This window comes from Chryseobacterium potabilaquae (assembly GCF_902728265.1).
Lineage (GTDB): Bacteria > Bacteroidota > Bacteroidia > Flavobacteriales > Weeksellaceae > Chryseobacterium > Chryseobacterium potabilaquae.
The window spans coordinates 230686-288356 of sequence record NZ_CACVBR010000002.1; the positions used below are offsets into that span (position 1 = coordinate 230686).

Here is a 57671-nt window from a genome sequence, read left to right on the forward strand (position 1 = left end):
ATCCCTTGTTGTCCCTGCAATATCAGTTACAATATTTCTTTCATCATCCAAAAGTGCATTAGTCATCGTAGACTTTCCTACATTCGGACGTCCCGCAATCGTAATTTTAGGCAATCCTTCAAAAGGATCTTTATATTCTGTAGTAGGAAAATCTTTTACAATATCATCTAAAAGATCCCCAGTTCCAGAACCTGTTGCAGAAGAAAGTGTGTAATATTTATCTATTCCTAGTTGATAAAATTCTGTTGCAGGAAGTTCTTCTTTTGCTGAATCTACTTTATTGATAACAATATAAATGGGTTTATTTGATCTTCTTAAAAGACGATATATTTCATAATCCGTATCGGTAAGCCCCTCCTCTACATTCATCATAAAAATGATAGAGGTTGCCTCATCAACCGCCAATTGTACCTGTTTTCTAATTTCCTCTTCAAAGATATCATCTGTTCCTACGTCATATCCACCCGTATCAATTACTGTAAAATCTACTCCATTCCAGTCTGATTTTCCGTAATGACGGTCTCTCGTAACCCCTGCTGTAGAATCTACAATAGCTTCTCTTTTTTCTAATAATCGATTAAAAAGTGTGGATTTTCCTACGTTGGGACGCCCAACGATTGCAACAATATTTGACATAAAAAATGTTTAATAATCCTTTCACCTAAGTTCAGGACATGTTATTAATGGGTATCTCCAACTTTTGGAGCCCAATTTTTTTGCAAAGATAGGATTTTATTATTAAGCGTTAAAAAATTAATAGGTAAGAAAATTTTTCCAGCAAAATAAAAGTATGATTTTCAATCAATAAAGCAAATACAGCACATTTAGCTAAGAAATTGATTTTTATATTTGAAATAAATTCTATAATTTCGCGGCATTAATAAAGACTCATGGTGTAGCGGTAACACTACTGATTTTGGTTCAGTCATCTGGGGTTCGAATCCCTGTGAGTCTACAGTTTAAATCAAGCAATCTTCTGAATATCAGTTGATTGCTTTTTATTTTGGTTGTATATTTCCAATCCCTATTCCAGAAAAGGTAACAATATATTTTACACAAAATTGTTCATATTATTATTTTAGAAAGAATCTACAGCAACTTTGTGTGATTGTCCCCCAATCCATTACCATCAGAAAAACTGCCTCCTTCAACTTTATGTATTACTTCTTCCATCTATTTCATTTTTATAATTTTTAAACAGTCAAAATTAAATATATTACATGTCCATATATTACTACAAATAGATATATTTATGTTTTACATTGACTTTTTTATGAGCTAGGTATTGAAAGCTTTATTCATAAGAAGCTTTTTATTTTTCAGGACAAAATTCCTCAAATACTTATTAATAGTCTGACATTTTTTCTAATTTTATTAGGGAAATGCATACAAATCATTTCAACAACATTACTACTACTTACTTAAATTATACTTCTTTTTACACCCATTACCCCCATAGAGAGCACTTTAAAGCTTGACGTAGGTTTGCAGTATTACTCTTTCTATTCGATATCCAGATATTCGCAGTCACAAATTTACACCCTATATCGAATATAATTTACACTTATAAATAATTACATATACGAAATGTTTATTTATAATGTCATTTTAATAATAAATAATAGACATACTACATCTACAAAAAATGAAGATAGGTTTGTTTTTTATAGATGATAAAGGTATTAAAGTGTAATCCGTTTTCAACAGAGAAATTAACAAGTTTAATGATTTAAAAAGAAAAATATGTATTGGCAAAAACTTTCAAAAACTACTATACAACAAAAGGTATTTGATGAACTTCAAAAAAACATAGACTTTATTACTGAACCTGTTCTCGGTCTACCAGGCAGTTCTGTTGATCAGGAACAATTTCACAATCCTTCATCTTTAAAAGAGGATGCTTTTCTTTCCGTTTTAATAAATAATCCAAATCACATTGGTTGCCATACCCATAAGAACGGTGAAAGGTATTTCCCGGGTACAAAACAAATTGAAATAGATCTCATTAAGATTTGTGCTGAAGAAATCTTTGGTGCGGAGGAATCAGATTATGATGGATATGTTACACCTGGAGGAACTGAGGGAAATATTCAAGCACAATGGATGTATCGCAATTACTTTATGCAGAATGAGAAAGCTAAGCCGGAAGAAATAGGGGTTATATTTTCAGAGGACACTCATTATTCGGTATACAAAGCATCTAATCTATTGAATATACATCCTATTACAGTGAAGGTAAATCATGATGATCGGAAAATTTTGTTAGAAGACCTTAAAAAAAAGTTAGAGGAAGCTCAAGGTAATGGAATACGCTATTTAATTGTTCACCTTTCGATGGGAACAACTATGTTTGGTAGTATAGATTCACCAGAGCCATTACTGGAAGTTATTAAACAATATTTTAAACATTACTTTGTCCATGTAGATGCCGCATTTGGAGGATTTGTGTATCCATTTTCTCAAGAAAAAATTGATCTAAGCTTTAAAAACACAGAGATCAGTTCCATTGCAATTGATGGACATAAAATATTGAGATCCCCTTTTGGTACAGGAGTTTTTTTATGTAGAAAATCATTGATAGAACATGTACAGACTCCGGAAGCATCCTATGTATATGGCTCAGATTTCACTCTTTGTGGAAGTCGTTCAGGGGCTAATGCCGTATATATGTGGATGACACTTATGACCTATGGTTCTCATGGATGGACTGAGTTAATAAGACAGCTAATAGCTCGTACAGATTATTTATGTAAAGAGTTGGATGAAATTGGGGTTAAATATTATCGACATTCTGATATGAATATTGTGGCAATTGATCATCATGCAATTCCCGAAGACCTTGCTAAAAAGTATTACCTCGTGGCGGATAACTATTCCAATCCACAATGGTGGAAGATTGTTGTTATCACTCATGTTACTGATGATATGATTAAAGACTTTTTACTTGAGCTAAAAACAAGCAAAAGCGTGAATTAAATTATGAATACGGGTATTTCAATACTCAATTTCTATAATTTATAATGAGACCTGAGGTCACATTTTATTATATAATAAACCACAAAAATTAAATAGAATCTTTCACATCTAATAATTATTAAATTGAAATGGAATTAGAATTTAAACTTTTTCAAAAGGAAAAAAAGAAGAATATAGAATCACTTGATCAGGAATTACTTAATTTTTGTATAAAATTTAACGAAGATCATCATTTATATTGTTCTGAGAAAGAAGAAGCCTATAGTTTCATGAAAGCGCTCACTAGTTCAGTTTATGGTTTACATAAATTTAAAACTGTAAACTATAATCGATATATTGAAAATAATCTTCTTAATTGGTATTTTTCCAGTACCCATTCTGACGAAGACAATCTTAATAATGGAATTAATTTATTATACTATTTGTTTTTAAATATTCAAGTAAAGAATAAAGGATTTAATGAAAGAAGAGACTTATTACTTCAAGAGGCATTGAATTTTATTCTCTCAGAAAATAAAAACTTATTTGAGCTAGAACAAATAAATGAGGTAGATTCAAAAGATTTGAAGTTTTATACACATAATAAAATAAATGCCGTAGTTGATTTTTCTTTTTTCCCCATCTCAGATTTTAAGGAAGAGTTTATTTTCATCAGAATTGTTCAGGTAGGAGAGGTTTGTTTTAAATTAATTAATTCAAAAATCAAAAAAATTATTAGCGATATTAATAATGATATTTATAATAAGCAGTATTTAAAAGAAATTATTTTCTTAACCGATGTCCTCCATATTAGTGCTAGGATTTTAAAGACTATGTCTCCTGACCATTTTCTAGAGTTTAGAGCGCTCACCCTAAATGCTAGTGCTATACAGTCTTACATATATCAGGAAATGGATATATTGATGTTGGGAATGAATCCTTTAAAAATTCCTTTTTATGAGAAAATTCCTGAATTAAAAAAGTTATGTGAAATATATGATACCACTACAGTGAATTTAAAGAGTTTAGTGAAGAATGATAAGATTCTAGATGAATCTTTCTGTTCAATGTTGGGTGAATTTAATAAAAAAATGCTAAAATGGAAAGCTATTCATATCGGATTAGCCATGTCATATATTCCTAAAAAAGCTGAAGGGACAGGGACTAAAGAAGGAATTGACTATTTAAGTAAAGTTTTAAAGGACTCTATTTTTGAGTAATCTTTTTTAAACAAAAACCAGATAAATCTAAACATACTTCTTTTATAATCATTACTACAAATTAGTATTTATGAAACGTGATTAATCCCATAAATAATATGAAAATAAAAGAATATACATTTACAATTGATTTTTAATATTCACAACAAAAGAGACTATCTAAAATAAATTAAAGATAGTCTCTTCTATTACTATGCTATATTATTAATAGTAGTAAATACAGAACTGTTGATTGCTGCTTGGTTCGTGGCACTGTTTGTAATTCTTAGAAACATTAACAGTTATAAATAATAATATACCTCAATTTTCATCGTCTAAATAACGTTTGCTAAAATTAAAAAATGATCTATTAAATTAATATTAAAAAGCATTCTTTTACAAAGTCAAGATTAGATTTACAATCATTTCTTACCTACAAAATCTACTTTATAATTATTATCTTTGCCTCTATTCAAAATAAGATTATGAGTATTCACATCAGTGCACAAAAAGGAGAAATTGCAAAGGTTTTATTACAACCAGGAGATCCTCTTCGTGCCCAATACATTGCAGAAAATTTTTTAGAAGGAGCTAAGCTAGTAAGCAAAACCCGAGGTATTTTTTATTATACAGGTCTTTATCGTGGTAAGGAAATTTCTGTAGGAGCTAGTGGTATGGGGTTTCCAAGTATTGGTATTTATTCTTTTGAGCTTTTCACAGAATATGAAGTCGAGACTATTATCAGAATTGGAACTTGTGGAGCATATACTACAGATTTAAAACTTTTTGATATTTTAAATGTTGAAAATGCAGCAAGTGAAAGTACCTATGCAAAATATGCGTGGGAAATTGATGGGGATATACTTGCTCATCAGGGGGCTATTTTCAATACCATTAATGAAACTTCTGAAAAGTTATCATTAAATGCCAAATCCATCAATGTTCATAGTAGTGATATTTTTTACAGAAAAGATCCAAATATTCCTGCTATTGCAACAAAATACAATTGCCCAGCTGTCGAAATGGAGGCTTTTGGATTATTTGCTAATGCAAAACATTTAGGAAAAAATGCGGCTACTATACTTACAGTAACTGATATCATCCCTACTCATGAAAAAATTTCTGCTGACGAAAGAGAAAAAGCGCTCAAACCTATGATAGAGCTAGCTCTCGAAGCAGCTTGGAAAAGTATATAAGCAAAACTGCTCATGACATAATATAAAAGAGACTGTCTCAAAAGGACAGTCTCTTTTAATTCCTATACACTCATTTCTTTCATTATAAAAAATTTAAGCTTAATAAATATCAATATTATGCAATCGATTGCTCAAATTTCATTATTAAACCTCCATTTTGGTTAAAAAAATTCATGCAAATATATCAATGTTAAGGAAAATACAAATACTTAACAGAAGTATAATTGATTTAAAATCAATACATTAAACAATAAAAATATTAAAATTTAATATTTTAATAAAATTTTACCACGTATTACATAAAATTATTACATTTAGAGCTTTACAATTATTAATAATCCATGAAATTTATAGGATATGATGTAGGAAGTTCATCCATAAAGGCTTCCATTGTCGATAGTCAAGGTAAATTAATTGTTCATGCCAAATATCCGGAACATGAAATGCCTATTCATTCTCCTAAAGTGGGCTGGGCAGAACAAAATCCTGAAGAGTGGTGGCAAAACTTACGTATTCTTACTCAAAAAGTAATTGCCGAAAGTAAAATTAATAAAAATGAAATTAAGGGAATTGGGATCTCCTATCAAATGCATGGTTTGGTTCTCATTGGGAAAGATAAAAAAGTTCTTCGCCCTTCTATCATCTGGTGTGATAGCCGCGCAGTTCAAATTGGTAATTGGGCGTTCAATGAAATCGGAGAAGAGGTATGTATGAAAGAGTTACTTAATTCTCCCGGAAATTTTACGGCTTCAAAATTAAAATGGATAAAAGAAAATGAACCGGAAATCTATGAAAAAATCTGGAAGTTTATGCTACCCGGCGATTTTATAGCATTTAAATTAAGTGAGGAACTCACTACGTCTATAACAGGTCTTTCGGAGGCGATTCTTTGGGATTTTGAGAAGAATCAAGTTTCAGAAACGATGCTTAGTCATTTAGGTATTGATCAATCTCTTGTCTCCAATGTGGTTGAAAATTTTAGCGAACAATGTTATGTTTCCAAGCAAGGCGCAGAAGAAAGTGGTCTTCCCGAGGGAATTCCTATCTATTATCGTGCAGGTGACCAACCCAATAATGCCTTCTCATTGAATGTTATGAATCCCGGAGAAATTGCGGCTACGGGAGGAACTTCGGGAGTTGTATATGGTGTAACTAATCATAGTAGTTCAAAAGAATCTGTAAGGGTGAATAATTTTGCACATATCAATCATACCAAAGAGCAAGTACGAATCGGAAAAATGCTATGCTTAAATGGCGCAGGAATTCAGTATAGCTGGCTACGTCATCAGGTAGATCAAAAAAGGCATAGCTATCAGGAACTCAATGATCTCGCTTCAAAGATCCCCATAGGTTCTGATGGAATTATTGTACTTCCTTTTGGAAATGGAGCAGAAAGAGTATTAAATAATAAAGATATTGGTTCTTCTGTTTTTAATCTTAATTTTAATCGCCATACAAGTGAACATCTTTTCCGTGCAGGGTTAGAAGGTATTGCCTATTCTTTTGTGTATGGTACTGAAATTTTGATGGCCGATGGGCTTCAAAAAGGAGTTATAAAAGCCGGAGGTGATAATTTATTCCGTTCTTCCCTATTTACGCAATCCATCGCCACTCTTTTGGATACAGAAATAAGAATTATAGATTCTACAGGATCTACAGGTGCTGCAAGAGCCGCAGCCATGGGAGCAGGTGCATTTGAATCTCAAAACGAAATTCTTACAGAAAAAGATATTTTAAAAAGCTATTATCCTGACACCCATGGTTATGATCAGTATAAAGAAAGCTATGAATATTGGAAATCTAAATTATTACAGATCATTAATAATTAAAATCATCCACAAGTATGCAATCGATTGCATTAAATTCTATACAAAAACATTAAGCATATGATATTAACCATTGGTAGTAAAGAGTATTTTAAAGGAATTGAAAAAATCCAATTTGAAGGAAAAGAATCTAATAATCCTTTAGCATTCAAATTTTATGATGAAAGCAAAATAGTTCGTGGAAAAACGATGAAAGAGTATTTCAAATTTGCAACTGCCTACTGGCACACATTCTGTGCTACAGGAAACGACCCTTTTGGAATCGGCACCCAACATTTTGATTGGTTGACTACTCAGGATGTGAAATTAAGAGCTACAGAAAAAATGGATGCCGCTTTCGAATTTTTCACTAAACTTGGCACTCCTTACTATTGTTTTCATGATTATGATTTAATTGACGAAGCAGATCACTTTGCAGAATCCACAAAAAGATTAGAATTCATCACAGATTATGCTAAAGAAAAACAAGCCGCTTCAGGAGTAAAATTACTTTGGGGAACTTCAAACTGTTTTTCGAATCCTCGATTCATGAATGGAGCAGCCACCAATCCATCTTTTGACGTATTAGCATATGCAGGTGGGCAAGTCAAAAACGCATTGGATGCTACTATAAAATTAGATGGAGAGAATTATGTTTTCTGGGGAGGCCGTGAAGGATATATGTCTTTGCTCAATACAAATATGAAACGTGAGCAGGAACATATGGCAAAATTCTTACATATGGCTAAAGATTATGCGCGAGCCCAAGGCTTCAAAGGAACATTTTTTATCGAGCCCAAACCCATGGAGCCCACCAAGCATCAGTATGATTTTGATGCTGCAACGTGTTTAAACTTTCTTCGTCAATATGATTTATTAAATGATTTTAAACTTAATCTTGAAGTTAATCATGCTACACTGGCACAGCATACTTTTGAACATGAGCTCCAAGTAGCAGCAGACAACCATGTTCTAGGGAGTATTGATGCCAATCGAGGAGATTATCAAAACGGATGGGATACAGATCAGTTTCCTGTCGACCTATATGAATTGACTCAAGCGATGTTAGTGATTATCCAAGCAGGAGGATTACAAGGAGGAGGGGTGAATTTTGATGCTAAAATCAGGAGAAATTCAACAGACTTGGAAGATATTTTCATTGCTCATATTAGTGGTATGGACAATTTCGCAAGAGCATTCCTTGCTGCAGATGCCATCTTAGAAAAATCAAAATATACAGAAATCAGAAGAAATAGATATTCTTCATTTGATTCCGGAAAAGGAAAAAATTTCGAAGAAGGAAAATTATCTCTTATCGATTTAGCTTATCATGCAGAAGGACTAGGAGAAGTGGGTAGAGAAAGTGGTAAACAAGAATTTCTTGAAAGCATCATCAACCAGTATTTGTAATATTTATATCTCTTTTTATAACAATCCAACTAAAACTATATGAAATTATGCAAATAGTAGATTCCGGACCAAAATATTCTTCTGAAACAAAAGCTGAAATCAATGTATTATATGTTACTATTCTTACTTTAGTAGCTACTTTAGGTGGACTTTTGTTTGGTTATGATACGGCCGTAATTTCCGGAGCTGAAAAATCAATACAAGAATACCTGATCATTCCATTAGGGTTAAGTTCTCTGGTGCATGGAGCAACCATTTCCAGTGCTTTAATAGGATGTATCTTAGGAGGGGCAATTTCAGGCTACTTTTCAACACGATTGGGAAGGAAAAAATCATTGATGCTTTCTGCATTTTTGTTTTTTATCAGTGCTTTAGGGGCTGCTTATCCCGAATTTTTATTTTTTACTCAAGGCGAACATTCAATGGGTGTTTTATTAGCATTCAATATATACAGAATTATTGGAGGAATAGGAGTTGGACTGGCTTCTGCTGTTTGCCCTATGTACATTGGTGAAATTGCTCCTGCGGAAATCCGTGGCAGGCTAGTTTCTTTAAACCAATTTGCTATTATCTTTGGTATGCTGGTTGTTTATTTCGTGAACTGGGGGATTGCAAACGGAAAATCGGTAGAATGGATTCATAATATAGGATGGCGTTATATGTTCTTATCACTCACTATTCCTGCCACCCTGTTTGGAGTTTTGTTATTCTTTGTTCCAGAAACTCCACGCTATCTTACTTTAATAAAAAAGGATGAAGAAGCTCTAAACATTTTAACCAAAATAAATGGTACAGAAAGAGCAAAAGAAATATTTGCCGAAATAAAAGCGACAGTAACCGAGCATACCAGTGAAATATTTGCTTTTGGAAAAACAGTACTCCTTATTGGAATTTTGCTTTCTGTTTTTCAGCAATTCGTTGGGATTAATGTGGCATTATATTATGCTCCAAGAATTTTTGAAAGTATGGGAGTCCATAAAGATGCTTCGATGCTTCAAACTGTAGTGATGGGATTAGTGAATGTGATTTTTACGATTGTGGCTATCTTCACTGTCGATAAATGGGGTAGAAAACCTTTATTGATTGTGGGCTCTATCGGTATGGCAATAGGAATGTTTGCCATTGCAATTTTCTCTTATTTGCATATTATTGGCATTACAACATTAATTTTCATCATCATTTATACTGCATCCTTTATGATGTCATGGGGGCCTATTTGTTGGGTATTAATCTCAGAAATTTTTCCGAATAAGATAAGAGGTACGGCCATTGCTATCGCGGTTGCGGCACAATGGGCTGCCAATTATTTAATTTCTTCAACCTATCCTTTCATGATGGAGTTGAGTGGTGCTTTTACTTACGGTTTTTATGGCGTAATGAGTGTTTTATCACTGTTTTTCGTATGGAAAATGGTTCCTGAAACAAAGGAAAAATCCTTGGAAGAAATTGAAAATATTTGGAAAAAATAAAGGGAACAAAAAACAATAAAAGCATGGAGGTTTAGGTGTTTTTATTGACCATCTGGCCTTTCCAATAGTAGGGAAAGTTTATATTTATAAAAAATGATCTAAGTAATGAAATAAGCTGTATCTTTTAACCCGATTTTAATTAAGTATAAAATCAAATTATTCCCTCTTTGATTGAGCATAATTTGATTAAATTTACATCACTAATGTATAGCATTGTATATACAAAAATATTCAAAAAATATATATGAATAAAAAAAGTGCCACGATATACGATATATCCAAAAAACTCAATGTAAGTGTGGCAACTGTTTCCAGAGCTTTAAATAACCACCCAAGAATAAGTCAAGCGACAAAAGATTTGGTTGTGAAAACAGCTAAAGAAATGAACTATAAGCAAAATAATCTTGCTAAAGCACTCAAAAGCGGAGAAACCAAAAATGTAGGAATTATTGTTCCCTACATTAATACCAACTTTTTCTCCTCAGTTATTAGAGGTATTGAAGAAGAGCTTTCCCCCCACGGTTATCATGTGATTATCTGTCAAAGTCATGAAGATATCAATATTGAAAAAAGACATTTAAATACATTACTTAATGCTCAAGTAGATGGAATATTTATGTCTGTTTCAAAAACGACAATAGACACTGAGCATATTCGAAATATTTTGGATACCAGCAATACACCTATTATATTTTTTGACCGTAAAAAAGACATTTCAGGAATAAGTACAGTCACAATCGACGATTACCGAGGTGGATATGTGGCCACAGAACATTTAATAAAAGAAGGCTATAAAAACATTTGTCATTTTGCCGGAGATCTTAATCTTGAAATTTATCAGAATCGCCTCAATGGATATAAACAAGCATTGATTGATAACAATCTAATGGTAAAGTCAGACAATATCATTTCTACAGGAAGTTCCATTGATGCCGGAATTGAAGCGATAAAAAAGCTTTGGGAAAAGAAGTCGGTTCCCGATGCTATTTTCTCATCTAGTGATTTTGCCGCTTTAGGAGCTTGTCAAGAGCTGAAAAAACGTAAAATAAAAATCCCCCAAGAAGTTGCTGTTATAGGCTTCTCCAACGAACCTTTTACCCAATTTATGGAACTTCCTATCAGCTCCGTAGATCAAACTCCTGTTACGATGGGAAAAATGGCAGGACAAGTATTCTTAGAAAATGTAAAAGAAAATGGTTCCGGTGTTTCTATTGAGAAAAAAGTCGTATTGGCACCCCAAATTTATATTAGAAAATCTTCAAAGCGGAAATAAAATCTGACTGTATATAGTAAAAAGAAAATGTTCCTTACTCATGTAAGAAACATTTTCAACCCTAATATTTATATAATTAAAACAATTATAAAGATACTCCTCGTCTCCAAGGAATAAAATCGTTCTGTTGTAAAACAGCTGCTTTTGTTTTTATATTTCCGCTTGCCACTTCAATAATAAATTCTAGCAACTCGTCTGCTTTTTCTTCGATTGTTTTCTCTCCTTTAATAACGTCTCCCGTATTAAAATCAATAATATCAGGCATTTTTTCATACAGAGCTGTATTCGAAGAAATTTTAACTACCGGAACAACAGGGTTTCCTGTCGGAGTTCCTAAACCCGTTGTAAATAAAACCATATTTGAACCTGACCCCACAAGAGCTGTGGTACATTCAACATCGTTTCCCGGTGTACACAACAAATTTAACCCTGGCTTTTTGATATACTCTGTAAAATCCAGTACATCATTTATGAGAGATGAGCCTCCTTTTTTAGCCGCCCCTGCAGATTTCATGGCATCCGTTATTAGCCCATCTTTAATATTCCCCGGTGACGGATTCATATCAAAGCCAGATCCTGCAGCAACGACTGATTTTTCAAAATCTTTCATTAATTGTAAGAATCGTTCCCCATCTTTCTCATTGACACAACGATTGACTAGCTCCTGCTCTACTCCACATAATTCCGGAAATTCAGAAAGAATAGTTGCACCTCCAATTCCGGCCATCAGATCCGATAACTGCCCTAATACGGGGTTAGCAGAAATTCCAGAAAATCCATCTGAACCACCACATTCCAACCCTAAAACGAGCTTTGAAATGGATGCTGGCTTTCTCTCTATTTCGTTGGCACGTTTGATTGCTTCATAAGAATCTTTGATAATTCCACTCAACATTTCATCCACTGTTCCAGACTTTTGCTGTTCATAAACAATAATCGGTTTTTTATGATCAGGGTTCATTTTTTCTAAAGCATCTTTAAAAATCTGAACCTGCAAATTCTGACAACCTAAACTCAATACCGTTGCTCCGGCTACATTCGGATTATTAACATATCCGGCCAATAATCTTCCCAACGATTCAGCATCCTGACGAATTCCCCCGCAACCTCCCTGGTGGGTAATAAATTTTACTTCAATATTTTTAAAAACACGAGACTCTTTTTCTTCCTCAGTAATCGTTTCGAATTCAGAACTATTATTAACCAAAGATCTTAGTAATAATTGATGTTTAGTCACTTTTTCAAATAAAAGCTCCTTCTCAAAAATATCTTTTAGAATCTCAACATTTCTGTTTTCACAAAATACCAGCGGAAAAAACAACCAAATATTTTCTGTACCCACTTGTCCATCCTCTCTATGATAGCCCATGAAAGTTCTATCTTTCCATTGAGCAACATCAGGTGCTATCCATGAAGCAGTTTCTGTCTTTCCTTTTACTTTTGTACTTTGATGCTTAACGTTTTCAGTTGTTATAACTTCTCCTTTTTGGATGGGTAAATTCGCTTTTCCCACCAAAACACCATACATAATGATAGGATCATCTATATTTAGATGTTCAATTACGAATTTATGTTTTGCTTTCGTATCTTTTATTATTTCATAAGTAAGATTATCTAAAATAACAGTTTCTCCCTCCTTCAAATCAACCAATGCCACTGCTACATTATCTTTGGGATTTACTTTTAGTACTTTCTTTTGCATGGTTTTTAAGAATAAAATTGTCTGAAATTATAATAGGCAGTTTCAACATTATGTTGATCGATTTCCCATAATGCCTTTGCTACTGCAGATTTCAATCCTTGTACCTTTGTAAGGTCCATCCCCCAAAAAGAGGTTTCACTCAAAGCCAGTTCAGCAACTATTTCATACTCTTCATTTTCCCAGATTTCTTTAAATTTAGTAATGATTGTATCTTCATCATTTAATGGTAAAAATTTATTACCAAAGCTTCCCTGATAGAATCGAATTAAACTTGCCAAAGAGAAAGTTAAATTTAGGGGCAATTTGTTGTTGATTTCAATATAACCTAATAAACTTGGAAGAATTCTTACTTTAAATTTTGACACAAAATATAATGCTATACTTGCTAAGTAATGCTTAATAAATGGATTTCTGAATCGATCGAACACCTCTTCTGAAAAATCTTTCAACTCCTTTTCATCCAACCCTAAAGTAGGATTCACTTCATTAAAAATAGTTTCATTTAAAAATCCACCAATAAACTCATTATCGATAGATTCTTTTACTGTTTCTTTCCCTGATAAAATAGCAGGAGCTAGCATAAGCGTATGGCCACCATTTAAAATCCTCACCTTTCTCAAACGGTAGGGTTCAATATCATCAACAACTAAAATCTGTTCATTGATTTCATCAAATGGAATTCTATCTTTTAAATTGCCACTCTCTTGGATGACCCAAAGTAAAAAGGCTTCTGCCACCACCATCATCTGATCTTCGTATTCCAATTGATCTTCATACGCTAGAACATCATCTTTCGGATATCCCGGAACAATTCTATCTACCAGGGTATTGTGAAAATAATTACTTTCTTCAACCCAGTTTATAAACTCTTCTTCTAAATTCCATAAAGCAGCATATTGCAAAATAATCTTCTTCAGAACTAAAGCATTATCTTCAATCAATTCGCAAGGTATAATTCTCAAACCTTTTTCAGGGACTCCTTTGAAATGTTTGAATCTTTCATATAACAAAACCGTAACCTTTGCAGGAAAATTTTTATGTGGACCCACATAGCTATTCTCCAATTCATCATAAGTAATCCCCGTTTCTGTTGTATTGGAAAAAATAAATTCAAGTTCTTCTTCTTTAGCAATAGCTAGAAATTCATCATAATGGGTATAAGGATTAATGGACTTTTGAATCGCCGAAATAACTTGTTTTTCATCGATAATTTCACCTTTTTTAATCCCTCTGGTAAAAAGAGTATATAAATTATCCTGTTCTTCCAATTTATGAACCGACCCCGCTGAAGTAGGCTGTATATTTACAATACCTGCCTTAAATGACGTTTCTGTATTGAGTCGGTCAATTACATAATCTGTAAACCCCCTCATAAAATTTCCTCCTCCAAACTGTACTATTTTAACGGGGAGTTTTTCCTGTGAACCGTTTAACTCGCGATTTAATTTTTGCTTTATCTGATTTTCCATCATTTATTTACTTATTATTTTATATTTTGGAACTAACGTTTTCATTACGCTCCACGCTATTAAGTAGGCCACAGCGCATACCGAAAAAATAATCATATATCCTTTATCTATACCATCTGAGATCACCGCTCCAGATTTTTCAAGTTGCTCAAGAAATCCCTCCGGTAAACGTTCATTAATATATTGAGGATATTTTTCTAATAAAGGAGTTCCATCAATGGTCGTCCAAGCTTTGTGTGAATAATCAAACAACATTCCGGAAGACTTATTAATCAAGAAAGAACCAATTCCTCCTGCCATTCCACCAATTCCTGTAATTGTTGCAATGGCTTTTTTAGGAAACATATCCCCTACGGTCGAGAATATATTGGCAGACCAAGCCTGATGAGCAGCACCTGCTACTCCAATAATCAGAACAGGAATCCAATAACTTATTTTACCTAAAGGCTGTGCTAACAATGCTAATAGTGGAAAAAATGCAAAAATCAACATCGCTTTCATCCTTCCTGAGTATGCATTCATTCCTTTTTTTTCTACAAAATATTTGGGGAGCCAACCTCCTATGATCGATAATAATGTTATCATGTAAAGAATAAATAGAGGAAATGCACTTTGTGTGGAATCCATTTTATATACTGAGCTCAGATAAGCCGGAGTCCAAAAAAGGAAAAACCACCATATCCCATCTGTCATAAATTTTCCAAAAGCAAATGCCCATGTCTGTTTATGGCTAAAACACTCTTTGAAAGAAAACTTTCTTTCTTGTAGGGATGAACCTTCCGTCGGAATATCTTCATGATCTTGTTGAATATAGTTAAGTTCATGTTCATTTACTTTATGGTGCTCGTGAGGTTTTTTATAATAAAATACCCAAAGTCCCATCCATACAAATCCTAAGGCTCCAATAATAATAAATGCCCATTCCCATCCCATTGATTTTGCAATAAACGGAATACTAACCGGGGCCGCTAGAGCGCCCACTGTTGCTCCTGCATTAAAAATACTTGTTGCTAAAGCTCTATCTTTTTTCGGAAAATATTCTGCTGTAGTTTTAATCGCTGCGGGAAAGTTTCCTGCTTCCCCAACCGCCAATACAAAACGAGCAAAAATAAACAGAGTAACACTTGTACTAATAATGGATCCTATATTATCTACTTTGCTAATAATATCTTTAGATTCTTCAAATCCAACCCACCAACTTCCTGTCAAAATTCCCGACGCTCCTATTCCACAGAAAGCATGAATCACAGCACCCACCGACCAAATTCCAATAGCCCAAAGAAACCCTTTTTTAGTATCCATCCAGTCCACGAATTTGCCTGCAAAAAGCATACTTCCTGCATAAAAAATAGAAAACAAAGCCGTAATATTACCATAATCGTTATTGTTCCAATGAAACTCCGGCGCAATGAAGTCCTTCCATGTGAGAGACAATACCTGTCGATCCATATAATTAATGGTTGTTGCAATGAAAAGAAGAACACAAATTGTCCATCTGAAGTGACTCGGTTTCGAGGATATTTCTTTTTTCATATCAATCTTTAAATAGTATTGATTTTTATCAATTTGAAATAATGAGAGTACAAACTCACCTTCTTATGCTGATATCAGCAAAGAAATTTTTATTTTCTCATCATTGTCTTAGTTAATTTTCGAATGTTTTTTAGCGCAAAGATTTATTTTTTGATGCTTATTTTGAATGAACAAAATGGTTAATTAATTCTTGGCTTTCATTATATTAGTTTCTTATATACTCTTGCTTCTATCCTTTACATCTAAAATGGATCATGTGACCGAATCTCTACGCTAAAAATTATCTTAATTTCTGAATGACTTGAATAGAATGCATCACAGTTTCTGTAATTTTTCTATAGTCATATTCTCCATTGTCATTTTTTACAAATAGTTGTGAACCTAAACCTACACAGTATGCTCCTGCAGCAATCCATTCTGAAATATTTTCCTCTGTGGGTAATACTCCCCCTGTAGGCATAATATGGGACCAAGGCATAGGACCTTTTACTGCTTTGATGAATTCCGGTCCTCCCACTTGAGTCGCAGGAAAGATTTTCACAATTTCAGCTCCTAATTCTTCCGCATAAGAAATTTCAGATACAGATCCACAACCGGGCATCCATGAAATTTTTCTTCTGTTACAAACTTTTGCTACCTCAGGATTGAGCATAGGAGCTACAATAAAATTGGTCCCTTTTTGAATGTATAAAGAAGCCGTGCCAGCATCAATAATAGAGCCAATTCCTAAAATCAATTCGGGCAATTCTTTTTCTGCATATTTTATCAATTCCGCAAATACTTCATGAGCAAAATCACCTCGATTAGTAAATTCAAAAACTCTAGCCCCCCCTTCGTAACAGGCTTTTAAAATTTTCTTTCCAATTTCTGTGTCAGAGTGGTAAAATACAGGAACAATACCTGTTTCTTTTATTTTCAATGCCACTTCTATGCGTGTAAATCTTGCCATAACTATCTTTTTATTCTTCCTCCTGAGTTTCCGTTCATCACTTCCAGAATATCTTCCACACTACAATAATTGATATCTCCAAGAATCGTATGTTTTATTGCGCATGCAGCATTCGCAAACTTTAATGCTTTCTCATCATCAAAATTCAATAATCCATAGATCAATCCTGCAGCAAAAGCATCTCCCGTTCCAATTCTGTCAACTACCGGATTTATCTCCAAAATTGTAGTCTCAAAATACTGACCTTTGATCACAGATCTTCCTTGCGTTTGTTGATCACTAGCAGTAACCCCAATTCTGATCTTATCGAAAACTTTATCAATAGAAGGAATTTGTTGTTTTAATTCTTTAGAAGCTGCTATAAAACCTTCTTTATCTGATGAAAACTGAGTTCCCAAGAGTTCATTGATTTCATTCACACCTCCAATAAAAATAGTAGAATAAGAAACCAATTCTTTTAAAATATCCTTCCCTTTTTTGCCGTATTTCCAAAGGTTTGAGCGGTAGGCAGGATCTGTAGTTACCTCAATCCCCATTTGCCGTGCTATTTCAAGTCCCTCTTTCAAATTGTTATATACACTTTCAGAAATTCCCGGACTAATACCTGTCCAATGAAAATATTTACAGCCTTCAAGTGCTTTTTTCCAATCAATCTGTCCGGAAGGGATATGGGCAAAAGAACCATTCAATCTATTGTATGCAATCCTGCTTGCCCTTACTGAAGAACCTACTTCAAGGAAATATAGTCCTAAAGGGTGGTCATTTTTGGTAATGAAAGTCGTGTCAATTCCAAAACTTTTGATGAAAGAAACTGCCGCTTCCCCGACAAAATCATTAGAAACGCTACTTATATGTCTTACGTCACAACCCATTGTTGCCAATGAAGAGGCTACATTCAATTCTGTCCCTCCGAAAAAGAATTCCATTTCGTGGCTTTGTTTCATCGTTCTGTTCCCCGGAGGTGAAAGTCTCATGATCACTTCACCAAATGTGATTATTTTGGTATTCATAACTTTTAATTAAAAATCAAAATAATCCTTCGCATTATGATAACAAATATCCGAAATTGTTTTACCAATTAACTCAATATCATCCGGTAATTCACCATTTTTCATTTCTTCACCGAAAAGATTACACAAGACTCGTCTGAAATATTCATGTCTCGGATAAGAAAGAAAGCTTCTGGAATCCGTTAACATTCCCACAAAACAACTGATAAGTCCCATGTTTGACAGAGCGTTCATTTGTTTGACCATTCCGTCTTTTTGGTCCAGAAACCACCATCCAGAACCAAACTGAACTTTCCCTTTGATACTTCCATCATTGAAATTTCCAATCATTGTTGCAAAAATTTCATTGTCAGCAGGGTTCAAATTATACAGAATCGTCTTCGTTAATTTATCTTTTCCATCTAACGTATTTAAAAATTTAGACAAAGTTTCAGTCTGAACAAAATCACCAATAGAATCCCAACCTGTATCCGGACCTAAAATCCTATGCATTCTTTCATTATTATTCCTTAATGCTCCCAGATGGAACTGCTGAACCCATCCATATCTATGATATGTTTCACCCAAGAATAATAAAATAGCGGTTTTAAATTGATTCACTTGCTTTTCTGCAATAACTTTTCCTGATAATTTATCCTTAAAAATGGAATTTAGTTCTGATTCTGTAGCTTCTTCAAAAGAAATATTGTTGAGCCCATGATCACATAATCGGCATCCCTTTTCGTGAAAATATTCAATTCTTTTGACCAAAGCATCACACAACGTTTGGTAAGAATTAATTTCAATTCCGGCTGAGTCACCTAATTTTAATAAGTAATCTGTAAAATTATGATTTTCAATCAAAATCGCTTTATCAGGACGAAAAGCAGTACTTACTCTAATATCAAAATTACTTTTTGCTAAATATTGATGATAATTCAAAATGTCTGTAGGATCTTCAGTAGTACACAGAGATTCTATATTCATCATTTTCAATAATCCTCTTGTTGATTTATTAGGAGTCTGAAGCTGAGCCGTAATATTATCATAGATATCCGATGCATTATCTTCACTTAACAGCTCATCAATTCCAAAATATCTTTTTAGTTCTAAATGTGTCCAATGATACAAAGGGTTTCTCAAGGTATAAGGCACGGTTTTTGCCCAAGCTTGAAATTTCTCTTTATCAGAAGCATTCCCTGTGATAAATTTTTCATTGATCCCCAATGTACGCATAGCTCTCCATTTGTAATGGTCACCGGCAATCCAAACCTTAGAAATATTTTCGAAAATAGTATCTTCTGCAATATCTTTAGGAATCAAATGATTATGATAATCTATGATGGGTTGCTTTTCTGCATATTTGAAATAAAGTTCCTCTGCGTATTTATTTTGTAATAAAAAATTATTTGTAATAAAAGGTTTCATTCTAAATGTAGTTCTGTTGTTATTCATTCACAGGTTTACCTATGGTTGCCAAAATACCTCCATCAACATAAATAATTTGACCGTTGATAAACCTGCTCGCTTCAGATGCTAAGAAAATAGCTGTCCCTGCAAGATCTTCAGGATTTCCCCACCTTCCTTCGGGTGTCCTGCTAATGATAAAATCATTGAACGGATTTCCCTCTACTCGGATAGGTTCTGTCTGAGAAGTTGCAAAATATCCCGGGCCAATCCCATTCACCTGAATATTATATTTTGCCCATTCTGTTGCTAGATTTTTCGTCAACATTTTAAGGCCTCCCTTCGCGGAAGCATATGCTACTACGTTGTCGCGACCCAGTTCACTCATCATTGAACAGATATTGATAATTTTCCCGGATTGTTTTTTTATCATATGTTTTCCCACTAATTGTGACATAATAAAAGGTCCGGTAAGGTCTACATCAATAACTTTTCTAAAGTCTTCTACTTCCATATCAATAGCAGGAACACGTTTTATAATTCCTGCATTATTAACTAGGATATCTATTTTTCCATGAGTAGCTTCCATAAGGGCTACTTTCTGAGCTGCTTCACGCTCATCCGTCACATCAAAAAGATATCCTGTAACTTTATATCCTTTTTCTTGATAAAAATGCAAAGCTTGGTCTAATTTTGAAGGGGTTGTGCTTGTAATAGCAAGTTCAGCACCTGCAGCAGCAAGGCCTTCTGCCATTGCCATTCCTAATCCGTGAGTACCGCCTGTAATGACGGCTACCTTTCCGGATAAATCAAATAAATTCATTAGAAAAATTACTTTAGTTCGTTTGTCTTGATCCCGTCCATATCACCGTAATCCATATTTTCTCCGGCCATACCCCATATAAAAGTATAATGAGAAGTCCCTACTCCTGAATGAATTGACCATTCGGGAGATAACACAGCTTGATTATTCTTCATGAAAATATGCCGTGTTTCATGAGGTTCTCCCATAAAATGACTTACGGTTTGACCTTCTTCCAGGTCAAAATAAAAATAAGCTTCCATTCTTCTACTGTGTGTATGTGCCGGCATTGTATTCCAAACACTGCCCACTTGAAGTTCCGTCATTCCCATCTGTAGTTGGCACGTTTCAAGAACACTATTCACAATAAGCTTATTGATAATACGTTTGTTCGCATATTTCGTTTCTCCCAACTCTACAATCTCAGCTTCATTTTTAGTAATTTTTTTCGTTGGATAAGCGTGATGTGCGGGTGCAGAATTCATGTAAAAATAAGGTTGCTCATGACCCACTTTTTCAAAAATTATATCTTTTGAACCTTTTCCAACATATAAAGCTTCTTTATTTCCAAGCTCATATATTTCTCCATCTATCGTTATTTTACCTTTCCCACCAATATTGATAATTCCCAGCTCTCTCCTATCAAGGAAATGGGTGGCTTTTAAATCATCTATTGTTTCCAATTTTAAGGCTTTTGAGAAAGGCATTATTCCTCCTACAATGAGCCTATCATACATAGAATAGACTAGTTTCACCTTATCCTCATTAAATAAATCATCTATTAGAAACTCCCTCCTAAGCTCTTCAGTTGTATATTTTTTGACATCTTCAGGATGGTGGGCGTAACGAAATTCAGATTGTATCATACTCTCTATTTTTGTCCTTTATTTTTTATGGTTTCCTCAAACCTATTAAACATTGTGTAATCGATTGCATAAAATTACACTGAAAATTATAGAAATACCTGTGGTTAAATATATAATTATTATTCAATTAGTTAACAAAAATTTAATTTTAATACATAATTAACTGATTTACAGTTAAATAATTTTTAAATAATGGAAAAAAATCAGGAAAAAATTTAAAATTAGAGGATTTATTTTACCCCAAAATAATGCTCTGGATTAATTAATAAATAAAATCGTGCCAAAATAGAAAGGAAAAAAACAATATTAATTCATCAAAAATAATCATTTTTCTATTCACATAATACATCATATATATACAATCATTAAAAATAGAAAAAATTCAGAGAAAATACTTCTTAGAAAATATGATAAAAATCAGAAAAAAAACTAAAATTTAACTCCTTGAATATCATTTTGGGGAAAATTTACACACAAAAAAACATCAAAATCAAGTAAAATATCAAGTATAAAAATATTAAGTATTAAAAAAAATACATTTTTTTCATAAGATTATATATTGTCAAATTACACACACAAACACATGAATATCAATTAAATAAAATAAACTAACCAACAATCGTTTAGTGAATTTTAACAACCTAAACAGTCAAATTAATAGAAAAATAATATTTTTTTCTTGGTGTATTGGAAAATAATATTAGTTTAGAAGCCAAGATAACTGGTTATGAATAATTACGCAATCGATTGCACTTTTAAAATGCGTAAAAATTTTAAAAATTTACCACTAGAACATATAGAATACTTGAAAAATCCAAAGAAGAAAAAAAACAACAATTGAAACCTTTTCAATAAAACTAAACTATAAGGATACAAAAATGGATAAAAGAGTACAATCAATAAAGTGGTTATATTTAACTGTCTTTCTAATTCCTGTCCTTAGTATGGCTCAAGAAAAAGAACCTAAAAAGGAAAAAGAAACCAAAATAGATGAAGTGGTTTTGGTAGGATACACGAAAGTTTCTAAAAAAGATGTTACGAATGCTGTTTCTTCCGTAAAAGGAGAAGCTCTTAAAGATATGCCTTCTACTAATGCTGCAGAGGCCATTCAAGGAAGATTAGCCGGTGTACAAGTTTCTCTAAGTGAAGGAGCTCCAGGAGCCGATGTTGATATTGTGGTTCGAGGAGGAAACTCTATTACACAAAGTAATGCTCCTTTGTATATTGTCGATGGTATTCAAATGGATAACGCATTAACAATTCTCTCTCCAAAAGAAATTGAATCAATTGAAGTATTAAAAGATGCATCCTCCACCTCAATTTTCGGTTCTAGGGGGGCCAATGGAGTGGTTTTAATTACAACCAAGGGTGGGCGGAAAAGAGCAAAAACTACCATCAATTATAACGGTTTTGTAGGAGTAAGAAAAATCCAGAACAAAATCAATGTGTTAGATCCTTATCAATATGCGCTTTATCAGTATGAACTCTATTACAAAAATGGAGTAGAATCTGATATGACTGCGTTTAATCTACGTTATGGAACATTTGACCAACTGAGCAAGTATCAGTCGGTAAAAAAAGTGGACTGGCAAGATAAAGTTTTCGGAAGAGAAGCTTTTAATTTCACTCACAACATATCTATTACGGGAGGATCCGATAACTCTGCATTTTCTTTAACCCTCAATAATGTTCAAGAAGATGGAGTAATGATAGGATCTTCCTTTAAAAGAAACATGGCCAATTTTCGATATGATTATGATGTATCTAAAAAATTAAATATTGGTCTTAATGCCCGTTACAGTAGACAAACCATTTATGGAGCAGGAACTTCAGCTTCTGGGTCTCAAAGTACCAACAGGTTAAGAAATGCAATAAGATATCAACCTTTTGAAGGAGGATCAACCGTCAATGTAGACGAATTTGATCCTTTATTTGCAGACCAAACCAATCTTGTAAATCCTGTTTTATTAGCTAATAATGAAATCAAAGAAAATGGTAGACAAGACTTAATGTTGAATGGGACCTTAGAATATAAAATCAGTAAAGATTTCACATTCCGAAGCGTAGTAGGATATGTACAGAGAGACCAAACGGTCAATCAGTTTTCTGGTACAGTTACCACTCTTGCAAGACAAAATAATGATCAGCCCGTTGTATTTTTAAGTAACACACAATCTAGAAAGATCACCAATACCAATACCTTAAATTATAAGAAAACATTTGGAGATCATAAATTAGATTTCTTAGTGGGACAAGAAACAGTAAGAACAGATGGAGAATCTACCTCCTTCAATATAAAGTGGTTTCCAGAATCGGTATCAGCACAAGAGGCGTTTGCCAACATCCAATTAGCTTCTCCTCCTGCAGGAATGGTTCAAGATGCTCCTAGAACCGCAAGAGAAGTAGATCGTTTAGCATCTTTCTTCGGAAGAGCTAATTATATTTATAAAAACAAATATATTGCCACTGTTTCGATGAGAACAGATGGTTCAAGTGTTTTCAAACCAGGTGCTAATCAATGGGGATATTTTCCTGCAGCATCTTTAGCTTGGAAAATTACAGAAGAAAATTTCTTGAAAGACAATAATTCAATTACAGAATTAAAGCTACGTGTAGGATTTGGACAGTCTGGAAATAATAGAATTGGATCTTTTTTATATGATACTTTCTTTACCTCATCTTCCGACTATGGTTATGCTTTTGGTACAAGTGTTACACCCGGTGCTACTACCGGAAATATTATGGCCAATCCTAATGTAAAATGGGAAACAGCCACCTCACAAAATGCAGGTTTAGATTTTGGTTTTTTCAAAGGGAGACTATATGGAACACTTGATGTTTATCAAACAGATACCAAAGACTTATTACTTTTAGCAAAGATCCCTCAAACAACCGGTTATGAATATCAATACCAAAATTCCGGGAGTAGTCAAAATAAAGGCATAGAGCTAGCGTTAGGAGGAACTATTATTAATAAAGAAAACTTTACTTGGAAAATAGATGGTAATATTTCTTCCAATAAAAATACCATCAAAAGTTTAGGAAATAATGCTTCATCAAGCTCAAACTTTTATTATTATCCTTCCGGCTGGCAAAACAACCTTTTTGATTTCTTAGTGCAAGTAGGCAAACCCGTAGGGACATATTGGGGCTATGTTACTGCAGGAAGATATGAAGTTAGCGATTTTGATTATAATTCTACTACTCAAGCTTATACATTAAAGTCCGGCATAGCAAGCTCTGCGGCAGTAGCTAATGGTGCTAAGCCTATTCAACCCGGCGATCTTAAACTACAAGATACTAATGGTGATGGAGTAATTGACTCCAATGACATGACAGATCTAGGAAGTGCTCAACCTAAATTCTATGGTGGCTTCAGTCAAACTTTCCGCTATAAAAATTGGGATATGAGCATGTTGTTCAATTTTTCCATAGGAAATAAAGTCTATAATGCCAATAAGATAGAATATACCACACAATATTTATATAAAGACAATAATATGCTTGCAGAAGTAGCAGACCGATGGAAATGGTTCGATGCGGCAGGAAATAAAGTTACAGATCCTACTGCTCTTGCTGCTCTTAATGCCAATACAACGATGTGGACTCCGCCAGCTGGAGCATATTTCCTTCACTCGTATGCTATTGAAGACGGATCTTTCTTAAGATTAAATAATCTTACTATAGGATATAGCCTTCCTAAGGGGTCACTAGATGCCATTGGTGTCAAAAATCTTAGGTTATATGCAACGGTTAATAATTTGTTTACAATTACAGGATACTCCGGGTTCGATCCTGAAGCCAATACAAGAAGAAACCCGCTGACTCCCGGGGTAGATTATTCAGCCTATCCAAGAAGCCGATTTATTTTATCAGGAATTGATATCACTTTCTAAAACTAAACTTATGAACAAAAATAAATTTTTAAGCATTTTCTTTTCTCTTGTTGGTATAGTTTCGTTTAATTCTTGTAGCGATTACTTAGATGTAGAAAATCTTTCCAATACAGCAGAAAAACAGCAATTCGACTCTGCCGCAGATACTTTCTCTGCATTAGTTGGTGTTTATAACAGTATCATGGGAGATAATACCTATGGCCAAAGAATGAACCTTATTCTTACTCAAGCAGGTGACGATTTAAGAACTTCAGGAGATTATAATGCCAATGATAGAAGAGGAATCAGTTGTTTTGGAGCTGTTCCCACTAATACAGAACTCTTAAGACCTTTCTTAGATACGTATGCCGGTATCGAAAGAGCTAATCTTGTAATTAAAAATATTCCGATCTCTCCTGTTTATCAGACGGGATCTGAAACAGATAAAAGATTAATGGACCGATATCTGGGTGAAGCCCTCACGTTAAGGGCTCAATTTTATTATGATTTGATTAAAAACTGGGGAGACGTACCTTTTCAAGAAATTCCATCTGCTGATCTTTCTTCAGTATATCTGCCTAAAACTGATAGGGATATTATTTATGATAAGATTCTTGATGATTTAGCAAAAGCGGCTACATTAGTTCCATGGAGATCCGAAGGAGGAACAACCGCTCAAAGGATTTCGAAAGCAGCAGTAAAAGGATTACGAGCAAGAATAGCTTTAGCAAGAGCGGGATATTCTCTTCGTAGAAATCCACAATTAATGATGCAAGGCTCAAATCCTCAAAAATATTATCAAATAGCATATGACGAGTGTAAAGATATTATCAACTCGGGGCAACACAGTCTGAATCCAAGCTATGAAGGACTTTTTAGAACATTACATACCAATTCTCAAGATACTTCTAATGAAATCATATTTGCGGTTGGTGCTTTCGGGGGAAATTCAAGAACGGACTCCAAAATAGGATATTACAATGGCTTAAGACATGATGATACAGATTGGAAATCATCCGGAGGAATTAATGCTATTCCCACTTATTTTTACGAATTCAGTAAATATGATCTAAGAAGAGATGTAAACATCGCTATATTTAGAGTAAGTACATCAAAACAAGAAGATCTTCAAACCTCTATCAACTGGAATGATGGTAAATTTAGAAAATCTTGGACAAGTATTACCGGAACTTCCCAAAATCTTGGAATTGATTGGCCTTTATTAAGATACTCCGACATTTTATTAATGTATGCAGAAGCTGATAACGAACTTCACAATGGAGCTTCACAAGATGCCATGAATGCTGTTCTAGCAGTGCGACAAAGAGCATATACAGGTAATTTAGGACAAGTTGGAACTATTCCTACAGATAAAATAGGCTTTTTTAATTATATCGTTAAAGAAAGAATGTTAGAATTTGGAGGTGAAGGGCTTAGAAAATATGATTTAATTCGTTGGAATCTCTTAGAGGCAAAAATTAATGAAACAAGGCAAAAGCTTACCAATTTCATGAACGGAACAGGAGCCTATGCAAATGTACCGGAATATATTTTTTATAAAAAGCCATCTTCAAGTGTTTCAAACTACACTCCATCTAAAACTGCACAACAAAATGTATTAGATATTGATTTTTATGTAAACGGTATTGCGAAAGCTGATGTTTTTTATAGTCCAAATCAAAGTGTTGCAACTCCTTCCGGATATACTAAAATAAACTGGAGGCTTGCTATGACACAAGCCTATATAAGTGGAGACCCTATCAAGAGTTATGCTTATTATTTTCAGCCGAACAAAAAAGAACTCCTACCCATTGCATTAGATGTAATCAACTCTAATTATAACCTTACTCAAGATTACGGTTACTAGACATAAAAAATACATTCATATCAAATTAAAATACAGGCTTATCCATGGTTAAGTCTGTGTTTTAAATCAAATGAAAACGTTATGAAGACTTCTGCTTTTACTACTCATTTTAATTTGTTTTCTATCTCTTCAATAGCATGGTTATGCCTTCTTTCCTTTAAAACTCATGATCCAATAATAGTAGTTTCAAAAGAAGGAAAAGGCAATTTTACAACAATACAACAAGCCATTAATGCCGTTAAAGATAACTCCATAACAAGAACAAAAATTATCATAAAAGCCGGAATTTATAAAGAAAAAATTGTTGTTCCAGAAACCAAAGGTCCTATTTTCCTAGAGGGAGAAAGTCCTGAAAATACCATTATCACTTATGATGATTATGCTTCAAAAAGGAATTCGGAAGGAAAAGAAATCGGAACAACAGGTTCTTCTACCATTTTTATTTATTCGAATGATTTTACCGCAAAAGATATTTCATTTGAAAACAGCTCAGGAAGAGTGGGACAAGCCGTAGCTGTTCTCACTTCCGGGGATCGAATAGCATTCAATAATTGTAAATTTTTAGGAAATCAGGACACTTTATATTTAAAAGGAGCCCAGGATTTACAGGATAAAACAAAACCATCACGAAATTACTTCAAAAACTGTTATATTGAAGGAACAACTGACTATATTTTCGGAGCCGGAACTGCCCTTTTTGAAAACTGTATCATTTACTCAAAAGAGACAGCCAGCTATATAACAGCTGCTTCTACTCCTCAAGAAAACAATTTTGGATTTGTCTTTATTAATTCAACAATGATAGGAAATGCTACTGCCCAATCCGTTTATTTAGGAAGACCTTGGAGACCATTCGCAAAAACGGTTTATATTGATTGTAAAATGAGCTCAATTATAAAACCGGAAGGGTGGCACAATTGGAACAAACCAGATGCTGAAAAGACCACTTTTTATGGGGAATTTAATTCCAAAGGTACAGGAGGAAATATTTCAAAAAGAGTCTCATGGTCACATCAATTAACCCAAGAAGAAAGAAAAAAATATACTACAGACAATATTTTTAAAGGAAAAGAACCTTGGAACGTAAGAAGAAGTTTTAAATAATCCAGGCCTATTCATTAAAGAATCTTCTATCATGAAACACTTTACAAAATTTTTAGCCGCAAGCATTATATGTAGTATTTCCGTATTTACAAATGCTCAGAATATTCTCAGTTTTCCCGGTGCAGAAGGGTTCGGAAGATATACTACCGGTGGACGTGGCGGAAAAGTGTATGTTGTGACAAAATTATCTGATGATGGCTCAGAAGGAACTTTAAGATATGCTTTAGATCAAAAAGGTCCGAGATATATCGTGTTTAAAACAGGAGGAACAATTTACTTAGAATCCCCTCTAAAAATACACGAAGGTAACGTTACTATTGCAGGGCAAACCGCTCCCGGAGAAGGAATCACGATTGCCAATTACGAAACCTTTGTAGGTGCAGATAACGTAATTATACGTTATATGAGATTCAGAATGGGAGATAACAAGCAGGTTGAAGGCGACGCATTAGGAGCCAGGTTTATAAAAAATTTAATCGTAGATCATTGTTCAATGAGCTGGTCAACGGATGAAACGGTTTCTATTTATGTGAATAAAAATACAACACTTCAATGGTGCATAATAGCAGAAAGTCTTCGAAATTCAGCACATCAGAAAGGTGCTCATGGCTATGGAGGAATTGCAGGAGGAAAAGGGGCTTCATTTCATCACAATATATATGCACACCATGACAGCAGAAATCCAAGATTAGGAGAATATGCCGGAAGTAAATTTGCATTGACTGATCTTACTGATTTCCGAAATAATGTGATTTACAATTGGGGCCACAATAATATCTACGGTGGAGAAGGAATGAATGTAAACATTATTAATAATTATTACAAACCCGGCCCTGCGACATTGACCAGAAATCGAATAGTCGCTATCGATAAAAATGAAAACCCTAAAACCGAGGTTTACAACATCTGGGGAAAATATTACATCGATGGAAATATCTTAGAAGGAAATCCGGAAATCACAAAAGATAATTGGACAAAAGGTGTTTTTGGACAAATGAAACCTTCTTATAAATCAACAGATCAAGATAAAAACTCAATTAAAATCAATCATCCACACGATATTCAGAAGAATGTAAAAACCCATTCTGCAAAAGAAGCTTATAAAAAAATATTAAATATCGGAGGTGCAAGCCTAGTGAGAGACGCGATTGATTTGCATGTTTTAAAAGATGTAAAAAACGGAAACTTTACCTATAAAGGCTCCAAAGGAAGTACCAATGGAATTATTGATTCTCAAAAAGATGTTGGAGGATTTCCGAATTTGAAACAAGGAGTACCTCTACTCGATTCAGATAATGATGGAATGCCTGATAAATGGGAAATTAAATATCAATTAAATCCGAAAGTTGCTAATCCTAATGGAAGAGATTTAGACAAAAATTACGATAATATCGAAGTTTATTTTAATGATATTGTTAAAAAAATAACCGAAAAACAATAGAAATAACCATGAAAACTCTTTGTCAAATTCGGCTATCTAATGAAAAGCATTATGAAATTCAATTTATTTAAAATAGTATTTGTAGGGACGTTTATCAGTTCTCATTTTGCAGCACAAACTTCTGTAATTAGTGAGATTAAAAAGCATCCAAACGCTCCTTTTTCTTATGCAGAACTTTCTGTCAAAGAAGGGGGAAAATGGGACGGGAATCAATACATCGGTGGAAGTTTTAAAAACATCCAAGAATTGACCATTCCCGAATCTCATACAGATCATTCTACTTATATTCGATACGAAGGTATTGGTTTGGAAAACAATCAAATCGGATATCGATTGTATCTGGATTGGAGAAATGCGACAGATATTTTCGGTAAAAAAACAACAGCTTTATCTTTACCTGAAGTCGGCCAAGATGGGTTTGAGTCTTATCATCATGATGCTCCTTGGGGGCAAGATATATTAAAATCCGGACATACTATTGGAATTGGTTCCTATGGAAGATATGATGAACAGAATGATTATGTTGAAACTTTCAAAATAGTAAAAAGTACAACAGCCAAAGTGACTAATACAAAAGAGCTGTCTTTTGCAACTATTGATTATGAAGGTTGGAAAACCTGGGGTGATGCCATAGATTTACATTCTAAACTTACTATTTTTCCCAAAGATCGTTTTGTAAAAGTAGATTTAGCATTAAGTAATACCATTTCAGGATTATGTACGGGCATTGTTGCCATTAAAAACATCCCACTAAAACAAGGCATCAGTAAAAATAAAAAATGGGGTTATATTGCGACTTACGGAAATCAAACGGAAACAAAAAAAGATGATAATTTAGGAATGGTCGTATTCTATCCTTTGGAAAACTTTGATAAATATGTAAAAACAAAATCTACCCACACGATAATTTTCAAAAAAACAAAAAATGTCTCGTACTACTTTATGGGGGCATGGTCATTAGAGCCTAATGGTCTCACTACAGAAGATTCGTTTTACCAGGATTTGGCGAAAAAACTGGACATATTAGATCAAAATAATCATCTTTAAAGTTTAAAACCATGAACTTTATTAAAAATAACCTTACAATCTACGCATTAGCAGCTTTATGCTTAAGTCCATTTTCTTCTTTTGCACAAAAACCTTCAGATACTTTTCCAAAAGAAATAAGCCTCGTAGTAAAAGAAAAAATTTCAAGTCAATTACCTTGGTCACAAAGAATGCTGCTTTCTGAAATGAAACGTTTTCCTGAAGCATGGATGCTAGACTATAATAAAAATCCAAAATGGAGCTACCCAACAGCAATTGTTTTGGAAGGAGCGGAAAGAATTTACGAAAAAACAGGAGACAAAAAATATTACAATTACATTACAAAGTTTGGCGATACTATGGTGAAAGAAGATGGGAGCATTGTTTCTTATGATCTTTCAAAATACAATCTCGATATGTTGAATTGCGGAAATGTATTACTATACCTTTATCAAAAAGAAAAAAAGGAAAAATATTTAAAAGCTTTACAAACCCTACGCTCACAAATCGATGGGCAACCAAGAACTTCGGAAGGAGGTTTCTGGCACAAGAAAATTTATCCTCATCAAATGTGGTTGGATGGTCTTTATATGGGAGAACCATTTTATGCCCATTATACCCAATATTTTTCAAAAGGTACAGATACTGAAAAAGCGTACAATGATATTATTAATCAATTTGATGTAATTCAGAAACATCTTATAGATAAAAAAACGGGTTTACTCTACCACGCATGGGACGAAAGCAGAGAGCAAGCTTGGGCCAATAAAGAAACAGGACTTTCACCCAACTTTTGGTCCAGAGCGATGGGATGGTACGGAATGGCAATAGTTGACGTGTTAGATTATTTACCACAAAATCATCCAGGAAGGATAAAACTACTCTCCTATTTACAATCTTACTGTGATGCCATTATTAAAGTTCAGGATAAAGAAACCGGACTATGGTATCAAGTACTGGATAAAGGTGGGGAAAAAGAAAATTATCTCGAAGCGACAGGTTCATCGATGTTTGTATACACGATGATAAAATCTGTTAACAAAGGCTATTTATCAAAATCGTATAAAAGCTATGCTAAAAAAGGATATAAGGGAATCCTTAAAAATCTAATCACCGTTGATAAAAATGGAATAGTCAATTTAAATAAATGCTGTGCCGTAGCAGGTCTCGGTGGAAATCCTTACAGAAGTGGCTCTTATGAATATTATGTAAATGAAGAAATTCGTTCCAATGATCCAAAAGGAACAGGACCTTTCATTTTAGCATGTTTAGAATTTGAAAAATAAATGAATCTGATTTTTTATGAAGACTATAAATATTTTACATATAACCGCAATCACAGCTCTTTCAATCGCTTCTCCCTATCTGAATGCACAGGAAAAAAACTACGTTTCTGAAGTATGGATTGCCGATGAGGGAAAAACCTATAAAAATCCGATTCTGTATGCAGATTACTCAGACCCCGACGCTATTCGTGTTGGAGAAGATTATTATATGACAGCATCAAGTTTCAATGAAGCTCCCGGATTGCCTATTCTTCATTCAAAAGACATGGTGAACTGGAAATTGGTGAACTATGCTATTCAGGATGTTCTACCCAATGAACACTTTTCTACACCAAAACGAGGAGACGGAGTTTGGGCTCCTAGTATCAGATTCCACAAAGATGAATTTTATATTTATTGGGGTGATCCTGATTTTGGAATTTATATGGTAAAAACCAAAGATCCCCTCGGAGTATGGGAAAAACCTGTTTTAGTAATGGAAGGAAAAGGTTTGATCGATTCCTGTCCATTTTGGGATGAAGATGGAAATCCTTACTTAGTTCATGGCTGGGCAGGAAGTCGTGCCGGAGTAAAAAGTATTTTAACCCTTAATAAAATGAATCCTGAAGGAACAAAAGTCCTGGATAAAGGAGTTCATGTTTTTGATGGACATGATGCACATCCCACCGTTGAAGGTCCAAAAATGTATAAAAGAAATGGCTACTATTATATTTTTGCACCAGCAGGTGGGGTGGCTACAGGATGGCAATTAGTGCTAAGATCAAAAAATATTTATGGGCCTTATGAAGAAAAAATAGTGCTTGAACAAGGAGCCACAAAAATCAATGGACCTCATCAGGGAGCCTGGGTAGATACTCCTTCCGGAGAAGATTGGTTTTATCATTTTCAGGATGCTGATACCTATGGCCGAATTGTTCATCTTCAACCGATGAGATGGGAAAAAGACTGGCCTATGATGGGAATTGATAACAATAAAAATGGAATCGGCGAACCTGTTTTAGCCTATAAAAAACCAAATGTTGGTCAATCCTACCCTATTGTTACTCCTTCTGAAACAGATGAATTTGATGGTGATAAATTAGGATTGCAATGGCAATGGAGCGCCAATGAAAATATCGTTTGGTCATCCAAACTTCCCGGACAAAAATTTTTAAGATTATTTTCTATTAAGATTCCTGAAGGTGAAAAAAATCTATGGAATATTCCAAATTTATTAACCCAAAAATTTCCCGCTCCCCATTTTGTCGCTTCAACAAAAGTGAAATTAACTCCCGAAGACGCCAAAGAAGGAAAAGTTGCAGGATTATTAGTAATGGGTTTAGACCATGAATCCATTGTAATTACTAATAAACCGGATGGTTTTTATCTCCAAGTAAGAAAAGCGGAAAAAGCAGATAAAGGTGGTGAGGAAAAAGTTTTATTCGAAACAAAATTAAAAGAGAATGAAGCCTATTTAAAAGTACATGTTAGCGAACCTAATGGACTATGTCAATTCAGTTACAGTGAAAATGGAAAAAATTTCACAAAAGTAGATCACGTTTTTCAGGCAAAACCCGGAAAATGGATTGGCGCTAAAGTCGGTTTATATAGTATAAGTACAACGAAAGTCCCTCGTGGAGGATATGCAGATTTTGATTGGTTTAGAATTACCAAAAATTAAATCATGAATATAAAAACATTTAATATAGTTTCATTTTTATTCGGAGTTTTGCTGTTGTCTGCATGCCAATCCCAAAACAATGCTCAAACGGCAGCAGCAAAACAGAATAAAAAAATCACTCATATTTATCTTATCGGAGACTCTACTATGGCAGATTATACCGGTGATTATGAACCCGGTAAAGATTATATGAAAGTCCGTTATCCGATTACAGGTTGGGGACAAGTTTTCCAACCCTTTTTTGTAAAAGATAGTTTAATGATATTAAAATCTGCGATCACTACAGATTCCGTAGCCATTATTGATAGAGCTCACGGTGGCAGAAGTACCCGAACTTTTTTCCAGGAAGGCCGATGGAGATATGTGTATGAACACTTACAACCTAACGATTATGTACTGATGCAGTTTGGTCACAATGATGGTTCAGAAAAACATATGGAACGTTATGTAAACATTCAAGGATATAAAGAGTTTTTAAGATTATTTGTAACCCAAACAAGACAAAAAGGAGGAAATCCAATTATCTTGACACCAGTGGCAAGAAATTATCCTTGGAAAAACGGAAAATTGGAAAATGTACATGGAGAATATGGACAAGCTCCCATTGATATTGCCAAAGAAATGAATGTACCCTATATTGATTTAAACCAATTATCAATGGAATACTTTACCCGGAAAGGACAAGAATTCACAACCAATCATTATTTCATGAATCTACCTGATAATGTGTATGAAGCCTATCCAAAAGGTCAGAAAGACAACACTCATTTTCAACCGGAAGGTGCTAAAGTGGTAGCATCAATTGTTTATCAAGAATTTAAAAAAGTAATTAAAACTCAAAAAAAATAAAATGAAGAAGTCTCTTACCATTATCAGTTTAGTAACAGCCATGATGTTTTCAGGGCAAATGAATGCTCAGAATCTGAATATTTATCAAAACATTGAGTTTAAAATGCCTCAGGTTGCAGAAGCTTCTTTTCTTCCAAACACTGTTTCAATTACTCAATTTGGTGGAATTTCAGGTGGAAATGTAAAGAATACAGAAGCTTTCAAAAAAGCAATAGAAGCTCTTAGCAAAAAAGGTGGAGGAAAATTGATCATTCCCCGTGGAATGTGGCTAACCGGTCCCATCGAATTAAAAAGCAATATCAATCTTCATGTGGAAGAAGGTGCATTTATTATTTTTAGTAAAGATAAAAAGGATTATCCTTTAGTGGACGTTAGCTTTGAAGGATTAAATACTATTCGTTGTCAATCGCCTATTTCCGCAAGAAATGCTACTAATATTGCCATCACCGGAAAAGGCGTAATCGATGGAAGTGGAGATGCATGGAGAGCCATCAAAAAAAGTAAAGTCTCAGAATCTGAGTGGAAGGAAATTATAAAATCCGGAGGAATTGTGTCTTCAGACGGTAAAAATTGGTATCCTTCAGAAAGTTATAAAAAGGGATTTGAAAGCAGTTCAAGCTTCAATGTTCCAGACAAAATTTCTAAGGAAGAACTCATAACAGTTAAAGACTTTTTACGTCCGGTAATGGTAAGTTTAGTAGGTTGTGATAAGGTTTTATTAGATGGACCTACCTTTCAAAATTCTCCGGCTTGGAATCTTCATCCATTGATGTGTTCGAATGTTATCTTAAGAAACCTTACCATTAGAAATCCTTGGTTTTCTCAAAATGGTGATGGTGTAGATCTAGAATCATGTAAAAACGTTTTGATTCACGATAATACATTCGATGTAGGTGATGATGCTATTTGTATTAAATCAGGGAAAAATGAAGACGGAAGAAAAAGAGGAATGCCTACTGAGAATGTGATCATTAAAAACAATGTCGTATATCATGGTCATGGAGGGTTTGTTGTAGGAAGTGAAATGTCTGGCGGGGCAAGAAATATTCACGTTTCCGATTGTACCTTTATTGGAACGGATATTGGTCTTCGCTTTAAAACAACACGAGGAAGAGGAGGAATTGTTGAAAACATTTATATCAAAAATATTGATATGATTAATATTCCCACTCAGACAATAGGATTCAATATGTTCTATGAAGGTTCTTCTCCTGTATTGGAAGACGGACAGAAAAAAGAAGGTAATACAACTCCTGAAAAAATATATCCGGTAACAGAAGAGACTCCGATTTTCAGAAATATTTTCTTTAAAAACATCAATGCCGTTAATTCTGATGAAGCAATTACTTTATTCGGTTTGGCAGAAATGAACCTTAAAAACATTGTGATTGAAGATTCTCAATTCGATACGAAAAAAGCATTAACCATTGTAGATGCAGATGGGATTCAATTAAAAAATGTAAAACTGAAATATACCGAAGGGACCGGAGCAACCATTTACAATAGTAAAAACATTAATCTTTCAACAGTAAAATTTGAATCTCAAAATAAGCCATACATTAAGGTTTTAGGAAATAAAACGGGAGCAGTATTACTACCAAAAGAAGTAACATCTGATAAAAACTTACTTTCCATCGGTACAGATGTAGCAAAAAACGCAGTTAAATAAAAATTCCATAAACGAATGATTTTTAACAAAAGACATACTTATATTTCTATTTTTTTTGTAGGGACAATAGCATTCGGACAAGTAAATCGACCGAATGCTACTCCTTACACCAATGAAGGAACGTTTGAAAAATTCAAGAAAAAATACCCTTTTACTACTCCAATAGACCGCTCTGTTCCTCAAAATATTGGCATCGATAAAGATATAGAATATACTCACATCCACGGACTTTCTCTAAAAGCTGATGTATATTATCCTCTTGATACATCGAAGAAATATCCGGGAATAGCAATGGTTCATGGCGGTGGTTGGATTTCAGGAAGCAAAGAAAATGAAAAATTTATGGCCATGGAACTGGCTTCAAAAGGGTATGTCGTAATAGCTATCGGATATCGATTGGCAGATGTAGCTAAATATCCCGCCGGAGTTGAAGATATTGAAACAGGCATTCGATGGCTAAAGAAAAGTCACAAAAAATATTCTCTAAACAAAAATAAAATGGTGATTTTGGGAGAATCCGCAGGTGCACAGATGGCGACATTGGTGGGAGTGAAGAAAAAGAATAAGCTTCAGGCTATTGTAAATGTGGATGGCGTTGTATCCTTTGTTCATGAGGAATCAGGTAAAGAAGGAACTTACGATGCCTATTGGTTGGGATACTCACAAAAAGACAATCCTAAAATCTGGAAAGAAGCTTCTCCGTTAGAGTATGTAGATAAAGATACCCCTCCTACTCTTTTTATCAATAGCTCACAGCCCCGATTTCATGCAGGAAGAGATGATATGATGAAAAAACTAAAAAGCTATGCTATTCCGACTGAGTTTCATGAAATTAAAGATTCGCCCCATTCATTCTGGTCAGCAGAGCCTTGGTTCACAGAAACATTGAATTATACCATCGACTTTTTAGATAAGGTTTTAAAGTAAATTTTATGAAAAAATTATTTTTAATTTTGTTTATCCTGATCACTCAATTTCTCTTAGCGGGAAATGATCCCTACATAAAAATTACAGTAGCGAAAGACGGAAGTGGAGACTTTACATCCATTCAGAAAGCAATTAATTCCATAAGAGATTTAGGCCCGTCAGAAGCACTAGTCCTTATTAAATCCGGAACCTATAATGAAAAAGTTATTATCCCCTCTTCAAAGCATAAAATTATCTTGGAAGGCGAAAATAAAAACAATACCATTATCACCAACAATGATTTTTCTGGAAAGCCAGATTCATTTAATGAAAAGATGACAACCTTTAATTCCTATACGCTATTGGTGATGGGTGATGATATTAATATAAGTAATTTGACCATTCAAAATAGTTCGTGCAATCAAGGTCAAGCTGTTTCTCTCCACGTGGAAGGAGATCGTTTTATCATTAAAAATTCTATTATTTTGGGCTGTCAGGATACGATCTATTCTGCGACTAATCACAGCAGACAATATTTTGAAAACTGTGATATTGAAGGAACTACCGATTTTATTTTTGGACAAGCTACGGTTGTCTTTAAAAACTGTACGATTAAAAGTTTAGCCGATTCTTATATTACTGCCGCCGCAACAGAAGCAGACAGAGCCTATGGTTTTGTTTTTCTCAATTGTAAATTAATTGCTAAAGAAGGCATCACCAAAGTCTATCTTGGAAGACCTTGGCGGCCCTATGCTAAAACCGTTTTCATCCATACTGAAATGGGAAAACATATTGTCCCTGAAGGGTGGAATCCTTGGAAAGGAGATAAAATGTTTCCTGATAAAGAGAAAACAGCATATTATGCAGAATTTGGGAGTAAGGGTGAAGGCGGAAATACTTCTCATCGTGTAAGCTGGTCAAAGCAATTAGCTAAAAAAGACTTGAAAAATTATACGCTAGAAAAAATATTTAATGGCTGGAACCCCCATAAATAATAGATCATCTTGAGAGTAATTGAAAAAATTTAAAATGAAAAAACTTTTTTTAATATTATACATTTTCTTCGCAGTATTTTTATACGCACAACAAAAGCCGACTCTATTTCTCATTGGTGACTCTACCATGGCCAATAAGGAAAATCCTGACAAAAACCCTGAACATGGTTGGGGACAAATACTTCCACAACTTCTAACTACAGAGATAGCAATTCAAAATCATGCGACAAATGGCAGAAGTTCAAAAAGTTTCAGAGCAGAAGGAAGATGGGATAAAGTAATGAAGCAACTTAAAAAAGGGGATTTTGTTATCATCCAATTTGGGCATAATGATCAAAAAGTGAATGACTCTACCCGTTTTACTAATCCCTACACCCAGTACAGAACAAATTTAGAAAGGTATGTCAATGAAACGAGAGCAAAAGGCGCAACACCTATTCTAATGTCCTCCATTGTAAGAAGAAATTTCAATGAAAATGGAGTATTACTTGATACCCACAAAGAGTATCCTTTAGTCGTAAGAATGGTAACGAATGATTTGAAAGTTCCTTTTGTAGATATGCAGCTACTCACTGAACAATTGGAAATTTCTTATGGTCCTGAAAATTCAAAAAAACTGCATTTACATTACAAAAAAGATGAAAATCCCTATTATCCACAAGGAAAAGATGATGATACTCATTTATCCCAATTAGGAGCTGAAACGATTGCAAAATTAGCAGTAAATTCTTTAAAGAATATGAAAACAGGATTGGAAAGGTTTATTAAATAATCCCCCTTTGTATAATCTTTTAATAATTAACAGGTATGAAATTCAAGAAAGAGCCATTCTTTGACGGTAATTCCGAATGGGAAGATATAGGAAATGGCATTTCAAGGCAATTCATAGGATATAATTCTCAAATCATGATGGCCAGTATAAAATTTGAAAAAGATGCAATTGGAACTTTACACCAGCATTTCCATTCACAAATTACGTATGTTGCTTCAGGAAAATTCGAGGTAACTATTGACAACAAAACAAAAATCTTACAACAAGGGGATGGATTTTTTGCTCAGCCCAATATTTTTCATGGAGTAAGATGCATAGAAGTAGGAAAATTGATTGATGCTTTTGCCCCGTTTAGAGAAGATTTTTTTGAAGACTAAATACCACGTCCCTATTACAAAATACTATTTCAGTATCCACTAACCCACAGAGGAATAAATATAATTTCGAGGTGAAAAAGTGAAACAATAACTGGACTATATCGATAACTTTTTCTTTTATTGAGAAATTTTATTTTTCTCAATCCATTTTGGGTATTCTTTGGAAATGAGCTTTTCCGCAAAATCACCAAACCAACTATATCCATTTCGCCGCTCTTCCGAAACTTCATTATAATTATATTTCACACTTCCATCACGATCTCCAAAAAGAGGCTTATTACTATTAATATCATAAAACCTTGCCCAAATCACGGAATTTTTATCCTCAGCTAATACTCTTATTGTCTTACCATTCTGCTTGACAACATTATAACTATAACCTTCAATTTTATTCTCCACAAACCATTGAATTGCTGATTGTATTGATTTTTCAATTACAGGAGTAATAGGTTGCATCATTAAAAATCTTACAATTCCCACCGATTCTCCTGTCGCAAGTGAAATAGGCTCAAACGCTCGGGCTTTATCGGGTTGTAATGATACTTCATTATACTGGTCTGCCCAGATTGTTGGTCTTCCATTTTGTAAAACTTGAGTCTGTAGAATACATTCAATTCCCTTTTGTACAGCCTTTTTTGATTTTGTTTTTAACTTTATATCAACCCCCTCAAAATCATTTTTCCCTTCTGCCACATTATATAAAACCGTCAATGCATTAATCATTGCATTATCATTATATGTAATTTGCTTTCTATACAAGCCTGTGTTGGGATAATACTGAGGAAAGCCACCATTATCATACTGCATTAAAAGAAGATATTGTATCCCTCTTTCCGCTGCTTTAAGATAATCAGTATTTTGTGTAGCTTTATATGCTTTCATTAAACCGTTAATTTCTCTAGAAGTGGCATTATTATCAATCGTTGCATGATCATTTCCGGTTGCCTTTATTATTTTTAAAAGATTTTTGTCAATTTGTAAAGAATAATTCACAACAGATTTATCTTTCAATTGTTTTCCCCAACCTCCATTGGGCAGTTGATACATTACCATTTTTTCTGCTAATGTATCTTTTACTTGAGCAAATGAATTAAAAGCAATAACAATAAAGAACGGTATATAGATTTTTAATTTCATCTTTACAACTATTTTATTTTAACAACTAAAGGATGAGCTATTATTTGGGCTTGTTTTTGGAGCATGTTTTCCCAGTCTTTCTGAGTTTGAACCTGCCCACTTTTTTGCCATGCAAATCCGGCATAATAAGTCAGCTTTTTCTGAGGTTGAGTCACAATCAATATATTACTTTGATCTGGTATTTCTGATGTATAAGCAATTGACTTTTCAACAATATTAGGATGTACCACTACTCCTTCTCCTACAAAAGCATCATCAATTTTCTCCCAATGAAGATAGTATCCACTTTTATCATTGAGTTTTACCTTACCTTCATTTTTGTGTAATGTAATCCCGATCGTATAATTGGGAACCGAAGCTTTTACATCAAAGGAGGATTCAAATTTAGAAAAGTTTGAACCTAAATCTAAAGAAATCCTTTTTGTTTCACGAATTCCATATTCACTCCACGGATTATAAGTCAATTCAAAAATGGTACGTAAAGGACCTTCAGCAATGGTTTTTGAAGTTACAAAATTTTCTGAGACCTGTAAACTATCTTTATTCCATATCCCTATACCTCCCGTTCCTCGACTATTTCCTACATGATAAGGATCATATCCCTCTCCTCTTGTATCTTTATGATAATACATAGGATCAGTCAAATATCCTTTATACCATTTATTAATAATAGATTTATCGGTTCTTTTTAACCAAATATCTACTCCACTCGATAAAGTACTTCCTTGTATCCCTTTCAAAGCTTCCTGCTGTCCTTTGGGACCATATACTCTGAATGCAACTTTGTCATTTTCCCAAGTATAATCATCTACCCGCTCCGGAACTAATCTTGAATATGTTGTCAATTGACTGATAGGAGGAGGAGTTTTCGCATCTATTATTAGTATATAATTTTCTGTTTTTTTAGCTTCAATATTTACTTGGAAAAGTAATTCATCATTTTTACCATCTCCATCATAATCAATCCATTGAATAGGTGTATTTTGATTTTTGTCTGTTTTTATTCTGACGTTCACTTCCTCATTTTCATTTATAAAATGACGTAACTCTGAAACCGAAATGGCAACGACTTCCTTTCTTGAAAAATCTAGTGTATTTCTGATCTCAATAGAAGTTTGCGCATAGAACATAGAAATTGAGCAATCGATTGCGCAAATAAGTATAAATAGAAGAAAATTAGTTTTATTCATAAAGTAGTCCAATGAAATGATATCCAAAAATATAAAATTTTTCTAATAATTATTTAAAATATAAAAAATAATTTGTATCTTGAAAATTAGAAATACTCTACTTCTCCGGATTGAAAACAACTCGATCCAATTCATCTATATATACCTAAACATTAGTATTTAAGATAAATCTTTACTTAAATAGGTACTTTACGTCAAAAAAGAGAGGAAAAAGTAAATATATAAAATATAATTATAATGCTAATCTATAAAATTAACATATCATAATTGAATTTTTATTACACTTTAAACAAAATATTAAATTAAATATTAAATTATTTTGACAAAGAAAAAGAACAGCTGTATTTGTAAATAAAAAACTATTTTTATGTAGAGAAAATTCTATATAACCTACTGTGAAATTTTAAAGTTATTATCCATAGATTATGATTATGAAAAGACTGTTATTATCTTTTTGCTTATGTCATTTTTTACTTTTTTTCGGACAACAATATTCATCATTCTGGTACAACACAGATAATGGATTACCGCAAAATAGTATCAAAGACATTATAAAAGATAAATATGGGTTTATTTGGCTATCTACAGATGGAGGAATCGTAAGATATGATGGAAAAAACTTCCTTACTTATAAAAACCTCAAGCTTTCAAATTTTAATTTTTTATATTTTTCGGGAAACGTAAAAAAAGATAGTCTTGTAATCTCCAATGCAAGAGGATCAGAATACTTACTTATCACAAAAAGAAAAATTACGATACATCGGGAAAATTCACCTTCTATAAAAGACGAAACTTATAACTTTAAATATAAGAATAAAGAATACATTCTTTTCAATAAAAATAATTCACAGTCCATCATCACTTATCCTTTCAAGGCATTTATAAGATGTAAATCAGGAATATATTTAATGGAGGAAGGTAAAAATATAATCTATTTAGATCATACTTTTAAAACGGAAAAAACCATTCCAATACCATTTTATTTAAAAAACTTAGTTAACCTCTTCGGTTTTGGAGACACCTTATTTTTACGAGATCATAGTAAAAAAAGCATTATTAAGATTGAGAATGGAGAAGTTTCCCATTTTATTTCAGACGACCCTCTCTATACTGATCCATTGAGTCGTATATATTGGCTACCAACTCTTAACCAAAATTTCATTATTAATAAAGGAAAAATTTACCTGTCAGAATTAAAAGATGGGAAATTAAAAGCAAGTTTCATTATTAAAATTAAAAGCTCTGATATTGACATGTCTTCGATATCTAGTATCTATTTTGACAAAGAAAATAATTTAATTTATATAGGTACTGTCAATAAAGGCTTAGATATTATTAAGCTGGCCAACTTTAGTACTCCGGAACTCAGCCCAGCTGTAGAATATAGAGTCCAATACTCTATGCTTCCATTTTCAAAAGATCAAATCATTAATCTTCAAGGTCGTATCTATGATAAAAAATCTTTAGTCAAGGATTATCATTTCAATACCTTGGATGAAAGTAGTATGGTATATGACCATGACCAGAATATTTTATTTTCGAATAATAATGGGAGGATATACAGACGATACGCCAATTCCTGTTATCAAAAATATGATTATTTAAAACTGACGCAATTTCCATACCTTATTTTTAAAGATCGTGGATACTATATGCTAACCCTCTCCGATGAAAACCTTTCTAGCTACTTTTTAAACATTTACGAGAATGATTGTTTTGAAAAGGTGGATCATACTTTTATGTTTAAAAATTATATTAATAGTGTAAAACATATTGATTCTGATAAAATTCTTGTAGGATGTACTGATGGTTTATATCTAGTATCTAAATCACAACAACGTATAAAAAAAATTAGCACGGGTATATTAGATATAAAAAAGATCACCTCTACAAATGACGGTAATATTTGGATAATTACTCGAGGTAAAGGATTTTATTTACTCAAATCTAATCGGCTCATCAAAATGCCTTATGACGAAAATAGTTATCTATCATATCCGCATGAAGTATTAAAAGATAAAAAAGGATTTTTATGGATCCCTAGTAATAACGGTTTATTTAAAGTTCCGGAAAAAAAATTACTAGAATATGCCATTAACAATAAGACCAAAGTTTTTTATTATCGCTTTACAAAAGACGATGGTTTTAAAATTAATGAATTCAATGGATCAGGAGCTTCATCTTCTTTTGTAGAACTACAAAATGGAGACTTTGTTCTACCCTCGATGGATGGATATGTATTTTTTAATCCTCTCAAGGTTAATACTTATTATCCCAAAAAAAATGACATTTATATTGAGAGAATAAAAGATAAAACAAATGGATCCGATTTCACTCCCATTAATGACACTCTACACTTAAAAAACGATCTTGAAGAAACATTCATTTACATCGACATCCCGTACTTTTCAAATAATGATAATCTTCATATAGATGCAAAATTGCAAGATGGGGACGAAATAACCACCAATTGGGAACCTGTAAAAGATAGAATATATAACCTTAACCCTCTTCCTCCCGGAGATTACACATTAAATATAAGAGCTCTTATCTCTCCGAATAACCACTTTGCTTATAAAAAAATTTTCATCCATATCCCTCCTCTTTTTTATCAAACCCTATGGTTTAGAATTTTTATAATTGTAATTCTCATATCTATTATCACTTTAATTATCATTTCAAGAACAAGATTTTTGAAAACAGAAAATGATGAATTAAAAAAAATTGTTGAGGAAAAGAATAGTGAGCTCAAAGAAACCCAAAATATGCTAAAGAGTGAATCAGAATATCAAAAAAATTTGATTCAGACGATCAATCATGATATTACCACTCCTATTAGGTACCTTTCAATGATGTCACAAAAACTAGTAGAAACCAATAGTCCTAAGCTCCAGAAACAATACTTTAATATGATTCATAAATCTTCTGAGGAACTTTATAAATTTACCTTGAACTTAAAAAATTATACCGAATTATTTAATAGCCAAACTCCTACATTTCAAGAAGAAGAATATTATATTTTTAATCTTATTGAAGAGAAGAAATCACTATTTAAAGAAATTGCCTTACAAAATCAAACGGTAATCTACAACAATTCAGAAAAAAACATCAAATTACAAGTCAATAAAACCATTCTCATGGTAATTATTCATAATCTTATAGATAATGCCGTAAAAAACACCTATGAAGGAGAGATTATGATTTCGACAAGTACAAAAGACTCCTTAATACTTATCCATATAATAGATAATGGTATAGGAATGAAAGAACCATTTTTAGATTATTATAACAAGCTAAACAATAATCATCTAGACAGTATTTCATCATTTAAGACCAAAGGATTAGGACTTCACCTTGTTATTCAACTCTTGAAAAAACTAAATGGAAATATATCTTTTGAAAAAAATCAGCCAAAAGGAACCCAAGTAGAAATATCCATTCCTACATTCTCACAATAATGTAAAAATTTAATTTTTAAGTATATAACTTTTATACCTATACTAATCCTTAGATAAGGTCGCATTTCATAGGATTATAAAACTTAATTTTATAAGTCTTTGGCATGCTTAGCTCCTTTATTTTTTAATATATTATATATTTTTTCATATTCATCAATTTTTGCCTGATCAATTGGAGGTTGCTTGAGCATTACTTCTTGTCTGTCTTTGATATAATCCATTATGGTTTTATTATCTGCAGGATCTTTAAAATTCATATCTAAATTATACCGTTTAATAGCTTCTAATATAAATCCTGGGACACCCGATTCTAAACTGAATTTAGTTATATTTTTATCTGTGGCAATTGAGTTCGGAAAATTAAAACAACGAAAGTTTTCACGATTTTTCAACCACATCTTTTGTATTTTCGCTTTGGCTATTTCAAATGAATCTACGCTAGGCTTTGCACAAGCAATTTCCCATATTTTTTCTTGATAAGTATATCCAAAACCAGCCGTTGTAGCATAAGAGGTATTCCAAATAGCATTACAAACGCCCAAAAACTGAGATGGATTTGGTGAAGGGCAATCTTCAGGATTTTGTTGAGAAGTTTCTTCTTTGCCTACCCTATTTTGAGCATAACTAATACTACCATTTAGTAATAGAAAAATAAAAATTAGTTTCATATTTTGAATATCATTTTTCATATTAATAATTGACAAAAATATTTCTCCTCCATAGAATTTTGGTACCTACCTACACAAATCCGATTATACTCAACAAGCCCATAGGATAGAAATAAATATTAAATTATAGTAAATTAAAATAAATATTTATACTTAAAGTTAAAAATACAGAAAAATATTTATTGAAATTAAAAAATTAGTTCATAGCTTTATGTAGAATTAAAAGCGCAGACACCATGAAAAAATTTCATTTTTTACTCGTATTATTAAGTACTGTATTGTGTTTTGGGCAATCTTCTGGAACAATATGTAGTGAGTTTGGACTAACGATATCATATTCGTACCAAAAAACAGGTAATACCATTGTCAATCCTCAAACAGAAACAAAATTTGATGAGTATATTATTACCTGTACTGCAAATAATACTTCAAGTAAATGCGTAGGCTTCAAAGACCCCATTGTTGAACTTAATCTTCTTGGTATTGATTTCGGTGTTGAAGATAATCGTTTTACAGCAGAAAGAGCAGCCCATATGTCGGGACACTTAAATCATAATTATAACCATGACAAATGCAGTTGCACGGACAGCCGGGGATACAATTTTGGGATTCTTGCCACTCCATGTCCAGGTACTAAGTCGGAAACTCATTATACATTTGTTTACCCTAAAGGTGAAACTCCCCGCATTAAATGGTATGAATGTTATTTAGAACAAGTCGGAGATGTACAGGCAACCACTAAAGACACAGAAATAACTGAAAATAAAGAAGATACAGAAAATAGAGGAATTATTGTTGAGGAACCGCAAATACCGGATGAGATTATTGCTATTGTAGCAAAAAGATCTGCTCTATGTGATGAATTAGAATCCTTAGTAAATCAAAAAAATATTACCAATTCAACATATGATATATATTGCCCTAAGAGTGCTAGTGAAAAAGTTATTTATGCTTCCACAGATGATTATACTCTTGAAGATCTCGGATGGCTACAAAAACAAGTTCAAAGCATGGAAGAAGCTATAGAAGAGATCAACAACCCTACAAATACAGATAATGAAGCCACTAATAATGAAACAGAAGATAGTGAAGATGAAATAATACAAGAACCTGAATTTCCTAATGGTGCAGCAGCCTTTGCCCAATTAATCATGGATGGTTTGAATATGAATAATATTACAAATAAAGGAAAAATAAGGTCCATACTCAAGTTTGTCGTGTTGACAGATGGTAGTATTACTAATATTGAAGCAAGTGGCGAAAACGAATCATTAAACAACGAAGCGGTAAAAGCAGCAAGATCTATTACTACACTATGGACACCCGCAATGAAAAAAAGTGGAGTTGTACAATACCAATTAACTCTACCTATTGTATTTGTAATTCAATAGCAAAAATATATTGTTTTCTTAATACTGAAAATAAAAACCCTTTTTAGATTGGTAATGGTCGGAAGAAAAACTTCCGACCATTTTTCCCCCTTACAAAACACCCATCATACAACTATCATTCCCAAATCACACACCTCTTTATAGTCATACTAATTACCGTATTCCTTTTATTAAAACCCTACTCATTCGGATTATTTTTTCACATAACAGAGTATAAGAGCTCCATTATAAACAACAGTAAATCAATCATAATTTGTGATTTTAGAATATTTAATATTACTATACATTTTTCAAAAGATTAGTTCAAGTTTATTTTTTGTTTTTCCCACATAGATCTATAAACAGAGTCTTTGGATATAAGTTCATTGTGATCTCCTTTCTCTATAATTTGTCCTTCTTTCATAACCAAAATAGTATCAGCATTTGCAATTGTACTCAATCGATGTGCTATCACAATCATCGTTTTTCCTTGATTTCTAAATTCCTGTAAGGTATTTTGAATAGCCATTTCTGATTCAGAATCTAATGAAGACGTCGCTTCATCTAAAATTAATATTTCTGGACTTTTATATAAAGCTCTGGCAATAGCAATTCTTCGTTTTTGCCCCCCAGATAATAGCGCTCCATTTTCACCTAAATAAGTTTGAAAACCATTGGGTAATTTTTCAACAAAACTCAGGATGCCCAATTTTTTAGTGATGAAGTTGTTTAAATTTATTTTTTAACATTGAAAAAAATGATTTTACACTAAACAGGTTAAAATAGGATATAGAAGGAGACGATTAAAACTATGTTTATGAACATATTGGCCATAACAAATGAAACGATAAAAAATCATTCGATTTTCAAACTAACTAAATTGGGCTATTTCAGGTGAAACAACCCAAAATTTAACTAACTCATAAAGTATTAGTTGTTTTATTGAATGTTAACTGAGAAAGAACCCAATAGCTGTTATAGCATATTTTCCATATTTTACTATTTTTGCAGCTGTTTGGACTGCTTCATATGCCATACCATTATGTCCCCCATTACATTCATTTAGTTCTTCAATTGTTAATAATTTTAAATTCTCCATATTGATTATTTAAAGATAAATATTGATTAAATTTATTAAACAATGTAATAATATTCCCCATATAAATCCTAGTTTCATACGTATGTTAGTAATAAAGTATCCTAGTATTATTTGAGGAATAATAAATACGGGATAAAATATAATCAAAGGTAGATGAAAAGGCTTAATATTTGAGATATGTGCCAAACCAAATAGAATTATAGAAAATATAACAAAAAATTTATTGTGATTATTTATAAACGAAATAACATATTTATCTTTCCAATAAACTATCATAGCTATTGAAATTGCTATTCCAAATTTTAGATAAAAAGCAAAATCGGTAAATTCTACTTTTGTAAAGTTTCCATTTAATATATAAAATGAAAAGAATAAAAAAAATATACTTATATAAAATGTATTAGGCTTTAAAATTAACCTGAATAAAATTTCTTCAATTATAGGAACTATAATTGCAACTTTTAAAATATTTTCATTACTAATCTCATTCGTTGATTCCGATATAAGATTAATTATAGATTCATAATTTAATATATTAACTATAAAATAATCTACCGGCGCTATAAGTAATAAACTGAATAGAGTACAAATACATATAAAAATATACGAACCCAATACTAATAAAACTTTCTTAAAAATGTGTATTTCTAAAAAGTTGGCTTTTGAGAAAATATTATAAAACATTATTTTGAAAATAGGAGTTCCAAGCTAAAATCGGAACTCCATTTAAATTTAATTTCCTAATTCTAATTGATTTTTGACTAGATAATAATAATCTGCCTTATTATCTACTAACTCTTTATGGTCCCCTTGCTCTACTATTTTCCCATTTTTAAGCACAATAATTTGATCCGCACTTTTTACTGTAGATAATCTATGCGCTATTACAATAACAGTTTTTCCTTTAAAAAAGCTTTGTAAATTATCATGAATAATTTTCTCATTTTCAGCATCTAGAGCACTTGTTGCTTCATCTAAGAAAATATAATGAGGGTCTTTGTATACTGCTCTTGCAATTAATATCCTTTGCTTTTGTCCTCCAGAAATACCATTTCCGGTTGCTCCTATTTTTGTATTAAATTTCAAAGGTAAGGAATCGATAAACTCTTCTATATTAGATATTTTAGTAGCTTTTTGAAGTCTATCGACACTAATATTTTCATCTCCTGTAGCAATATTTCTTTCAATAGTATCAGAAAAAATGAATCCATCTTGCATAACAACCCCACAATTTTCTCTTAGGCTTTTTGCAGATAACCTGCTTATTTGCATCGAATTATATAATATCTCTCCTTCTGAAGGTTCATAAAATTTCAGCAATAACTTCATTAATGTTGTTTTTCCACTTCCGCTTGCCCCCACAATCGCAGTTATTTTTCCTTTAGGAATAGATAAATTAATATCTTTTAGTACGTATGGAGATTTTGGTCCTTCATATTGGAAATTCACATTTCTAAGTTCAATGTCATTGGTAACTCCATTAATTGTAGAGGAATTTAAATCTAACTTTATTTGTTCTGAATTTTCTTCCACAGCATGATTTTGGACCTCACTCAATCTTTCTAAACTTAACTTTGCATCCTGTAAAGAACGAAAAAACACTACTAATTGATTAATAGGAGAATTCATTTGTCCTATAATATAGGAAATACTTAAAAGTTCTCCCAAAGTCATTTTTCCATGTACTACAAAAGTAGCAGCTAAGAATGTTACCAATATATTTTTAACTTGATTGAGAAAATCAAAACCTGAAATTTGTATTTGGTTAAGCTTTAAAATCCTGATATTGATATTAAAAAGTTTTTGTTGGATATTTTCCCACTCTTTACGCTTATAGTCTTCAAATTGATTTAATTTAATTTCTGTAACCCCATTAATAATTTCATAAATTGACTCTTGATTTCTACTCCTTTCTTGAAATTTGTAATAATCTAAAATTTTCTGTTTCTTTAGCCAATAAAAAGACCATGAAATAGAGATGAAGGTAAGTGATATATAAGCCAATAAAATGTTACCATCATAATGCCATAATACACCAAAGAAAACGAGAAAAGTAATCATGGAAAAAAAAGTCAATAAACTTTGTGAAGTTAAAAACTGCTCTATTCTTTCATTATCTTGTATCCTTTGATTAAAATCTCCAATCATCTTCGTATCAAAAAATTTAATGGGAAGTTGAAGCAATTTTTTCAGAAAATCTGAAATAATGGTTATGCTTAGCTTTGTTCCCATATAAAGCATCAACCAGTTTCTTATAACCTCAATAATTATAGATCCTAAAAATAATCCCAATTGTGCCAACAAAATGACTGTGATGAGATTTAGATTTTTTGCATTAACCCCCTTATCAATTAAGTTTTGAGTGAGAAAAGGAAATATTAAAGTAATTCCACTTCCTACCAATAACATCAAAAACATTAAAAAAAGTTGTTTCTGATATGATTTAAGATACTTTAACAAAAAACCTAAGCCAATTTCTTCTTCTTTTGGGAGCTGTAATTTATAAAAATATTCTGTAGGTGTAAGAAATAAGGCAACCCCTTTTTCTTTATCTGAAAGCCAAGATCTTTTAAAATTTTCTTCAGAAATAGAAATAAAACCATATCCTGGGTCTGCTATCTTATAAATAATTTTGCTAGATAACCAATTCTTTTTTATCCTGTATAGAACAACAAAATGATTTTGATTCCAATGGAGGATGCAAGGAAAGAGTTCTTCTTTAAAGTCTTCAGATTTCAGTTTCGCCGACAAAGTTTTAAAACCGATTTTTTCTGCTGCGTCACTAATTCCCAACAAAGAGACTCCTTCTTTTGTTATATGACTTTTATCGTGAAGATATTGGATATCAATTTTTTTTCCATAATGCATACTGATCATAGCAAGACAGGCCGGCCCACAGCCCATTTGGTCATGTTGGGGGATAATCTTCATAAATTGTAATCTTTTCGTTTTTATTTAAGGAGAAAAAGACGGAGTAAATCAATTGAATGTATTTATAAACCTGAATTAAAAACAATTATTTTACAGATTGACTGTTTCTACGATTCTAGAATAAAATTTCTGCCTAATTAGTTCTAACTTACTATTTTCATCAAAATTATGAACACAATACTCCTTACCCTCATTCACCATTCTATGTTGAGAACATCCTCCATTGCAAATAGGTAATATTTTACATTTTAAACAAGGAGGGTTTTTAAAACGGGTATCATATATTCTCTTTTGAAACTTATCATTCCATACAATGCGGCCATTATCTTTTAAATCACCTTCTTTCGATGCGGTATCAAAATCTCTTGCGGTACATTTAAATACTTCTCCATTATAATTTATAGTGGCTTGATTCAATTTATCAGCATAACATGAGGACTTTATTGAGGCTGTTTGCTCTCCTTTATAAGTACATCTAAATTTATTTTCTCGAAATATATCTACTATATTAGAAATATCACATGTTAAATTTTTTTCTTCTTGCCAAACCTCATGAAAAGAAAATGTTAAAAAGTCTCTATCAGCTAAGTTAACATCATCAAAATCTTCAATTATTTTTATTAGATCAGAAATAGTTTCTTCAGATATATTTATTCTGATATTTATATTAAATTTATTTTTTACAGAAAGTTTAATATTGTTAACAATTTCATCGTAACTACCTCGAGTTTTAGAAATAAATCTTACTTTATTATGTCTTTCTCTATGACCATCTAAGGTTATTTGAAAAAAATTCACACCATAATTTTTACATTCCTCTAAAATATTTTGATTGATTAATAATCCATTCGTAGTGAAACCAGATTTAAAACTAATATTATTTTTAATTATTTTAGGATAGATATTTTTAAGCAATGGCAAAACCGTTTTATCAAAATATAACAATGGTTCCCCCCCAAACCAACTAAGAGTAAACTGTTCCAAAATATTTTTTTTATCCTCTAAAATATGGTCAATATGAGTAACTATTTTCTGAAGAGTTTCTTCAGACATTTTTGAATCCTTAATATGAGTTTCATAACAATACCAACATTTGAAATTGCAATTCATTGTCGGATTAATTATTAAATGATACTCTTTTTCATCAAAATCATGATCAAAGCTTATCCTTTTGATTTCTTCGAGTTCATCAAATTCATCGTTTATAATAAAGCCATTTGATACAAGAATAGTATATAAATCCTCATGCACTAATTGCAAATCCTCAATAATATTTTCATTTAAACTTGCTTCGAATAAATCAAATAGTATTGGTTCTAATATAATGAAACTGTTGCTCAAAGAATTATATCCTACTTTTTTATTCTCATAATCAAAAAAACTATTATAATAGCTACTTTTCATTCTTTATCATTTTATTATAAAACCTGTTAGATCAATGACCTAACAGGCTGCTTTATTAAACTAGCAAACAGAGTTATGACACTGATTATTATTCCCGTCAAGTCCACCAGACTTTATAGGCTGAATTGCCTTTATCCCTCCTTTCAGTTTACCTTTTTCATTTTCGCTTAATATTTCCATTTTTGCTATTATAGCTTTGAAATTTAAATTTTTCATTTTTGATTAAGTTTATTATTAATTATTGTGAGTAATAGTTTTCTTACATTAACTCGTTCGGTAATTGCTTGCAAGCTTTATATTGTTACCTTCATTTGAATTGGCCATTTCAAAATATTAGGCTATACAATTAGTTATTTCTATTCTTTTCCTCTTGATTTCCTGTAGCTCTTTTATTAATATTTATGTTCTTATTTCCGAAATTATAATTCAACGCAAATCTTATAAACCTTGTATCATAATATTGTGTGAAATTTTGTCTAATTCCCGAAGTTCCATTCGCAGAAGTTCCATAATCTGTCTTCAGGATATCATTAAAGTTGAGTGCTAACGTCATTTTTTTATCAAGTAGTAAATATTTAAGTCCTATATTAAGACTTGAAGATGCAGTAAAACTATTCATTCCCGTAGAAGGAAAATTGTATTCGTAATAAATAGTTGCCAAAAAGGTTTTATTTGCATTTAAGATAAAATTATTAGCCATATTACTATATCCATACCACCCTGAATAATGAGTAGCAAGAATATCTATATAAGGATTTGATTCGTAGTATCCCGATCCAATTTCAGTAGAAAAATTCCACCAGCTTAATGGTTTATGATTGACAGAGAGAGTTCCCCCTATAAACTTTTCATGGGCAAAGTTTAACCTTTTAAAAGTTTGCTGCTCATTTTGAGTATCATGAAAAGTTAGCTGTCCAAAATTATTAATAGCATTACTATAATATAAATTCAGATTAAGTAGCGTTTTATATGCATAATTCACTTCAATGTTATATATAAAAGAAGGTTGTAAAAAAGGATTCCCTTCCGCGTAAGAATTTGGATTTTGATACCATCTTGCAGGATTTAGCTCCCAAAAACTAGGACGTCGTATCCTTCTTCCGAAACTTGCGAACATCATATTATTTTCATTAGCTTTATAAGAAAGATACATTGTGGGAAACAACTTAAAATATTTATTTTTGTTCATTTGATTATTGGAGATAGAATTAGAAATTGTTTGTGTATATTCACCTCTTAGTCCTATTTTTGCTTCCCATTTCTTATTAAAAGTTTTATTTATCGAGAAATAAAGGGACTGTATATTCTCAGTATATTTGAAATTATCACTTTGTGAACTGATAGGAATATAATCTACGATATTGTATAAATTAGCATCAACACTGTTTCTTGTATTGGTCGTAACTACTTTTGCACCAAAAGATAAATGAGCAAATCGATATGGTAAATCAAAATCTGTTTTGAGAGAGTAATTTTTAACATTCTGGTTAGAGGTATTAATAGCATGCACCTTTTCTACCGAAGCATCCCCAATATCATTCATTACACTATTAAACTGATTGTTTTTTGGCGATTGGGTATCGAAATAATCTAAATCAACAGAAACTTTTTTACCAAGAGAATCTATTTTGTATGTGTAATTTGTATTAAAGGAAAGATTTTGGGGTCTTGTAAAGGATCTACCATTAGTTTCATAATCTTTTGATAAAGAATTAATGCCATTATAACTTTTATTGAAATTGAATTCGTCTGTAGAATTATCTGAAAAAGTCCCCGAATATTGAAAACCTAATACACTCTTTTTTGACAGTTCATATTGAAAATTGATAGAACTTCCCACATTATTGATATGTTTTCTATTAAATATATAATTTTTCCAATGTTCTAAAGGATAATAATAGTTAATATCATTAGTATAAAGCTCTTTTCCATACCTATAAGACAAATCTGTTAAAATAGAAAGTTTGTTTTTTTGATAAGAAAATCCTACTCCGTGGGTCAAGCTTGTATAATTTGCCTGTTGGTAAGTTGAGCGAAGACCTACGCTCCAAGCATTTTGTTTTGATGTTTTCAGTTGAATATTTATTAAACCACTGCTTCCCTCAGCATCATATTTTGCGGGTGGATTAGTGATAACTTCAATTTTTTTAATAGTTTCAGCAGGGATATTTTTCAAGTAATTCATCAAATCTTCCCCAGAAAGTTGAGTAAGTCTATCGTTGATCATTACTTTTACTGAATTTTTTCCTGTTAATAATATATTCTCACTTTGAATCCTAATACTTGGTGTAATTTTCAAAATTTCTAATGCATTACCTCCTATTCCGGATATAGAATTTTCCACATTGAAAACAATCCTATCTATTTTTCTTTCAACAAGTTTTTTATTAGCCTTTATTTCGACTTCTTGTATTTCTTTTTCTACTATCTTACCCAGAGAATCATTTTTTTTCTCTTGTGAGAAAGTAATTATAGGAAAGGTAATACAGAATATGGAGATTATATTTTTCATCTATGATTTCATTTTGTGTACTTGACACGGTACACATTTATCGGTGGCAAAGATGCTGTAAGATCAACTGATTATGCAAGCGGTTGGCTCATAAATTCATAAATCCATGAAAGCAAATTCATGAATTTAAAAATAATAATTCATTAAAAACCAGAAATTTAAATAATTTCAACGTCCCATTTTTTCAATTTCTTTTAAATAAATAGAAAGTGGGGTTCCTGTTCGTTTTTTAAATGCTAAAGTAAATGCTTGTTCTGTATTATAACCTAATTCATCTGCAATAGACGATATTTTATACGAGCGGAATTTTTTACTCTCAGCAAGTTTGTTTATAGCATAATCAATCCGAAGGTCATTTAAATAAGCAGCGAAATTTTTACCTTTATGAGTATTAATTATTTCCGATAAGTATTTAGAATTTGTTTTTATTTTTTTTGCAAGATTTCCTAAAGTAATTCCTTTATTTAAAAATTGCTTTTTTATTTCAAAGATTTCCAATTCTTTCAGAACAGCTTGAACTACATTTTTTGAAATAACACTAGTGTTTTTATCTTTTATGTTTTCTTGTTCTATTGTATTAAAAGAATTTTGTTGTTGAGATTCTATTGGAAGATGAATCCTATTATCTGCCTGAACTTTTTGGATTAAATCTTGAGCAATCTTTCTATATTGCTTTTCAGATTTTTTAGATTTATTGTATAGAAATATTAATATTAATAGGATCAATAATAAAATTACAAGAGAAAAGTAAAATATTTTTTTTTTATTTTTTAGTTCATTAATGATAGTTTCTTTTTCATGTATAAGTTTTGGGGTGTCATATCGTCTGGGCAATTCGCGAGATACATATTTGAATTGAGAATCCAACATTTGATTTATTTTTAAAAATCTTTCGATGTAATACAACTGCTTTTCTTTATCTTTCTTTTCTTTATAATAATCTATCAGATAAGTATAAGCTTCTCCAAGCTCAAGGAATACATAATTATTCTTATGAACCATAGAGTCAATTTTAACAAAACTCTCTGCAGCCTTTTCATTTTCATTTAATCCTGTATAGGATTTTCCTAAATATAAAAGAGTATAATTTTTATTTCTTATATCATCTGTTGCAAGAAAATATCTTTTGCATAATAATAAATCATTAATAGCAAGCTGATATTTTTTAAGTCTTAAATTATAGAAACCTGCTAAAGTCAAATACTGATAATATCTATAAGTCTTCTTATTTTTAAAAGCACCCAGCCCTCTGCTAATTAAAATTTTAGCCGAATCTAAATTGTTAATTTCAATATAACAATCTGCGAGATTTAGTCGAATTTTTTCTAACTCATTTTCAGTTAGATAGAATGCGTTATCTAGATAATACCTTAACACTTTAGCCGCTTCAGAATCTTTTCCGATATAACTATTTAAATAAGCAATATTAGTTTCCGCTAATGCGATTTGCCTTTTATTATTATTTTGTTTTGCATATTTTAATCCTATTATATAATTATTTAATGCTTTTTTTTGATCATTAAATTTAAAATATATATTCGCCCTTAATAAGTAAATACGTGTAGGGTATATATTTTCTTTTGAGTTTTTAGTTAATTCCGCCAAACTGTCTATGTATTTTAATGCATCCCTTTCATTTTCATTAACACACATAAAAGCATATCCTTCGGCTATTTGGAGATTGTTTTTTTCTTGTTTGGATTTTGCTATATAGTATTGTGCAATCATCCTAGATTGCTCAGGTTGCCCATCATAGTTATAATCATAAAATTTTTCCTGCAGTTCCTTATAAGAATACTTCTTTAATGAATCTATTGATCTATTTTGTGAACAAAGTAAATTATAGGATAAGATTATTAAAATACAATAGGTAAGCTTCATCGTTTGTATCATTATGCAAAAATATCATATTTAAATCATTTGATTAAGATAACAATTTCATTAATAAAAGCCCCTTCCAATACTCTTTGATTTTCAACAAATTAAACCACTTTCAATACTTATAAATTCATGAATTTATGAACTTATTTGATTATGAATTAAAAAAATATCATTTACTTTGTTCTCTTAAATTTAATATTTAACTTGGTCAAAATGAAAAAACAAATCAAAAAGGAAAAAAAATTATCTCTAGAAAAATTACAATTAGTAAAAATTAATAATCCTAAGAAAATCTTTGGTGGAACAAAACAATTTATTGAGGGTTGTGGTGACCCAAACAACGCAAGTGGTAACAATGGAGGTATTGATACTGGCAAATAACTTTTAAGCTTGTGAAAAATATTATATTTATCATTACTATTTTATTTACAGTGAATTTCCATTCACAAAAAATTAATTTAGCACCAAATTTCCCTGCCACAAACCAATATTTTGGAACTAAAATAATCGATGAATATAGAAATCTTGAAGATTTAAAAGATCTTCAAGTGGATAATTGGATGAAATCCCAAACAGATTATGCTAATTTGATATTAGATAAAATTCCAAACCGAAATTATTATGTAGAAAAAAGACTAGAACTAGATAAAAGGCAAGGATATTCTATATCTGATTTAAAAATAACGAGTAATGATAAATATTTTTATTTAAAAAGAAATGCTGAAGAAAAAGCATCTAAATTATATTTTAAAGCAGGGTTTAATGAAAGAGAAGAACTACTTTATGATCCATATAATTTCAAATCTAAAAGTGGAAATAATTTTATAATTAATTTAATCAGCCCCAGTTGGGATGGGAATAAAATAGCCATTTCTTTAACTGAAAAAGGGAAAGAATTGTCTGAAGTTATTATTATGGATGTAGAAACCAAATATATACATCCTGAAATAATTACCAATACGAATCCTTCAAATATTGGTGGAATCAAATGGTTAGAAGATAATTCCGGTTTTTTCTATGTATATTACCCCGTGATTGAAAATAATTCTGAGCAATTTGGCAAAAATACTCAATCAATTTTATATAAAATAGGCACAGATCCTAAAAAATTAAATGATGTCTTTTCAAATGTAAATAATCCCGAGTTAAAAATTGGTAAGGATGAACTTC

42 protein-coding genes and 1 tRNA gene (2 of these 43 only partly in view) are annotated in these 57671 nt (G+C 32.2%); 25 read left to right on the forward strand and 18 right to left on the reverse strand.

Annotated elements, in window-relative coordinates; all coding sequences use genetic code 11:
• Positions 1-636, reverse strand: the 5' portion of a protein-coding gene (gene der, locus CHRY9293_RS02310) for a ribosome biogenesis GTPase Der (protein WP_122635704.1). It extends 675 nt beyond the left edge of the window; the window shows 636 of its 1311 coding nt (coding positions 1-636); it begins with the start codon at positions 634-636; the stop codon falls past the left edge of the window.
• A gap of 248 nt (positions 637-884) precedes the next feature.
• On the opposite strand from der, the gene CHRY9293_RS02315 reads away from it, so the two are divergent.
• From CHRY9293_RS02315 to CHRY9293_RS02350, 8 genes are all read left to right on the forward strand, one after another.
• Positions 885-955: transfer RNA gene (locus CHRY9293_RS02315), tRNA-Gln, on the forward strand.
• Between the two features lie 788 nt (positions 956-1743).
• Positions 1744-2976: an aminotransferase class I/II-fold pyridoxal phosphate-dependent enzyme gene (locus tag CHRY9293_RS02320; RefSeq protein WP_162031423.1), complete on the forward strand. Its 1233-nt coding sequence runs from the start codon at positions 1744-1746 to the stop codon at positions 2974-2976.
• Positions 2977-3104: 128 nt separating this feature from the next.
• A complete protein-coding gene (locus CHRY9293_RS02325; protein WP_162031424.1) occupies positions 3105-4175 on the forward strand; it encodes a tryptophan 2,3-dioxygenase family protein in 1071 nt (356 codons plus the stop codon).
• A 464-nt stretch (positions 4176-4639) separates the two neighbouring features.
• Positions 4640-5350 (forward strand): purine-nucleoside phosphorylase, encoded by a 711-nt coding sequence (gene deoD, locus CHRY9293_RS02330; protein WP_162031425.1) that lies wholly within the window; start codon positions 4640-4642, stop codon positions 5348-5350.
• 341 nt (positions 5351-5691) lie between these two features.
• Positions 5692-7179 (forward strand): xylulokinase, encoded by a 1488-nt coding sequence (locus tag CHRY9293_RS02335; protein WP_162031426.1) that lies wholly within the window; start codon positions 5692-5694, stop codon positions 7177-7179.
• Positions 7180-7236: 57 nt separating this feature from the next.
• The gene (xylA, locus tag CHRY9293_RS02340; protein WP_162031427.1) at positions 7237-8565 is read left to right on the forward strand and encodes a xylose isomerase; all 1329 of its coding nucleotides are present in this window, start codon (positions 7237-7239) and stop codon (positions 8563-8565) included.
• Positions 8566-8612: 47 nt separating this feature from the next.
• Positions 8613-10034, forward strand: a complete 1422-nt coding sequence (gene xylE / locus CHRY9293_RS02345; RefSeq protein WP_162031428.1) for a D-xylose transporter XylE — start codon at positions 8613-8615, stop codon at positions 10032-10034.
• Positions 10035-10278: 244 nt separating this feature from the next.
• Entirely contained in the window at positions 10279-11307 is a 1029-nt protein-coding gene (locus tag CHRY9293_RS02350) for a LacI family DNA-binding transcriptional regulator (protein ID WP_162031429.1), read from the forward strand.
• 85 nt (positions 11308-11392) lie between these two features.
• Here CHRY9293_RS02350 and CHRY9293_RS02355 read toward each other — a convergent pair whose 3' ends face one another.
• From CHRY9293_RS02355 to kduI, 8 genes are all read right to left on the reverse strand, one after another.
• A complete protein-coding gene (locus CHRY9293_RS02355) occupies positions 11393-13009 on the reverse strand; it encodes a UxaA family hydrolase (RefSeq protein ID WP_162031430.1) in 1617 nt (538 codons plus the stop codon).
• A gap of 5 nt (positions 13010-13014) precedes the next feature.
• Positions 13015-14478: a tagaturonate reductase gene (locus CHRY9293_RS02360; RefSeq protein WP_162031431.1), complete on the reverse strand. Its 1464-nt coding sequence runs from the start codon at positions 14476-14478 to the stop codon at positions 13015-13017.
• A gap of 3 nt (positions 14479-14481) precedes the next feature.
• Positions 14482-16011 carry an MFS transporter gene (locus CHRY9293_RS02365; RefSeq protein ID WP_162031432.1) on the reverse strand — a complete coding sequence of 510 codons (1530 nt, stop codon included), beginning with the start codon at positions 16009-16011 and terminating at the stop codon, positions 14482-14484.
• A 280-nt stretch (positions 16012-16291) separates the two neighbouring features.
• Complete coding sequence (locus CHRY9293_RS02370) at positions 16292-16960, reverse strand: bifunctional 4-hydroxy-2-oxoglutarate aldolase/2-dehydro-3-deoxy-phosphogluconate aldolase (RefSeq protein ID WP_162031433.1); 669 nt, start codon at positions 16958-16960, stop codon at positions 16292-16294.
• 2 nt (positions 16961-16962) lie between these two features.
• Positions 16963-17970, reverse strand: a complete 1008-nt coding sequence (locus CHRY9293_RS02375) for a sugar kinase (protein WP_162031434.1) — start codon at positions 17968-17970, stop codon at positions 16963-16965.
• Between the two features lie 9 nt (positions 17971-17979).
• A complete protein-coding gene (uxaC, locus tag CHRY9293_RS02380) occupies positions 17980-19404 on the reverse strand; it encodes a glucuronate isomerase (RefSeq protein ID WP_228455444.1) in 1425 nt (474 codons plus the stop codon).
• The gene (locus CHRY9293_RS02385; protein ID WP_162031435.1) at positions 19397-20179 is read right to left on the reverse strand and encodes a gluconate 5-dehydrogenase; all 783 of its coding nucleotides are present in this window, start codon (positions 20177-20179) and stop codon (positions 19397-19399) included. The genes uxaC and CHRY9293_RS02385 overlap by 8 nt, the downstream gene beginning before the upstream one ends.
• A gap of 8 nt (positions 20180-20187) precedes the next feature.
• Entirely contained in the window at positions 20188-21024 is an 837-nt protein-coding gene (gene kduI, locus CHRY9293_RS02390) for a 5-dehydro-4-deoxy-D-glucuronate isomerase (protein WP_162031436.1), read from the reverse strand.
• Positions 21025-21902: 878 nt separating this feature from the next.
• Here kduI and CHRY9293_RS02400 point away from each other — a divergent pair.
• The 13 genes from CHRY9293_RS02400 (at position 21903) to CHRY9293_RS02460 (ending at position 38851) form a co-directional block, all read left to right on the forward strand.
• Positions 21903-24920 (forward strand): SusC/RagA family TonB-linked outer membrane protein, encoded by a 3018-nt coding sequence (locus tag CHRY9293_RS02400; RefSeq protein ID WP_162031437.1) that lies wholly within the window; start codon positions 21903-21905, stop codon positions 24918-24920.
• 10 nt (positions 24921-24930) lie between these two features.
• Positions 24931-26766, forward strand: coding sequence for a RagB/SusD family nutrient uptake outer membrane protein (locus tag CHRY9293_RS02405; protein WP_162031438.1), 1836 nt, complete (start codon positions 24931-24933; stop codon positions 26764-26766).
• 81 nt (positions 26767-26847) lie between these two features.
• A complete protein-coding gene (locus CHRY9293_RS02410; protein ID WP_162031439.1) occupies positions 26848-27870 on the forward strand; it encodes a pectinesterase family protein in 1023 nt (340 codons plus the stop codon).
• 31 nt (positions 27871-27901) lie between these two features.
• On the forward strand, positions 27902-29311 hold the full coding sequence (locus tag CHRY9293_RS02415) for a pectate lyase family protein (protein WP_185153186.1): 1410 nt from the start codon (positions 27902-27904) through the stop codon (positions 29309-29311).
• Between the two features lie 51 nt (positions 29312-29362).
• Positions 29363-30358, forward strand: coding sequence for a DUF4861 family protein (locus CHRY9293_RS02420; RefSeq protein ID WP_162031440.1), 996 nt, complete (start codon positions 29363-29365; stop codon positions 30356-30358).
• Between the two features lie 11 nt (positions 30359-30369).
• The gene (locus CHRY9293_RS02425) at positions 30370-31623 is read left to right on the forward strand and encodes a glycoside hydrolase family 88/105 protein (RefSeq protein ID WP_162031441.1); all 1254 of its coding nucleotides are present in this window, start codon (positions 30370-30372) and stop codon (positions 31621-31623) included.
• A 16-nt stretch (positions 31624-31639) separates the two neighbouring features.
• Entirely contained in the window at positions 31640-33283 is a 1644-nt protein-coding gene (locus CHRY9293_RS02430; RefSeq protein ID WP_162031442.1) for a glycoside hydrolase family 43 protein, read from the forward strand.
• Between the two features lie 3 nt (positions 33284-33286).
• A complete protein-coding gene (locus CHRY9293_RS02435) occupies positions 33287-34132 on the forward strand; it encodes a rhamnogalacturonan acetylesterase (protein WP_162031443.1) in 846 nt (281 codons plus the stop codon).
• Between the two features lies 1 nt (position 34133).
• Positions 34134-35801, forward strand: coding sequence for a glycoside hydrolase family 28 protein (locus tag CHRY9293_RS02440; RefSeq protein ID WP_162031444.1), 1668 nt, complete (start codon positions 34134-34136; stop codon positions 35799-35801).
• 15 nt (positions 35802-35816) lie between these two features.
• Positions 35817-36728 (forward strand): alpha/beta hydrolase, encoded by a 912-nt coding sequence (locus CHRY9293_RS02445; protein WP_162031445.1) that lies wholly within the window; start codon positions 35817-35819, stop codon positions 36726-36728.
• Between the two features lie 5 nt (positions 36729-36733).
• Positions 36734-37702, forward strand: a complete 969-nt coding sequence (locus CHRY9293_RS02450; protein ID WP_162031446.1) for a pectinesterase family protein — start codon at positions 36734-36736, stop codon at positions 37700-37702.
• A gap of 34 nt (positions 37703-37736) precedes the next feature.
• Positions 37737-38474, forward strand: a complete 738-nt coding sequence (locus CHRY9293_RS02455; RefSeq protein WP_162031447.1) for a rhamnogalacturonan acetylesterase — start codon at positions 37737-37739, stop codon at positions 38472-38474.
• Positions 38475-38509: 35 nt separating this feature from the next.
• Positions 38510-38851 carry a cupin domain-containing protein gene (locus CHRY9293_RS02460; RefSeq protein WP_162031448.1) on the forward strand — a complete coding sequence of 114 codons (342 nt, stop codon included), beginning with the start codon at positions 38510-38512 and terminating at the stop codon, positions 38849-38851.
• Positions 38852-38968: 117 nt separating this feature from the next.
• On the opposite strand, the gene pelA is transcribed toward CHRY9293_RS02460, so the two are convergent.
• On the reverse strand, positions 38969-39988 hold the full coding sequence (gene pelA, locus CHRY9293_RS02465; RefSeq protein WP_162031449.1) for a pectate lyase: 1020 nt from the start codon (positions 39986-39988) through the stop codon (positions 38969-38971).
• An 8-nt stretch (positions 39989-39996) separates the two neighbouring features.
• Positions 39997-41118, reverse strand: coding sequence for a DUF4861 family protein (locus tag CHRY9293_RS02470; RefSeq protein ID WP_228455445.1), 1122 nt, complete (start codon positions 41116-41118; stop codon positions 39997-39999).
• A gap of 491 nt (positions 41119-41609) precedes the next feature.
• Between CHRY9293_RS02470 and CHRY9293_RS02475 the strand changes: the two genes are divergently transcribed.
• Entirely contained in the window at positions 41610-44636 is a 3027-nt protein-coding gene (locus CHRY9293_RS02475) for a sensor histidine kinase (protein WP_162031451.1), read from the forward strand.
• An 89-nt stretch (positions 44637-44725) separates the two neighbouring features.
• Here CHRY9293_RS02475 and CHRY9293_RS02480 read toward each other — a convergent pair whose 3' ends face one another.
• Positions 44726-45304, reverse strand: coding sequence for a hypothetical protein (locus tag CHRY9293_RS02480; RefSeq protein WP_162031452.1), 579 nt, complete (start codon positions 45302-45304; stop codon positions 44726-44728).
• Between the two features lie 236 nt (positions 45305-45540).
• Here CHRY9293_RS02480 and CHRY9293_RS02485 point away from each other — a divergent pair, with 236 nt between their 5' ends.
• Entirely contained in the window at positions 45541-46695 is a 1155-nt protein-coding gene (locus CHRY9293_RS02485) for an energy transducer TonB (RefSeq protein WP_162031453.1), read from the forward strand.
• Between the two features lie 298 nt (positions 46696-46993).
• On the opposite strand, the gene CHRY9293_RS02490 is transcribed toward CHRY9293_RS02485, so the two are convergent.
• The 6 genes from CHRY9293_RS02490 to CHRY9293_RS02520 form a co-directional block, all read right to left on the reverse strand.
• Positions 46994-47383, reverse strand: a complete 390-nt coding sequence (locus CHRY9293_RS02490) for an ATP-binding cassette domain-containing protein (RefSeq protein WP_317173879.1) — start codon at positions 47381-47383, stop codon at positions 46994-46996.
• A 240-nt stretch (positions 47384-47623) separates the two neighbouring features.
• A complete protein-coding gene (locus tag CHRY9293_RS02495; RefSeq protein ID WP_162031454.1) occupies positions 47624-47773 on the reverse strand; it encodes a hypothetical protein in 150 nt (49 codons plus the stop codon).
• Between the two features lie 732 nt (positions 47774-48505).
• Complete coding sequence (locus tag CHRY9293_RS02505) at positions 48506-50704, reverse strand: peptidase domain-containing ABC transporter (RefSeq protein ID WP_162031456.1); 2199 nt, start codon at positions 50702-50704, stop codon at positions 48506-48508.
• Between the two features lie 90 nt (positions 50705-50794).
• On the reverse strand, positions 50795-52108 hold the full coding sequence (locus CHRY9293_RS02510; RefSeq protein ID WP_162031457.1) for a radical SAM/SPASM domain-containing protein: 1314 nt from the start codon (positions 52106-52108) through the stop codon (positions 50795-50797).
• Between the two features lie 346 nt (positions 52109-52454).
• Positions 52455-54620, reverse strand: coding sequence for an outer membrane beta-barrel family protein (locus CHRY9293_RS02515; RefSeq protein WP_162031458.1), 2166 nt, complete (start codon positions 54618-54620; stop codon positions 52455-52457).
• Positions 54621-54788: 168 nt separating this feature from the next.
• Entirely contained in the window at positions 54789-56513 is a 1725-nt protein-coding gene (locus CHRY9293_RS02520) for a helix-turn-helix domain-containing protein (RefSeq protein ID WP_162031459.1), read from the reverse strand.
• A 201-nt stretch (positions 56514-56714) separates the two neighbouring features.
• Here CHRY9293_RS02520 and CHRY9293_RS02525 point away from each other — a divergent pair, with 201 nt between their 5' ends.
• Positions 56715-56882, forward strand: coding sequence for a hypothetical protein (locus CHRY9293_RS02525; protein ID WP_162031460.1), 168 nt, complete (start codon positions 56715-56717; stop codon positions 56880-56882).
• An 11-nt stretch (positions 56883-56893) separates the two neighbouring features.
• Positions 56894-57671 carry the 5' portion of a prolyl oligopeptidase family serine peptidase gene (locus CHRY9293_RS02530; protein ID WP_162031461.1) on the forward strand. Its footprint extends 1406 nt past the window's final position, so only the first 778 of its 2184 coding nucleotides appear in the window; the start codon lies at positions 56894-56896; the stop codon falls past the right edge of the window.

What these genes read in the sequence shown, in the direction of transcription:
- CHRY9293_RS02320 (WP_162031423.1), top strand. Translation starts at nt 1,744, where the DNA reads ATGTATTGGCAAAAACTTTCAAAAACTACTATACAACAAAAGGTATTT.
- CHRY9293_RS02325 (WP_162031424.1), top strand. Translation starts at nt 3,105, where the DNA reads ATGGAATTAGAATTTAAACTTTTTCAAAAGGAAAAAAAGAAGAATATA.
- deoD (WP_162031425.1), top strand. Translation starts at nt 4,640, where the DNA reads ATGAGTATTCACATCAGTGCACAAAAAGGAGAAATTGCAAAGGTTTTA.
- CHRY9293_RS02335 (WP_162031426.1), top strand. Translation starts at nt 5,692, where the DNA reads ATGAAATTTATAGGATATGATGTAGGAAGTTCATCCATAAAGGCTTCC.
- xylA (WP_162031427.1), top strand. Translation starts at nt 7,237, where the DNA reads ATGATATTAACCATTGGTAGTAAAGAGTATTTTAAAGGAATTGAAAAA.
- xylE (WP_162031428.1), top strand. Translation starts at nt 8,613, where the DNA reads ATGCAAATAGTAGATTCCGGACCAAAATATTCTTCTGAAACAAAAGCT.
- CHRY9293_RS02350 (WP_162031429.1), top strand. Translation starts at nt 10,279, where the DNA reads ATGAATAAAAAAAGTGCCACGATATACGATATATCCAAAAAACTCAAT.
- CHRY9293_RS02355 (WP_162031430.1), bottom strand. Translation starts at nt 13,009, where the DNA reads ATGCAAAAGAAAGTACTAAAAGTAAATCCCAAAGATAATGTAGCAGTG.
- CHRY9293_RS02360 (WP_162031431.1), bottom strand. Translation starts at nt 14,478, where the DNA reads ATGGAAAATCAGATAAAGCAAAAATTAAATCGCGAGTTAAACGGTTCA.
- CHRY9293_RS02365 (WP_162031432.1), bottom strand. Translation starts at nt 16,011, where the DNA reads ATGAAAAAAGAAATATCCTCGAAACCGAGTCACTTCAGATGGACAATT.
- CHRY9293_RS02370 (WP_162031433.1), bottom strand. Translation starts at nt 16,960, where the DNA reads ATGGCAAGATTTACACGCATAGAAGTGGCATTGAAAATAAAAGAAACA.
- CHRY9293_RS02375 (WP_162031434.1), bottom strand. Translation starts at nt 17,970, where the DNA reads ATGAATACCAAAATAATCACATTTGGTGAAGTGATCATGAGACTTTCA.
- uxaC (WP_228455444.1), bottom strand. Translation starts at nt 19,404, where the DNA reads ATGAATAACAACAGAACTACATTTAGAATGAAACCTTTTATTACAAAT.
- CHRY9293_RS02385 (WP_162031435.1), bottom strand. Translation starts at nt 20,179, where the DNA reads ATGAATTTATTTGATTTATCCGGAAAGGTAGCCGTCATTACAGGCGGT.
- kduI (WP_162031436.1), bottom strand. Translation starts at nt 21,024, where the DNA reads ATGATACAATCTGAATTTCGTTACGCCCACCATCCTGAAGATGTCAAA.
- CHRY9293_RS02400 (WP_162031437.1), top strand. Translation starts at nt 21,903, where the DNA reads ATGGATAAAAGAGTACAATCAATAAAGTGGTTATATTTAACTGTCTTT.
- CHRY9293_RS02405 (WP_162031438.1), top strand. Translation starts at nt 24,931, where the DNA reads ATGAACAAAAATAAATTTTTAAGCATTTTCTTTTCTCTTGTTGGTATA.
- CHRY9293_RS02410 (WP_162031439.1), top strand. Translation starts at nt 26,848, where the DNA reads ATGAAGACTTCTGCTTTTACTACTCATTTTAATTTGTTTTCTATCTCT.
- CHRY9293_RS02415 (WP_185153186.1), top strand. Translation starts at nt 27,902, where the DNA reads ATGAAACACTTTACAAAATTTTTAGCCGCAAGCATTATATGTAGTATT.
- CHRY9293_RS02420 (WP_162031440.1), top strand. Translation starts at nt 29,363, where the DNA reads ATGAAATTCAATTTATTTAAAATAGTATTTGTAGGGACGTTTATCAGT.
- CHRY9293_RS02425 (WP_162031441.1), top strand. Translation starts at nt 30,370, where the DNA reads ATGAACTTTATTAAAAATAACCTTACAATCTACGCATTAGCAGCTTTA.
- CHRY9293_RS02430 (WP_162031442.1), top strand. Translation starts at nt 31,640, where the DNA reads ATGAAGACTATAAATATTTTACATATAACCGCAATCACAGCTCTTTCA.
- CHRY9293_RS02435 (WP_162031443.1), top strand. Translation starts at nt 33,287, where the DNA reads ATGAATATAAAAACATTTAATATAGTTTCATTTTTATTCGGAGTTTTG.
- CHRY9293_RS02440 (WP_162031444.1), top strand. Translation starts at nt 34,134, where the DNA reads ATGAAGAAGTCTCTTACCATTATCAGTTTAGTAACAGCCATGATGTTT.
- CHRY9293_RS02445 (WP_162031445.1), top strand. Translation starts at nt 35,817, where the DNA reads ATGATTTTTAACAAAAGACATACTTATATTTCTATTTTTTTTGTAGGG.
- CHRY9293_RS02450 (WP_162031446.1), top strand. Translation starts at nt 36,734, where the DNA reads ATGAAAAAATTATTTTTAATTTTGTTTATCCTGATCACTCAATTTCTC.
- CHRY9293_RS02455 (WP_162031447.1), top strand. Translation starts at nt 37,737, where the DNA reads ATGAAAAAACTTTTTTTAATATTATACATTTTCTTCGCAGTATTTTTA.
- CHRY9293_RS02460 (WP_162031448.1), top strand. Translation starts at nt 38,510, where the DNA reads ATGAAATTCAAGAAAGAGCCATTCTTTGACGGTAATTCCGAATGGGAA.
- pelA (WP_162031449.1), bottom strand. Translation starts at nt 39,988, where the DNA reads ATGAAATTAAAAATCTATATACCGTTCTTTATTGTTATTGCTTTTAAT.
- CHRY9293_RS02470 (WP_228455445.1), bottom strand. Translation starts at nt 41,118, where the DNA reads ATGTTCTATGCGCAAACTTCTATTGAGATCAGAAATACACTAGATTTT.
- CHRY9293_RS02475 (WP_162031451.1), top strand. Translation starts at nt 41,610, where the DNA reads ATGAAAAGACTGTTATTATCTTTTTGCTTATGTCATTTTTTACTTTTT.
- CHRY9293_RS02480 (WP_162031452.1), bottom strand. Translation starts at nt 45,304, where the DNA reads ATGAAACTAATTTTTATTTTTCTATTACTAAATGGTAGTATTAGTTAT.
- CHRY9293_RS02485 (WP_162031453.1), top strand. Translation starts at nt 45,541, where the DNA reads ATGAAAAAATTTCATTTTTTACTCGTATTATTAAGTACTGTATTGTGT.
- CHRY9293_RS02495 (WP_162031454.1), bottom strand. Translation starts at nt 47,773, where the DNA reads ATGGAGAATTTAAAATTATTAACAATTGAAGAACTAAATGAATGTAAT.
- CHRY9293_RS02505 (WP_162031456.1), bottom strand. Translation starts at nt 50,704, where the DNA reads ATGAAGATTATCCCCCAACATGACCAAATGGGCTGTGGGCCGGCCTGT.
- CHRY9293_RS02510 (WP_162031457.1), bottom strand. Translation starts at nt 52,108, where the DNA reads ATGAAAAGTAGCTATTATAATAGTTTTTTTGATTATGAGAATAAAAAA.
- CHRY9293_RS02515 (WP_162031458.1), bottom strand. Translation starts at nt 54,620, where the DNA reads ATGAAAAATATAATCTCCATATTCTGTATTACCTTTCCTATAATTACT.
- CHRY9293_RS02520 (WP_162031459.1), bottom strand. Translation starts at nt 56,513, where the DNA reads ATGATACAAACGATGAAGCTTACCTATTGTATTTTAATAATCTTATCC.
- CHRY9293_RS02525 (WP_162031460.1), top strand. Translation starts at nt 56,715, where the DNA reads ATGAAAAAACAAATCAAAAAGGAAAAAAAATTATCTCTAGAAAAATTA.